A 57671-nucleotide genomic window follows, 5' to 3' on the forward strand; every position below is an offset into this window, starting at 1 on the left:
AGTAGGGAACTGCCAGGCTTTTACACAAAAACCCGCCTCTTGGCGGGTTTTTTTTGCTCTATGGTTTTTGCTTTTTTTAGGGTGTAAATCTATACGTTGGCTCTAAAGATGTAGCTACTTATCAGTTTTGTACGTCAATATGCGGCACCCTAGTTAGCTAATGATGGATGAGTTAGCATTTGTGGTTTGGTGCCTTGTTTATTTGTTTGTTGGGCTTCTGTCGGACGCTATAGCTCTAACGAATACTGTTACAACGATACCTATTTTTAGCATTAGTACCGATAAGATTTGTATGTTTCAATTTTGTTTTGTTTGATTTCTGATCGTTAGTTTATAGAGTTGCTATTGACAGAAATACAGGCATAAAAAAAGCGGATAATTTATATCCGCTTTTTTTATAAACCGTATGTTATTAGTTACTTTGATTTAAACAATTGAGTGTTCAAAGCACTCCCTTTTTAGAGGTTACTATTTTGTTGTGGTTAAAAACAATCGCCAGGTATGCTAACGGTGCCTTCCATTAATACTCGTGCACTTCGGCTCATGGTTACTTTATTGACGCTCCACTGTCCATTGATATTACTTACTTCTGCACCAACCTTCAATGTACCTGAGGGGTGCCCAAAGGTAACAATGTTTTTTTCACCACCTCCTGCTGCAAGGTTGACTAATGTTCCGGGTATGGCAGATGCAGTGCCAATGGCAACCGCTGCTGTCCCCATCATCGCATGATGAAGTTTACCCATTGATAATGCACGTACATTTAGGTCTATACTTTGAGCATCAATATTTTTCCCACTTGAAGATACATAGGAGTCTGGTTCGGAGACAAAGGCTACCTTTGGTGTGTGTTGGCGGGCAGTCGCTTCAGAAACATCGTTAATCAGGCCCATTTTAATAGCGCCGTATGCTCGTATCGTTTCAAAGCGCTCTAAGGCGTCAGCATTACTATTAATAGCTTCTTGTAACTCAGTGCCTGTATAACCTATATCTTTAGCATTTAAGAATACCGTTGGTATTCCCGCATTAATCATGCTGGCTTTGAAAGTGCCTATGCCAGGTACACTAAGGTCATCAACTACATTGCCTGTTGGAAACATTGCTTCTGAAGGATCGACAGGGCTGACAAAATCTACTTTAACTTCAGCAGCTGGGAAAGTGACCCCATCGAGTTCAAAGTTACCTGTTTCTTGTACTTGACCGTTTGTTATGGGGATATGTGCGATGATCGTCTTGTTGATATTTTTTTGCCAAATTCGTACTACAGCTATGCCATTATCTGGCACACGTTTTTTATCAACGAGGCCACATGTGATTGCAAATGAGCCTACTGCTGCAGTTAGATTACCGCAGTTACCGCTCCAATCGACAAAAGGTTTATCAATAGCGACCTGTCCAAATAAATAATCGACGTCATGATCGGCTTGATTACTTTTGGCCAGAATAACTGTTTTACTGGTGCTAGATGTTGCACCTCCCATTCCATCCGTTTGTTTGCCGTATGGGTCTGGGCTACCTATGACACGTAATAATATGTTATCACGTGCCTCGCCGGCTACTTGGGCCTCTTTGGGCAGGTCAGTTAAGTTAAAGAACACACCTTTGCTTGTGCCGCCACGCATATAGGTGGCGGGAATTTTTATTTGTGGCACGTATGACATTCTAAATCCTGTATTAAGCAGCTGATGATGACTCTAAGAAGTCTTGAGCAAAGCGTTGTAATACACCGCCGGCTTCATAGACGAGAACTTCATCTGCGGTGTCTAGGCGACATGTTACGGGGGCATCAATGGTCTCACCGTTTTTACGTGTAATTGTCAATGTAAGGGTTGCACGTGGTGTTATATCGCCTGTTACCGTATATGTTTCTGTGCCGTCTATGTTGTAAGTATGACGATTTTCACCGGCTTTAAATTCAACTGGTAATACACCCATGCCAACTAAGTTAGTACGGTGAATACGTTCAAAGCCTTCGGCTACGATTACTTCAACACCAGCAAGCCTTACGCCTTTTGCCGCCCAGTCACGTGATGATCCTTGGCCATAATCGGCGCCCGCTATAATAATAAGTGGTTGTTTACGGTCCATGTATGTTTCGATTGCTTCCCACATGCGGCTGATGGTTCCTTCTGGCTCAATTCTAGCTAGCGAACCTTGTTTGATTTCGCCGTTTTCTTTAACCATTTCATTTAATAGTTTTGGGTTTGCAAATGTCGCACGCTGGGCCGTTAAATGGTCACCACGGTGTGTTGCATATGAATTGAAATCAACTTCAGGTAGGCCCATTTTATGCAGGTATGCGCCAGCAGCGCTATCTAACATAATCGCATTAGAGGGTGACAAGTGATCGGTTGTGATGTTATCACCTAGTACAGCTAGTGGACGTAAATTTTTAAGCGTACGTTCACCGGCTAAAGCACCTTCCCAATAAGGAGGGCGTCGAATATACGTTGTTTGTGGACGCCAATCATATAGGGGGCTGACTTGTTCTTGTTGAATATCTGATTCAGGGAACATCGGGATGTAAATTTCGCGGAATTGTTCGGGCTTAACATACTGCTTAACAATTTCGTCAATCTCTTCATCGCTAGGCCAGATATCTTTTAAGGTGACTGGATTGCCTTCTTGATCATTACCTAGGATGTCTTTTTCAATATCAAAACGAATAGTACCTGCAATCGCATAAGCAACAACTAATGGTGGTGACGCCAAGAAAGCTTGTTTTGCATATGGGTGAATTCGTCCATCGAAGTTGCGGTTGCCAGATAATACAGCAGTGGTATATAGGTCTCGCTCAACCACTTCTTTCTGAATAACGGGATCCAGTGCGCCGCTCATCCCATTACAGGTTGTGCAAGCAAAGCCGACGATACCAAAACCCATTTCTTCGAGTTCAGGTAATAGGTTTGCTTCTTCTAAGTAAAGCTGTGCTACTTTTGAACCTGGTGCGAAGGATGATTTTACCCACGGTTTGCGGGTTAGGCCTAGTTCGTTAGCTTTCTTAGCGACAAGGCCAGCAGCAATAACATTACGTGGATTACTAGTGTTAGTACAGCTAGTGATGGCGGCAATGATAACTGCACCGTCGGGCATTAAGCCTTCTTCGTTTTCTACGGTGCCTGAAATACCACGTTCAGCTAATTCTGATGTTGGTACACGGCGGTGAGGGTTTGATGGGCCAGCAATATTACGTACGACGGTTGATAAGTCGAATGTTAATACGCGTTCGTATTCAGCTGTTTTAAGGTCATCGGCCCATAGGCCTGTTTCTTTGGCGTAGTTTTCTACCAATTTAACTTGTTCGGCATCTCTGCCGGTTAGTTTTAGATATTCGATGGTTTGCTCATCAATAAAAAATAAGCCTGCGGACGCACCAAATTCAGGTGTCATATTTGAAATGGTGGCACGGTCACCGAGTGTTAACTCGGCAGCGCCTTCGCCAAAGAACTCAAGGTAGGAAGAGACAACTTTAGCATTACGCAGGAATTCGGTAATAGCCAGTACGATATCAGTGGCTGTAATACCAGGTTGTCGTTTGCCAGTGAGTTCAACACCAATGATATTAGGTAAGCGCATGTATGACGGGCGACCCAACATGACTGTTTCTGCTTCTAGGCCACCAACGCCAATTGCAATAACTCCTAAGGCATCAACATGTGGTGTATGGCTATCTGTTCCGACGAGTGTATCAGGGAATGCAACGCCGTCACGAGCATGTATAACCGGAGACATTTTTTCTAAGTTGATTTGATGCATGATGCCATTACCAGGCTGAATCACATCTACGTTTTTAAAGGCTTTTTTAGTCCAATTAATGAAGTGAAAGCGATCATCATTACGACGGTCTTCAATTTCACGGTTCTTTTCAAAAGCGTCTTTTTCAAAACCAGCATGTTCTACGGCCAGCGAGTGATCCACGATCAATTGTGTAGGGACAACTGGGTTTACTTTAGACGGGTCGCCACCTTTTTCTGCAATAGCATCACGTAAGCCAGCTAGGTCGACAAGTGCTGTTTGACCAAGAATGTCATGACATACAACACGTGCTGGGTACCATGGAAAGTCTAGGTCTTGTTTGCGTTCTATTAATTGTTTGAGAGAGTCAGTTAATGAAGCTGGATCACAGCGTCGAACTAAGTTTTCTGCGTGTACGCGAGAGGTGTACGGTAGCTTTGCATAAGCGCCTGGTTCTATTGCGTCAACAGCGGCACGTGTGTCGTAATAGTCTAAGTCAGTGCCTGGTAGTTTTTTGCGGTAATCTGTATTCATTTTTTTACTCATATATATTTAGATAAAAAAGCCAGCCGTGAAATGCAGGCTGGCTTATATGTTATCACGCTGTGTTTAGTCGCGATCTTCTATCGGTGGTACTGGACGTGGGTCTGGGCCTACGTAGTCCGCATTCGGTCTAATAATGCGGTTGTTTGAGCGTTGTTCCATAATATGCGCCGTCCAACCAGTGACCCGAGACATAACAAAGATCGGGGTAAATAACTTGGTTGGGATGCCCATGAAATGATAAGCAGAAGCATGGAAGAAATCAGCATTACAGAATAATTTCTTTTCACGCCACATGACTTCTTCACAGCGTACAGACACTGGGTAAAGTGTTGTGTCGCCAACATCAGCTGCTAACTTTTCAGACCATTTTTTAATGACAGCGTTACGCGGATCACTGACCGTATAGACAGCGTGTCCAAAGCCCATGATCTTTTCTTTGCGTTTTAGCATTTCCATCATTTTTTCTTCAGCTTCATCAGGTGATTTCCAATCTTGAATCATCTCCATTGCAGCTTCATTAGCGCCGCCGTGTAATGGGCCACGTAATGTGCCAATTGCGCCGGTCACGCATGAGTGGATGTCTGATAATGTAGAAGCACAAACACGTGCAGCAAATGTAGAGGCGTTGAACTCATGCTCTGCGTAAAGAATAAGAGAGGCGCTCATAACAGCAGTATGTACGTCGTTTGGTTTTTCGCCACGTAACATGTGTAAAAAGTGTCCGCCAACAGAATCATCATCGGTTGCTGTTTCAATGCGAACACCTTCATGACTGAATTTGTACCAGTAGCAAATGATGGATGGGAAGACAGCAACCATACGATCGATTTTATCTGTTTGTTCAGAGAAATCTTTCTCTTCTTCAAGGTTTCCCAGCATAGAGCAACCTGTGCGAATTACATCCATTGGATGAGCATCTGCAGGAATATTTTCCAGAACCGTTTTTAATGCGTCTGGTAAGCCTCGTAGAGACTTAATTTTAGCAATGTACTGATCTAGCTCTGCTTGGTTTGGTAGTTTGTTGTAAGCTAATAAATAGGCTACCTCTTCAAATTTTGCGTTTTCCGCAAGTTCGGTCATGTCATAACCGCGATAAGTTAAACCTGTGCCGGATTTACCAACGGTACATAAGGCGGTTTCGCCTGCTGATTGTCCGCGAAGCCCAGCTCCGCCTACTTTCTTTTCAGCCATTATTTTTTCTCCTTTGAAAATAGAGCATCTAATTTTTGTTCATATTCGTGGTAGCCCAATACATCGTATAGTTCCATACGTGTTTGCATGGTATCGATAACATTAACTTGAGTACCTTCTTTGCGAATGGTTTCGTAGACGTTCAATGCTGCATTGCTCATTGCACGAAATGCTGACAATGGGTAGAGCACCATGCTCGCACCAGCTTCGCCAAGTTCTGTGGTAGTGAAGTAGGGTGTTTTGCCGAACTCTGTAATATTTGCTAAAACAGGTACGTCTACTGCCGCAGTAAAGGCACGGTAATCGTCTAGTTCGTAAACAGCTTCTGCAAAAATCATGTCCGCGCCAGCTTCAACGTAGGCACATGCACGGTCGATAGCAGCTTGTTGGCCTTCGCTGTTATAGGCATCTGTACGTGCCATTAAGACAAAGTCAGGGTCTGTTTTTGCGTCAGCAGCGGCTTTAACGCGATCAACCATTTCTTCTTTGGTGACAAGTTCTTTGTTTGGGCGATGTCCGCAACGTTTTGCAGCCACCTGGTCTTCAATATGAACCGCAGCAACACCGGCACGTTCAAATTCTTTGATAGTACGTGCAATGCTAAACGCGCTGCCCCAGCCTGTGTCGATATCAACCAATAAAGGGACGTCGGTTGCTGCCGTAATTCGGCTGGCATCTGTTAGAACGTCATTTAAGGTGGTAACACCAAGGTCTGGAAGTCCAAATGATGTGTTGGCAACACCGCCACCTGAAAGATAAATAGCTTTATAGCCTGTTTTTTCGGCCAATAAAGCGGCATAAGCATTGATGGTGCCCATTATTTGTAATGGTTTTTCCTGTGCCATGGCTTCACGGAAGCGTCGGCCTGCTGATTGAATGGTCATCTAAAATAAATCTCCTTAACTAAGTGTTATTTAAACGCTTTTTGGATAACCAAGCGTTTTAAGGTTGTCGGCAATTTCGCCTAAAGATGCGGGGTCGTCAATGGTGGCTGGTACCTTATGTTCTTGGCCATCGGCCATGCTTCGCATAGTGCCGCGTAATATTTTACCAGAGCGTGTTTTTGGTAATCGTTTAACGATTGTAGCCATTTTAAATGCTGCGACAGGACCAATTTTTTCACGAATTAAGGCAATTAGCTCTTCTTTAACCTCTTCTTCGTTACGGTTGGCACCTGATTGTAAAACAGCAAAACCCATTGGCGATTGTCCTTTGATGTTATCAGCGACACCAATGACGGCGCATTCAGCCACGTCTGGGTGCGATGCAAGGACTTCTTCCATTGCGCCGGTTGATAAACGATGCCCTGCTACGTTTATGACATCATCGGTACGGCCCATGATGTAGACATAACCCTCTTCATCTTGATAGCCAGCATCGCCTGTTTCGTAATAGCCCGGGAAGGTTTCCAAATATGAGCTAAAGAATCGCTCTTCATTTTGCCATAGTGTTGGAAAGGTGCCTGGCGGTAGTGGTAGTTTAATGGCAATGGCGCCCATTTCAGCGTTTGCAACAGCTTGCCCCGATTCATCTAAGAACTGGACATCATAGCCGGGGACGGGTTTGGTTGGTGATCCTGCTTTAACGGGAAATGCTTCAAGGCCTAAACAATTTGCAGCAATAGCCCAGCCTGTTTCTGTTTGCCACCAGTGGTCAATAACAGGGACGTGAATTTTATTTTCTGCCCACGTTAGTGTATCTGGGTCGCAACGTTCGCCAGCAAGAAATAAAGCCCGCATACATGAGATATCGTACTTTTTAAGGTAATCGCACTGAGGGTCTTCTTTTCTAATAGCCCGTAATGCAGTAGGGGCGGTAAATAATGACGCTACTTTGTATTCAGAAATAACACGCCAAAAAGCCCCCGGGTCAGGCGTGCCGATGGGTTTGCCTTCAAACATAACCGTGGTAGAGCCATTTAATAAAGGCCCATAACAAATATAAGAATGACCAACTACCCAACCAATATCTGAGGCTGCCCAGAAGACTTCGCCGGGTTTGATGTTATAAAGGTGCTCCATGGTCCACATCATGGCGACTGCGTGGCCTCCATTGTCGCGAACGACACCTTTCGGCTGGCCAGTGGTGCCAGAGGTGTAAAGAATATAAAGTGGGTCAGTTGCTTCTACCGAAACACAATCGACAGGTGATGCACTATTAATAGCGCTGGCCCAATCAATATCTCGGCCTTCTTTCATAGAGGCAGTTGCTTGCGGGCGTTGTAAAATAACCGTGTTAGCAGGCTTGTGCTCGGATACGTTAATCGCTTCATCGAGCAACGGCTTATATTCAATAATGCGACTGCCTTCAATGCCACAAGATGTTGATAAAATAACGCTGGGTTTTGCGTCGTTAATACGCGTGGCGAGCTCGTTTGCGGCAAAGCCGCCAAACACAACGGAGTGAACTGCGCCGATCCTAGCGCAGGCTAGCATTGACATCACACCTTCTGGAATCATCGGCATGTAGATCAGCACGCGGTCTCCTTTTGTGACACCAAGGTTGGTTAAAACGCCGGCTAACCTTGATACTTCATCAAGAAGCTCTTGGTAACTGTAAGTTTTTTTAGTGTTTGTAACGGGGCTGTCGTAAATTAGTGCGGCTTGTTTTGCAAGACCATTTGAGACATGGCGATCGAGAGCGTTGTAGCAGGTGTTTAACTTGGCGCCGGCAAACCATCGATAATAAGGGGCTTTTGAGTCATCCAGTACGCGATCCCATTTTTGGTCCCAATCAATCGTCTTCGCAGCGGTTGCCCAAAAAGCTTCGGGCTGTTCAAGGGATTGCCTATATTGATCTAAATACTGCCCCATCTTTTTCTCCAAGAAGTGAATGCTAGTGACTATTTTTTTATTTGTTACGTTTTATAGTTTGAACAGCCGGTCATAATACTATTTTGAGGTGTTTTTTTCAACCCAAACCCTTAAGCCTTGGATGATTAGACTTATATCTAACATTAGAATTTTAAACAGGTTTTCTTTGCTGATTTGGCAGCCTGTCGCACGAATTTCTTCCACAAAATAGTTTTTTATTTTATCACCCAAGTCCTTGTCAGATGTTGTCTGCAAGGCAAGGTCGGCAAATATTTTTATGCGTTGACGAAGTGATTCTGCGAGTGGGTTTAAATTATCTACCATGCAAAAGTGCGTAAGGTAGGCACGATCACACTGGGTGTTCATAAGTTTATCAATAGATTCTAGCCAGTCAGCAGGGTCAAAATCTACCGGTGAAGATGGCGGGAATATAAACGGTTGACCGCTAACAGTCAGTTTTGGATAGGCGACACCAAAGGTATCTCCAGTAAACATGCCGTTGCTGGTTTTGTCGATAATACACACGTGGTGCTTTGCGTGGCCTGGTGTATCAATAAATTCAAGTAGCCTATTTTGAAAGTTTAACCTAAGCCCATCATTAGCTTCTGTGACGCGTTGTTGATCGATTGGGACCAAATTGCCGTATTGTTTTTTGAATTCTGCCTCACCATATACAGACGAAGCGCTTGCTTGGAGCCTGCTTGGGTCGATCATGTGTCGAGCGCCTCGTGGGTGAATAATAAGTTGAGCATTAGGGCATTGTTGCATGAGGCTGCCGGCACCACCTGCATGATCTAGGTGAACATGTGTGGGGATAATGAAGTCAACATTATCAACAGGAATGTTTTTGATTTTAAGAAGTTCTAGTAATAGAGGGGTTGTGAAATTGGTGCCAGTATCAATAAACGCAGCATGATTGTTTTGCTCAATGAGGTAGCAACTGGCTAAACCAGGCCGAATATATTGCGTGTCGATGCAACTAATGCCATGCCCTAACGATTTATAGGTTGGTTTTTCCATGTGTTTGCCTGTTGGGTTTGTTTTTAGTTAAGTAAGGGGCTGATATTTCAAACTAAAGACTACTGTATTGGAGCGTGTGAGCAAACTTTTTATATGAGGCTAGTGCCGAGAAAATACTGATGTTACACAGTGGTTTGAACTGTTGGGTTAAGACGTTACGGCAGGGGGGGGGTATGTTTTGTAACAGTAAATATAGTGAGTTTATGTAAAAAGGCGAGGCTTTATTTCCCCATGCTTAGAGGGAGTATAAAGTTTGATATACTGAATCTATAATTTTAATGAAAAATAAAGGAGCGAGCGTGGCAACGTATAAATCCCCAGTGCAAGATATGGAGTTTGTTTTAAATGAAATTATCAATGTTGGTTCTTTAACCGAGATTGAAAAGTTTGAAGATGCAACGGAAGACATCATTACGGGTGTACTTGATGAGGCCGCTAAGCAAATTGATAATACTATTGGCGTTCTAAACGAGTCTGGTGATGCCGAGGGTGCTTCGTTAAACAACGGTGAGGTAACCACCCCTGAGGGATTTAAAGAAGCCTATGCATCTTATGCAGAAAGTGGCTGGATTGGGCTAGATAAAGACATTGAGTTCGATGGCCAAGGGCTACCTTATGTTCTAGCGACAGCGGTTACCGATATGCTATCAGGAGCGAACGCTGCATTTTCTTTGTACCCAGGCCTAAGCAATGGGGCGTATGAGGCATTAAAAGCGCACGGAACACAAGCGCAAAAAGAAACCTATATGAGCCATTTAAGCCTCGGTGATTGGAGTGGCACAATGTGTCTGACAGAGCCCGGTGCTGGTAGTGACCTTGGACAAGTGCGAACAAAAGCTGTGCCACAAGAAGATGGCAGTTATTTGATTGAAGGTAATAAAATTTTTATTACAGCAGGCGAGCATGATCTAACCGACAATATTATTCACTTGGTATTAGCAAGAACACCCGGTGCACCGGAAGGTATTCGTGGTATCAGTATGTTTGTTGTGCCTAAATTTTTGATTAATGAGGATGGCTCATTAGGTGAACGGAACGCAGCAGAGTGCGCCAATATTGAAGAGAAAATGGGTATTCATGGCTCCAGCACTTGTGTAATGAATTTTACTGATGCAAAAGGTTATTTAGTGGGTGAGCTCAATAAAGGCATTCAAAATATGTTTGTGATGATGAATGCAGCTCGCTTAATGGTCGGTTTGCAGGGGCTTGGCGTTGCTGAGCGTGCAACACAAAATGCGATAACGTATGCAAAAGAACGTAAACAAGGGCGTCCACTGACCCGTAAGGCCGAGTCTTCATTTGATAGTGATACTATTATTGTTCACCCGGATGTGCGCCGTATGTTGTTCACCATGAAAGCATTAACAGAAGGCTGCAGAATGATGGCGTACGACACCGCTAAACATGTTGATTTATCCGAAAACCACCCTGATGAGGCAGTACGAAATGCTTCAAAGGCTCGGGTAGATTTGATGACGCCGGTGTGTAAGGCGTTTATTACTGACGTGGGTGTGGAAGTGTCAGGCCTAGGTGTGCAAGTGTATGGTGGTCATGGTTATATCAAAGAACATGGTATGGAGCAGAATATGCGTGACAGTAAGATATTCTGTATTTATGAAGGGACGAATGGAATTCAAGCGATGGACTTGGTTGGCCGCAAGCTTTCAATGAATGATGGGCAGTTACCGATTGATTTTTTTGCTGAGGTAAAAAGCGAGCTCGCCTCGGCGAGTGCTGAGATGGCATTTGTTACGCAGCCATTAACATCTGCCCTAAGTGCCCTAGAAGAAGTGACGGCTTGGTTGATTAAATCGAAAGAAGAGGATCTAAATGATTCCGCGGCAGCGGCGGTAGATTATCTACAGATGTTTGGCTTAGTTTCATTAGGGTATTATTGGCTACGAGCCGCTAAGGTTGCCAGTGGAAAAGAAGGCGTGTTCTACCAAGGCAAGTTAGCGACAGCTAATTTCTTTGCAACAAAGCTTTTGCCGCGTGTTCATGGTTTGGCTCCTGTGGTTATGTCGGGAAGCCGCTGTGTTATGGAGCCAAGTGAAGAGTTGATCGTTTAGCTTTAAACGATTTAAATTAAAAAGATAAGGCCCAGCTGTCTTCACGGGGTTTGTTTTTTCGAAGACAGTTCACAGGTTATTATTTATAAATAAAAAAAACAGGTTTCTTGTATGAATCTTTTTGATATGTCGTTGGATAAAAATCCAGCCAATTATGTCTCACTTTCGCCACTTACTTTTTTAAAGAGGGCGGCAGATGTTTATCCAAATAAAATAGCATGTATCCATGGTGAGCAGAAAATAACTTGGGCTGAGACGTATCTTCGTTGCGTTAAGTTAGCCTCGGCGCTTGCGAGCAGAGGGGTAAAAAAAGGAGATACCGTTTCAGCGATGTTGCCAAATATTCCAGCGATGTTTGAATTACACTTTGCTGTGCCAATGTTGGGCGCAGTATTACACTCAATTAATACACGTTTAGATGTTAAATCAGTTGCTTTTCAGTTGGACCATGCTGAAAGCAAAGCGGTCTTTATTGATGCTGAGTTTGCTGATGTTATGGCGACGGCAGTAAAGGAAGCCGAGGTATCCCCGCTAGTAATTGATGTGGAAGATGCAACATTTGGCTCGAGGCAGGCCATTGGCGAGGTTGAATATGAAATGCTCGTTGCTGAAGGTAATGAGACATTTCAATGGAGTTTGCCAGAAGATGAGTGGCAGTCGATTACATTGAACTATACCTCTGGAACCACGGGTAATCCAAAGGGAATTGTTTATCATCATCGCGGGGCTTACCTAAACGCACTTAATAATATAGTGACCTGGGATATGGGCAATCACCCTATTTATCTTTGGACGCTTCCAATGTTTCATTGTAATGGCTGGTGTTTCCCTTGGAGTCTTGCTGCTTCTGCGGGCACAAATGTTTGTTTGCGTAGTGTGTTACCGAAAACGATTTTTAAGCTTATTAAGTCTGAAAAAATAGATCATTTTTGTGGTGCACCGACGGTTCTCACCATGCTGATCAATACGCCAGAGAAGCATCAAAAAGGCATTGAGCACGAAGTGAAAGTTATGACCGCTGGCGCTGCGCCGCCGGCAGCGGTTATTCAGAAAATGGAAGAAATGAGTTTTAGTGTGACACATGTTTATGGGTTAACTGAAACTTATGGCCCTTGTACAGTATGTGCTTGGCATGATGAATGGGATGAGTTGCCGTCTGATGAACAAGCAGCGCTTCGAGCTCGACAAGGGGTTAGGAGCGCAATGCTGGAAGATTTAATGGTGGCGGATCCAGAAACGCTCGAACCGATGCCTAAAGATGGCGTGAGTATGGGCGAGGTATTTATGCGTGGGAATAATGTGATGAAGGGATATTTAAAAAACCCGTCAGCATCTGACGAAGCATTTAAAGGCGGTTGGTTTCACTCGGGGGATTTAGCTGTGTGGCATGAAGATGGGTATATAGACATCAAAGACCGATCAAAAGACATCATTATTTCAGGGGGTGAAAACATATCCACATTAGAAGTTGAATCTGTTTTGTACCGTCATCCAGCTATTTTAGAGGCAGCTGTTGTTGCTAAATATGATGATGTATGGGGTGAGAAGCCATGTGCTTTTGTGACCTTGAAAGAAGGTGAAAACGTCACAGAAAAAGAAATCATATCGTTTTGTAGAAAAAACTTGGCGCATTATAAAGCGCCGAAATATGTTGTATTTGGTGGCTTGCCAAAAACATCGACTGGGAAAATTCAGAAATTCACATTAAGAAAACAGGCAAACGAGATAAAGCACTAATTCGCTACCATGTTTGGAGTAATGATCAATACCAGAGAGCCCTTTAGTCTTTGGGTGCTCAAGTAAGGTTGGTATGAAAATAACCTCGAGCGGCCAATAAATTACAACCATGGCGAAAATAATACCATTTAAGAAGAAAACGCTGTCTGAAAAGCATAAAGGGGGGACGCTATGTCGAAATGGCCATCATGCATGGGCGATCGATAAAGACCAGCAATTTGATGTTAAACAAGGTAAATTGATGACTTTATACCGTTGTCGGCGGTGTAAGGTAAGTAAACAAAAGCTGATTTAACGCAGTTCTATGCTCGTTTTTTTGTGCGGTATCTGGAAAATGGGCTACAATGGCTGTGAAGTATTTACTAATATGGAGTAAGAAATGAAGATATTCAAAAACTTAGCGGCTGTTTTGGTCGTCGCATTATTTGTATCGGGCTGTGCCTCAGTTAAGACTGACAAGTGGCAAAATTGTGCTATGGCAGGTGCTGCAATTGGTGGCGCAGCAGGCGGTTTAGGTGATGATCATGATAGGTCTGATTTAATCGTTAGTGCGATAGGTGGTGCTGTCATTGGTGGGACTATTTGTGCATTAATGGCAGAAGAAGTCGCGGCTCCGGCTCCAGAAAAAGACACTGATGGTGATGGTGTTGTGGATAGCTTGGACCAATGCCCTAATACGCCAGCGGGTGCAAAAGTAGACAGCAAAGGTTGCGCATTAGATAGTGATGGCGACGGTGTTCCTGATTATAAAGATGAATGTCCAGATTCAGCTCCAGGTGCTGTAGTTAATGAACTTGGTTGCGCTATACCTCTAGTGCTTAAAGGTGTTAACTTCCATTTTGATTCAGCCGTGTTGACGGACGAAGCAAAGCAGGTTTTAGTGCAAGTTGCTGATAACTATAAAGCATATCATTCACATGTGGCTTTGCTAATTGGTGGACATACTGATTCTAAAGGACCAGCAGAATATAACTTAAACTTGTCTCAACGTCGTGCTGAAGCAGTTCGTGCGTTTTTGATTGCTGAAGGTTGCGATGAAAGTAAATTAACAGCAGCAGGTTATGGGGAAGAAAAACCATTTGCTGATAATGCAACAAAAGAAGGACGTGCACTTAACCGCCGAGTTGAGTTAACAGTAAAGTAAAACAACTTTAAGGTTGTGATAAAAACGGGGCTTTTGCCCCGTTTTTTGTGCATAAGAATAAGTCATAGAGTAGAGTGCCGATTTGGGATGTTGATCTTTGCTTCGTTTAGGTTAGAATCAACGTCTTTCGTTTAGGTTAGAATCAACGTCTAGGGATAAATTAATTGTAAAATTAAATGGAGAGAATAATGGGAATTTACAAAAAACTGACAGCATTATTTGCATCAGTAGTGTTAGTCAGTGGCTGTGCAACTGTTGAAACAGAAAGTTGGCAGAATTGTGCCATAGGCGGAGCATTATTAGGCGGTGCGGCTGGCGCATTTGTTGAAGGTGCGACAGAGGTAGGCGTTGGGGCCGTAGTGGGTGGTTCCTTAGGTAGTTTAATTTGTGGGGACGAGGCTGAAGCCGTGCCAGATGCCGAGCCTGACACAGACGCTGATGGCGTCGTTGACAGTCGTGATGAATGCGTGGGTACGCCAGCAGGGGCAGCTGTTGATAGTAAAGGTTGTAGTACAGATAGTGATAATGATGGGGTTGCTGATTATAAAGATAAGTGCCCCAACTCTGCACCTGGTGCGAAAGTAAATGCATTAGGTTGTGTGGATGCTTTAGTTTTGGAAGGCGTTAACTTTCATACGGCCTCGGCTGAGTTGACTGATTCTGCGAAAGCTATTTTACTACCCATTGCAATGGCTCATCGTAAGCATTATGCGGATGTAAACTTGTTGATAGCTGGTCATACTGACTCACAAGGTACAGATGCGTATAACCAGGATTTATCTGAAAGGCGTGCAGCATCAGTTCGTGCTTTTATGATTACACATGGTTGTGATGAAAACATGCTCTCAACAATCGGATATGGTGAAAGCAAGCCTATTGGAGATAATGCTACCTCTGAAGGGCGTGCTAAGAATCGCCGTGTGGAGATGAGCGAAAAGGAATAGTTACTTAATAAATGAAAAAACGGGGCTTTTGCCCCGTTTTTTTGTAAAAAATAAATCAATTAGTAAGGCTAGGCGTAATCTTAAAACTCAAAGGTGGCGTTACTGCCAATGAGCTCTATGCCAACGAAGTTAGGTTTATGTGCTTTTCTATGAGCTTGTCTTTGACAGGCTGGGCAAGATTAGTGTTAGCAGATACACCAAATGAGTTTATTCTGGCGGGAGTCGCTGATATTTTTATTATTTTTTCCGGTTAGGGTTGGGATTGCTTGGCTAATAAAGAACTGCGAGCTGTATGGTCGACAGAAAAATTATTTATTCGTTATTTTCCATTTTTGCGCGATGCCGCTGGACGTTTCGTTATAAATATATTGCCCATCAGATGAGAAAGCCAAGGCAATAATAGCGGCGGCCTCATTGCCCCATATAACGTCTTTTTTTGGCATCCATGTGTTAAGCAGACTGCCTGTTTTAACATCCCATAAGTCAATTCGTTGATTGGGCCTACCTGTAAGTAGGTGCTGGGAGTCGGCTGAGAACTGGCTAGCGGAAACAGTCATATACCTCATAGGAAGCTGGCTTAGTTTATCGCCAGTTTCAGTATCCCATAGTTTGGTTTTTCCTAGGGATGCATTACTCATCGCATAACGACCATCATCAGATAAAGCGACATTAAATATTTTAAAGTTTTGGCGCCATTGTTGGGTCAATTCTCCAGCTTTAAGGTCCCAGAGCTTTGCGTATTGATCATTAGCTCCTGTAATAGCGTAACGTCCGTTGTGTGATAGAGCGACAGTATTAACAAAACCATTGTGCTTGAAGCTGTAAATGATTTTTCCATAATAAAGATCGAAGTAATAGGCTTTGTTCGATTCCATACCGATAAGAGCATGTTGACCATTGCTTGAAATAGCGATATCTGTAATATTAGGAAAGTCCCAATAGCCAATAATTTTGCCACTTTTGACTTCCCATAAAGCAAGGGAGTTACTCTCAGCGGTAATGGCAAACTTATTATTAGCAGATATTGCAGTGGCGATAATGCCTTTATTGTTATCGGTGTGTTGCCAGCGGTGTAGTACGGTGTTGGTAGCTACTTCAATGAGTTGTGCTACACCATTTGTTATAGAGACAAGGGCTAGTGAACCGTCTTTAGATAGGCTTGCATTGAGTAAGCCCGCTTTATCATGCACCCATTGTTGCTCGACATCGGTCTGATATTGACACGCTTGGAGTAAAAAAATAAGGCTAATAAGATAAATGTTTTTTAAAAAAGGACTCATCTTAATAAGGGGCGTCGGGTTATTTGAAAATACGTTTTAGTTTTAGTTTTAATTTTAATTGAGCGAACAAGCTGAGTGGTTTTTTGAAGGACTCCTCCGTTATCGGCTCAATCTTGTGACCTTCCATAAAGGCTGTTAGTACCTTATTAAAAGCCTTTGGTTGTTCTAATTGTGGGCTATGACCAACGCCATGAAAGGTATGAAATCGGCAATTATCAATATGCTGTTGCATATTTTTTAGTGGTTGTAGGGGGATAACGCTATCTAAGTCACCATGCATAATTAAAACAGGGAATTTAAAGTGCTTTAGTAAATGTGTGCCATTCCATTTTTTTAACGTGGACAAAAAACCATTAAATGCTTTTATATCCATTTTAAGAGCATCTTCAACGATCAGGTTGAGATAGAATTTATTGTAGTTGAGCCTCGGCATGGCTTTTTTAAAGCTGGTCATTAACAGCTTTCGTTTTAAACCAATAGTGCCTAGGAAGTGAAAGATATGTTCGGGTGAAAAAAAAGAGCCCTGGTTGGAAATATTTTTTAATGATGCCATGCCTTCAGCAGGGGCAGGAGCAACCAAGGTTAAGGTAATAATTCGATCAGCATTAGTGCCTGCTAACTGTTGGGCGACAGCACCGCCTAATGAATGACCAACAAGGTGAAATTTATCTAGCTTTAGTTGGTCGGCAAACTGCAGAATGTCTTCGCTGAGCGTTTCTATATCGTAGCCACTGCTAGTGACTTCACTGTCACCACAACCCCTGAAATCGGGTGCGTACCCTTGGAAGCCATTAGGCAACTGTTGTAAAAAAGGTTGCCAATAATGCCAACTGCCAAAATTGCCATGTAGCAGGATAATGGGTATATCGCCGTTTGATTGGTGCTCGTAATGGACGTTAAGGTGTTCAAGTTGAATAAAAGGCATAGTGTTAGTGAACCCAGTTCAATTTATTGTGTAAGGAAACAACGGAGCCAATAATAATTAAAGTAGGTGGTTTTGGTTTAAGCTGGTCCACTTTATCGGCGATATGTAATAAATCAGAAATGATGACGCGGTGATCTGCTGTTGTGCCTTTTTGAATGAGGGCGACAGGGGTGCTGCCTGATAATTGTCGTTCAATAAGTTTTTCACTAATTTGCCGAAGTCCAATTAGCCCCATATAAATCACAATAGTTTGGTTGGGTTTGGCCAGTTGGTCCCAGTCTAAATTGACCGTATTGTCTTTTAAATGCCCCGTGACAAACATGCATGATTGCGCGTGATCTCGATGAGTGAGTGGGATGCCTGAGTAACTGGCGCACCCAGATGCAGCTGTGATACCGGGAACCACTTCAAAAGCGATGCCTTCATCGATAAGCGTTTCAATTTCTTCACCACCGCGACCGAACATAAACGGGTCGCCACCCTTTAGTCGTACAACACGGTTGCCTTCTTTGGCCATTTTTATTAATAAGGCGTTTATGCCTTCTTGCGGCACACTATGTTTGCTGCGTTGTTTACCGACGTATATACGCTCAGCATCGCGACGGGATAAGTTTAGGACTTCGTTAGATACAAGACGGTCGTAGATAATGATATCTGCCAATTGAAGTAACCTTAACGCCTTTAATGTCAATAATTCAGGGTCGCCTGGGCCTCCGCCTACAAGATAAACCTTGCCGTTGGTAGCGACATCAGGTGCTTTATGTAGAGCCTGCAGCAAGCCTTTTTTAGCCTCTTCATGCTGCCCTTGGTAACTGAGTTCGGCGACAGGGCCATTGAAAATAGTTTCCCAGAAAATGCGTCGTTGCTTGATGTTGGAGAAATGATCTTTCACAGCCTGACGGCATTCGGCAGCAAGGCTTGCTAATTTCCCTAAAGATTGTGGGAGCAGCGTTTCAAGCTTTGCACGCATTAAGCGAGACAAGACAGGCGCAACACCGCCACTTGAGATGGCGATGGTCATCGGAGAGCGGTCAACAATGGCAGGAAAAATGAAGCTACATAATTGAGGTTGATCTACAACGTTAACGGGAATGTTGTTTGCCCATGCTTCAGAGGAGACTTGAGCATTTGTTTGTTCGTCATTGACGGCGCAGATAACTAGATGAAAGTCGAGGGTGTCAGTTGGTTTAAAAGCTCGGTTAATATGGTGTATTTGCTGATCAGTAGCCAACTGAGATAATTCGTCTGATAGCGTTGGAGCAATAACAGTGACATTGGCGCGAGCCTCTAATAACAGGCGAGCTTTTCGAGTAGCCACTGAGCCCCCGCCAACTAGTAGACAGTTTTGTTTATCAAGTTTATGAAAAAGCGGAAGGTAATCCATGGTCTATTTTAACTCTGAATGTCGAAAACAGGTAGTTAGGTGATCATTAACAAGGCCAGTAGCCTGCATGAGCGAGTAACAAATAGTTGGGCCAACAAAACTAAAGCCCCTTTTTTTTAAATCACGACTTAGTCGACTGGACATGTCTGTTTCGTTCGGCACTTGTTCGGGTCGCTCCCATTGGTTGATAAGTGGCTGATGGTTTACATACTGCCATAAGTAATTAGAAAAGCTACCAAACTCTTTTTGTGTCTTTATAAAAGCAATAGCATTTTTGACACTGGCTTTTATTTTAAGTTTATTACGTATGAGTCGTTCGTCTTGTAGTAGGTGATTTACTTTTTTGTCGCTATACTTCGCGACGATAGCTGGGTCAAAATGATCATACAGCTCACGGTAAGCTTCACGTCGTTGTAGCACTGTTGACCAACTAAGGCCTGCTTGAGCGCCTTCAAGAATCAGGTATTCAAATAATTTGTGTTCGTCTGTTAAGGGTACGCCCCATTCTTGATCGTGATACAGAATATCGAGTGGTTTTTGGGCCCAAGGGCAACGTGTCTTATCACCCATGGGTTATCGCAAGGTAATAATTGGCCAATCGTTTTTAATGGCGTGATGCTTCAGTTGTTCATCTGGGTCAACAGCCACGGGGTGGGTGACTTTTTCCAATAGGGGAATGTCATTATGTGAATCGCTGTAAAAAGTGCTATTACTGAGGTCGGCCTGATTATCAGCAAGCCATTGTGTTAACCGGGATACTTTCCCATCTTGATAGCAAGGAGTGTCAACATATTCTCCAGTATATCGACCATCAACGAACTCGGGCTCTGTTGCCAATACTGTTGGGATGCCGAAAAGCTTCACAATAGGTTCGGTAACAAAACGATTGGTGGCGGTAATTACCATTAAGGTATCGCCTTTATTACGGTGTTCTTCAACTAGGTCCTGCGCTGCGGTTAGTATCAAAGGGCGAATTTTTTCATCAATAAACTGCTCGCGCCACTGATGCAGCTTTTCAACGGGGTGATCGGCAAGAAATGATAATGCAAAACTCAGGTACTCATCGATATCCAGCTTACCTTGACAGTAATCGTTGTAGAACTGGGTGTTTGCTTTTGCGTAATCATCGCCATCGACGAGTTTTTTCTCAACAAGAAACTCGCCCCAAAGGTGGTCACTGTCGTCACTAATTAAGGTATTGTCGAGGTCAAAGATGGCAAGGCTCATGGGCGTATTATGTTTACAAGTAGGTTATGAGGGGTACATCAATGTTGCTAGAGGCGCTAGCCCCCATTAATGTGATTTAACTGTAAGTCTGACATAAATATTGGTGATTCCCAATCATTTTGTTATGGATGGTCGCACTGTGTCTAAACGTGGCTATAATAATCAATATTAAATTTTAGTTTAACAAATGAATCATGATTGATGACGATGGCTACCGACATAATGTTGGCATCATTTTATGTAGCCAACACAATAAATTGTTTTGGGCACGGCGTGCGAATCAAAGTGGTTGGCAATTTCCTCAAGGCGGCATGAATGAGGGTGAAACTCATGAAGAGGCGATGTATCGTGAGTTGTATGAGGAGATTGGTTTAAAACCCGAGCATGTTGAAGTTGTTGGAAAAACAAGAGAGTGGGTTTATTACGACTTACCTAAACGTTATGTTCGTAGGGATCGTTCACCAGTGTGTAGAGGTCAAAAGCAGATTTGGTTTATGTTAAGGCTGGTGGGTGAAGAAAAACATATTACATTTGATAAAACGGAGACACCAGAATTTGATAGCTGGCGCTGGGCTGATTATTGGGAGCCGGCTTTCGATGTTGTGTATTTCAAGCGTAATGTGTATTTAAGTGCATTAACCGAAATGTGGTCTTTTTTATTCCCGGGGATTACGCCTAATATTTTTAAAAAATAACTAATACCCAGCAGAGTTTTGATCGAGGTTATTGGGGGTGGTTGCTAGTCTGATAACATCCGTGTGTATCCCGCCACTGGTTGTTAAGCTCAGCCAACGATAACCAGGTGCTATATTGTCTATAGCAAACTCTTGGCTAAAAGGCTTAAATTGGAAGCAGGTCGATGGTGTTGAGTAGACGGGACTACCCGCAATGGTACTGCTGAACGATTGGTGGACGTGCCCATGAATAATGCCTTGCACGCTTGGGTTGTTCTCGATTAAATAAAGAAGAGACGCTGGGTTTGCAACGCACATACTATCTAGCCATTGGCTGCCGACAGGCTTTAATTGATGATGCAAACAGATGAGCACATGCTTAGCGGGATGAGCATCGATTTCTTGCTGGAGGTTGGCTACCTCCTGCTCGTCTAGAGTCCCGCCTTCTTCACCGGGTGTTTCAGAGTTGAGAAATGCAAAGAGCCATTGTTTATGATGTAAAAAAGGCTGGTACATCACGGGTGGTGTTGAAAACAGACTGGTTAAGGTGCTGGAGGTGTCATGATTGCCAGGAAGCACGTAACACGGGATGCCGAGCTTTTTTAAATGCTCAATCAGGCGTTGGTAAGACTGAATGGAGCCGTCTTGGCTTAGGTCGCCAGTGAGAAAAATAAGGTCGGGTGGCCAGCTTTGTTGTTGTGCTAGGCTTAAAATGGACAGAAAGCTCTCTTCAGTGTTAACTCCTACCAATTGATCATCAACAGACGCCATCAGGTGCATATCAGTCAGTTGGAGAACTTTTATGCTCGAAGGTTCGCAATGAGCAGATGAGAAAACGTTAGCTTTTTTCAAGAATCTTTTGGAACAATTTAAAGTTTCTCTAAGTATAGCCGCTGATTTTAAAATTGCGCTGAGAAAGAATAGATCCTTAAGCGATTTTTTTAATCATCACCATTGAGCGGCGAGTTTGGTTGTAACGGAGGCGTTTCTCGGCCGGTAAATCATTCAGGGTGGCGGGAGAAAACCCTTTTTCTGCGAACCAATGGCTGCTTTGTGTTGTGAGAACAAACAAGTGGGTTAACCCATGGCTGCGAGCTTTATTCTCTATCATGCTCAATAAATATTCGCCCCGTTCCCCAGTGCGGTAATCGGGGTGAACAGCTACGCAAGCTAACTCGCCCATCAGCTCATCGGGGTATTCGTACAGGGCTGCGCAAGTTGTTATTAAGCCATCTTGTTCAATCACATGAAATTTATTAATATCCATTTCAATGGCTTCACTAGGGCGGTAGGCAAGAAGGCCTTTTTCTTCTAAGGGCCGAATAAGTTCGATAATACCATGGAGGTCATTAATGGTAGCGGGGCGTGCGTCTTCAAAGGGCTGAATGCTGATCAGTGTGCCTGAGCCTTGCCGAGTAAACAGTTCTAGTTGCAGCCCACCATTAATATTTCGGTCAATTAGGTGAATTCGCTTTACACCTAACTGGCTGGCGCGAATGGCTTCTTGCAAGTGCAAGTAAGCATCGTCTAGTTGATTGTCAGAGGACGTTAATAGGGCTTGTGCTTGCTCGGTAGTTAATTGACGAATGAGTTTGTTTTTCTTGGTGAGAATCTCCGCTCGCTCGGTCATTATGATGAGTTTATCAGCTTTTATTTCGGTCGCTATTTCGGTTGCTATTTCTTCACTACGTAAATTAAAGACCTCACCGGCGGGTGAATACGCCAAGGGCGAAATAAGAACAATTTGGCCTGCATTCAGCGTTTTAGAAATGGTTTCGTTATTAACGCGGCGCACAGCCCCTGTAAACTGGTAGTCAACCCCATTAATAATACCGAGTGGTTTTGCAACGATAAAATTTCCAGAAGCAATATTAATGGTCGAGCCAGAAGAGGCGAGATTGGCTAGACGAGTTGATAGCTTAGCTTCAATATTAGTATGTGTTGTTCCTGCGGCCTCTTTTGCTAATTCAAGGGTTAGCTTATCTGTGACTCTAAGGTGTTGAAAAACACGGCTAGGGTGCTGGTGTTCATGTAGTTTCTTCTCTAGCTGGGTGCGGATACCGTGAACTAGGATAAGACGAATACCTAAGCTATGAAGTAACGCAATATCCTCCATTAATGTTGAGAATAATGTGTCATCGATAGCATCACCGCTAAAGTTTATGACAAATGTTTTCCCCCGATGGGCATGAATATAAGGGGCCGTATTCCTAAACCAATTAATAAATTGATGAGGGGCTATCGGCTCACCTTTGCCAAACCGAGGGAGGGGATTATGTTTACCTTGCTCGAGGGGTATATTCAGTTCGTTGGCTGCGTCGATAATGCTCTTCATGGCAGAAGAGGGCACTCGCCCATCGGTACCATGCTTGCTTTTTGGGTAAGTCCAACGGTAAATAGTGGCGGGGTCTTTATTAATGGCCTTAGCTAGCTGCTTTACGCCCCCAAATTGCCGAATAATAAAATTTGCATCATCTTCCATGCGGGAATATTATATTTTTATTGCATTAATTGCAAAAATATTAATTTTTTGCAATTAAAAGCCTATTTTATGCAAATATTAGAGATTAATTTTTGCATAAAGTTGCAATAAGGCGTTATTTGATCCGCAGGAATGTATTCATTGGCTTGGTGAGCCTGGTCAATGTTCCCTGGTCCGACGACGAGGGTCTCAAGGCCAAGTCTATTAAGAAAAGGTGCTTCTGTGCCAAAGGCAACTGCTTCGGCTTTTTTGCCAGTCAGAGACTCGACCATTTGAGTCAGTTTTGCATTAGCGGCTGTTTCAAAGGCCGGTACGCCAGCAAAAATAGGGCGATGAGCTAGCGTCAGTTTACTGTCGATAGAAAGTATGTTGTTGAGACGTTTTTGCAGGTCGGCCCTTAACGTGTCGATATCCATGCCCGGTAGTGGTCTGATATCTATTTGAGTTTCGCAGTGCGAGCAAATTCTGTTGGGGTTGTCGCCACCATGTATAGATCCGATATTCATCGTTGGTGAGGTTATAGCAAAACTTGGGTTTTGGTGTTTGCGTTGTAAGTCATCACGCCATTTTAATAACTCGTTGATGACTTTATGCATCCCTTCGGTGGCGCTAGCGCCTAAATTAGGGTTGCTAGAGTGGCCAGCTTGCCCGGTAACAACAAGAGACTCCATCATCACACCTTTATGCATGCGAATGGGTGTTAACCCAGTGGGTTCGCCAATAATGGCATACTTAGCATGATGGAACTGTTTTTTGGTGAGTGCTTGAGCCCCAGTCATTGCGCTTTCTTCGTCTGCAGTGGCCAGTATTGTCAGTGGTCGTTTGAAATCCTTAGGATTAAAGCGTGAAGCAACATCGATAGCCAGCGCGAAAAAAGACTTCATGTCAGTACTGCCTAAGCCATAGAAATGGTTGTTTTTCTCGGTAAGTTTAAAGGGGTCTTGTTGCCAGTGATGTTCATCATAAGGCACTGTATCGGTATGCCCGGAAAGGACCAGGCCATCTGCGCCTTTGTGGCTAGGGCCGATGGTGGCGATGAGATTGGCTTTTCCGGGGTGGTTTGAAAGCGGTTCAACTGAGACAGTGAAGCCAAGGTTTTCTAACCAATCGGCCAGTAAGTGAATAACTGGAAGGTTGCTCTGGTCGAGCGACTGATTAGTGCTGCTGACTGATGGCGTGCCAATTAAGGCACGCATCATGTCAAGCATATTAAGTGGTGTGATCAAGGCTTATGAGTACAAGCCAAAAAGGAGTGGGATCATCCTAATTAGCTGGTTTTATCAGTCACAGCGCCTTCTGAAGCTGAACTGACCAATTTTGCATATTTGGAAAGAACGCCACGTGTGTAACGCGGTTTAGGTTGTTTCCAATTTGCAAGACGTTGTTGAATGACTTCATCGTCTAGGTGCAGACGTAACTCATTTTTTACGCTATCAATCGTAATCGTGTCGCCATCTTCAACAATAGCGATAGCCCCACCTTGAAACGCCTCGGGAGTGATATGGCCCACAACAAAACCATGTGTTCCACCAGAAAAACGGCCATCAGTGATAAAGGCAACTTTATCGCCCAGTCCTCTGCCCATAATGGCTGATGTTGGCGCTAACATTTCTCTCATGCCAGGGCCGCCTTTAGGCCCTTCGTAGCGAATAACCAAAACATCACCTTCCTTGATGGATCCACTAAGGATGCTGGCCATCGAATCTTCTTCAGAGTCGAAGACGCGAGCGGTTCCTGTAAAACCAAGACCTTCTTTGCCGGTAATTTTAGCGACAGCGCCTTCGGAGGCAAGGTTACCGTGAAGGACAACGAGGTGACTGTCTTTCTTGATGGCATTGTCTAGCGAATGAATAACATCTTGATCATCTGGGTAAGGCGCAACATCAGCTAAGTTTTCAGCTAGCGTTTTACCGGTAACGGTTAAACAATCACCATGCAATAAACCAGCATCTAAGAGTATTTTCATTAATGGTTGAATGCCACCAATTTCAATTAGTTCACCCATGGAATATTTTCCACTGGGTTTTAAGTCGGCGACCATTGGCACGCGTTTACCGATTTCGGTAAAGTCGTTTAATTTAAGGTCAACGTTGGCGCTATGTGCCATTGCTAATAGGTGAAGAACAGCATTGGTTGATCCGCCTAGGGCAATCACAACGGTAATAGCGTTTTCAAAGGCTTTACGGGTCATGATATCGCGAGGCTTGATGTCGAGCTCTAGTAATTTTAAAACAGCTTTACCGGCATCTTCACAATCTTTTTTCTTGTCCGTTGAAATAGCTGCTTGAGCAGAACTGTTCGGCAAGCTCATGCCCATCGCTTCAATAGCAGAGGCCATGGTGTTTGCGGTGTACATGCCTCCGCATGAGCCAGCACCAGGAATCGCTTTTGATTCGATGGCGTGCAATTCGTCGTCATCAATCAGGTTATTTGCACGAGCGCCTACGGCCTCAAAAACTGAGATGACATCTAATTTACGTTGTTTATGACAGCCCGATAAAATAGTACCGCCGTAAACAAAAATAGCTGGGCGATTTAGACGCGCTAATGCAATCATGCAACCGGGCATGTTTTTATCACAACCACCAATAGCAACAACACCATCAAAACCTTGACAGCCAACTACAGTTTCAATCGAATCGGCGATCACTTCACGAGACGTCAGCGAGTACTTCATGCCTTCGGTGCCCATTGAAATACCATCAGAAATGGTGATGGTGTTAAAAATAACCCCTTTACCACCGGCTGCATTAACGCCTTTGGCTGCGTCATCGGCTAGGCCATTAATGTGCATATTACACGGGGTCACCATTGCCCATGTGGAGGCGACGCCGACTTGTGGTTTTTTGAAATCTTCATCATTAAAGCCAACCGCATGAAGCATTGCACGACTCGGTGCGCGTTCCATACCATCCACTACTTGGGAGGAAAATTTTCTGCTATCGTTCTTTTTGTCTGACATATTGTGCTCGTATAAGTTGGGTTAATTAGAATGAAGATTGCCAAGATGATTTTTTACGCCAACTAACTTTTGGAAGTATAAAACCAAGGATAATACCAAGTAGTAAGACGCCGGAGCCGACTAGGAACCAATCTAACGCGTCACTATTTATCAGCATATCATTTTCTCTTTTCAGGCTTTCTAGTTCGCGTTCAATCGTTACGACGCGTTGTTGAAGCTGGTTACGTTCTTCAAGAATTTGCACGGCATTACTGGAGGTTTCCTTTAATTGTGCTAATTCACGTGATAATGCAGTGTTGATTTCTTTTAACTCAGATGTTTCGGTATCTAGGCTGCCTTTTTCTGAGCTCAGCTGAGTCAATTGTTGGCTGGTATCGCTGAACTTGGTTTTAAGCGCTGCCAGCTCGGCTTCAGCCTTGGCTAAACGAGATTTGGCTGAAGGGGTTTTGTTTAATAACCGTGATAAAACCCAGCCTTCGCGCGAGTTACCTAGTTTGATTTTTGAATAACCGGATGGTCGGTCAGTCTCGATCACGTTGACCATTTTGCCGCTTTTTAGTGTGGCGATAATACGGTGCTTAGAGCTTTTGCCAGAGCGAACCATGATTTCGAGCTCATCTGAGACATAAGCGGGTTGCGCCATGATGGCAGTACTTGTTAAAAGAGTGAGGATCAATAGTATTTTTTTCACAAAACGACCTTTATAAGTAAGGATTGGATTCATTATTCCATTAAAAATTCTAGTAGTGCTTTTTGAGCATGCAAGCGATTTTCAGCTTCGTCCCAAACAACACTTTGTTTTCCGTCAAGCACTTCTGGGCTAACCTCTTCGCCACGGTGAGCAGGTAAACAATGCATAAATAAAGCATCAGGCTTGGCAACAGACATCAGTGCTGAATTAACTTGATACTCTTTGAAGGCTTGCTCGCGTACTTTTTGCTCTTCTTCTTGCCCCATGCTGGCCCAAACATCGGTGACAACAAGGTCAGCGTCACGGGCGGCTAGTTTAGCATCTTGAAAAAGTTCTACATGACTAGCCGTGGCGGAAAGTAAGGCTTGCTCTGGTTCGTAACCGACCGGGCAGGCAATAGTGAGTTGGAAGTCGAGTAATTTTGCCGCATTCATATATGATTGGCACATATTGTTTCCATCACCAACCCAGCACACACGTTTCCCTTTGATATCGCCACGTAATTCAAACCAGGTTTGTAAATCGGCCAATAACTGACAAGGGTGGAAACGATCGGTTAAGCCATTGATCACAGGCACTTTGGAGTTGCTTGCAAATGTAGTCACGGTTTCGTGGTTGTTGGTACGTAACATGATACCGTCTACCATGCGGGAAATTACACGCGCAGAATCTGCAATGGGTTCGCCTCGTCCTAGTTGCGTGTCGCGAGGGGACAAAAATAATGCGCTACCACCGAACTGCGTCATGCCGGTTTCAAATGAGATGCGAGTGCGGGTTGATGATTTTTCAAAAATCATCGCGAGAACTTTATTCTTTAAGGGCTCATGAATAATGCCATCAACACGCATTTTTTTTAATTCGATAGCGCGCTGGATGATTGAGCGTAACTCGTCGGCGCTTAAATCGTTCAGGGTAATAAAATGACGTGGTTTCACCATAATAGATACTTTACAGAAAGAATGGGTTAGTGGGCAATAATCAAGTCGCTAACCAATGTGGTTATTTGTGCGGCTTCATCATCGCTAATAGTGAGCGGCGGCAGTAATCGCACCGTATTGCCGGCGGCTACATTAATGAGTAACTTCTTTTCAAGCGCTTTATTGACCAAGTCCAAACAGGGGGTTGATAGCTCAATGCCAATCATTAGCCCTTTTTGCCTAATCTCTACAACGTGCTCGCAGTGTTTTAGGTTTAACTTAAATGCTTCAGCCATTTGAGTGCCTAGCTGGGTGGCGCGGCTGGCGAGTTGATCACGTTCTACAATTTCAATAACTTTTAAAGCAGCAGCGCAGGCGAGTGGGTTGCCACCAAATGTTGAGCCATGGCTGCCAGCAGTGAGCAAGCCGGTGGCTTTTTTAGACGTCAGGCACGCACCAATAGGTACGCCATTTCCTAAGGCCTTGGCCATTGTAACAACGTCGGCTTGGATGCCATTTTGTTGGCTGGCTAAGAAGCTGCCGGTGCGGCCAACACCAGTTTGCACTTCATCCAGCATAAGTAGCCAGTCATTCTTTTCGCACAAGTCACTTAATTTATTAAGGTAGTCTGCGCTAGGAATGTTAACCCCACTTTCACCTTGGATGGGTTCAACAAGCACAGCGACGATATTGGGCAACTGTTTTGAAAGCGTGTCGAGAGCGTTGATGTCGTTGTATGGGGCATGATAAAAGCCCTCTGGAAGCGGCGAGAAGCCCTCTTTTATTGCCAAATTACCAGTTGCTGTTAGGGTCGCTAATGTACGGCCGTGAAAGCTTTTATCCATAGTAACGATAATAGGGTTTTGGATATTTTTGCTGTGAGCAAAGCGACGGGCTATTTTAATAGCGGCTTCATTAGCTTCTGCACCTGAATTAGCAAAAAAAACATCATTCATGCCAGTGAGCTCGCAAAGCTTGTCAGCCAGTTTTTCTTGTTTATCAATATAATAAAGGTTCGAGGTGTGCATTAGCGTATGGGCTTGATCACTGATGGCACTAGCGACCTCTGGGTGAGCATGACCTAAACCACAAACAGCAATGCCTGATAGAGCATCAAGGTATTTATTGCCGTTTTCGTCCCACAGCCAAGCTCCTTCGCCTTTGAGAAAGCGAACCGGCATTGAAGCGTAAGTTGGCATAATATGGTGGTGCATAACGAACCTTATCAAGTTGTATTATGGTACAAAAACAAAGGCAGCCAAATCTGGCTGCCTATTTTGTTGATCTATCATTATAATTCTCTATATGAAAATCAGCAACTAATCAACTATGGATGCCATTGAGTTAAGTATCTTTTCAAGTCGAATTGAGTCTATTTGCGATGAAATGGGGGCCGTTTTACAGAGGGCAGCCTTTTCGCCAAACATAAAAGATCGTTTGGATTTTTCATGCGCAATTTTTGATGAGCAAGGTCAATTGTGTGCGCAAGCTGCCCATATTCCCGTTCATTTAGGCAGTATGGCGTACGCAATGCAAGATATTGTTGAGCAGGTAGATTGGCAGCCTGGTGATATGCTGGCACTTAATGACCCTTACTTAGGTGGAACGCATTTGCCTGACGTGACGCTGGTATGCCCTGTATATATGAATGGGAGGCGAGTTGGATTTGTTGCTAATCGTGCACATCATGCCGATATAGGTGCCGAATCGCCAGGTTCTATGCCATTGGCAACGCATTTAGATGAAGAGGGGCTGGTTATTTCACCGACAAAGATTATGCGAGGTAACCAAGTATCTGCGGAGTTTGAACAAATAAAGCAGGCATTACGTCATACGATTGAATCCACTGGAGACTTTAATGCGCAAATCAGTGCAAACCAGCGAGGGGCGCAAAGATTATTGTCTGTTGTGGAGGACATGGGTGCTGAGAAATATGAGCGGGCATTAACACACCTTAATGAGTATGGTGATCGTTTGATGTTGCAATTATTACAGCGTATTCCAGTCGGAGTTTATCATTTTGAGGATGTCATGGATGATGATGGTCTAGGTGCTAAAGATATCAAGATCAAACTCAGTTTAACAATCAATAACAGCGAGGTTATTGCTAACTTTGCGGGTACGGCCAGCCAGGTGGCAGGTAATATCAATTGTCCTTTATCAGTAGTGGCGGCGGCTGTTTACTACGTCTTCAGATGCTTAATGCCAGTTAATACTCCGGCGTGCTTTGGTGTTTATCGTCGAATTAAAATAATAGCGGAACACGGTTCGTTCATTAATGCGATAAAGCCTGCTGCCGTGGCAGCTGGGAATGTGGAAACCAGCACGCGATTGGTGGATGTGGTGATCGGCGCGTTAGCGCAGGCTGTTCCAGAAGAGCTTCCGGCCGCTAGCCACGGCAGCATGAATAATGTGGCAATGGGCGCTAAAGCTGAGGGTGTTAGTTGGAATTACTATGAAACGATTGGTGGTGGAATGGGCGGGGGCGCCCTGTTTGATGGTTTGTCGGCGGTGCAAACACACATGACCAATACCCTAAACACGCCTATTGAGTCTTTAGAGATGCATTACCCTCTGAGGGTTAAGCGTTATCAGGTCCGCAGAGGGTCGGGTGGAGAAGGAAAAACTAAAGGTGGCAATGGGTTGATTAGAGAAATAGAGTTCTTGAAACCGGCGCATATTACTTTGTTAACAGAACGAAGGAGGCATAAACCATGGGGGGTATTAGGTGGGCAGGCAGGAAAGTGTGGTGAAAACTGGCTAAATGAAACGCGTTTAGCCGCAAAAGTTAGCGTGGATGTTAGTGTGGGTGACTGCTTGGCAATTAAAACACCGGGCGGTGGAGGCTATGGAGTTTAGACTTATTCTAAATATTCAGGGTATAATTCAAGAAATTGTTTTTAAAAGGTGTCGATATGTCTGTAAATGAACGAATAGAAGATCAACTAAAAAATCACGCCGTTTTATTGTATATGAAAGGCACGCCGTATTTTCCGCAGTGTGGCTTTTCGAGTAAGGCGGTGCAAATTTTACAAGCATGTGAAGTCGAATTTGCTTACGTTAATATTTTTGATGATGACGAAATACGCGAAGGCCTGAAAGAATATTCAAGCTGGCCAACATTCCCTCAGCTTTATGTGAACGGCGAATTAGTCGGAGGTGCTGATATTATGATTGAAATGTTTGAAAGCGGAGAGCTGAAAACTATGCTGGATAAAATTAAGGCTGCTTAGCAAAGGCATCCCATTGATTAACGATCTTACAAAATAAAATAGCGGTTTGCTCGGCGTCATATAGCGCCGAGTGGGCTTGCTCACTATCCCAGTCCATGCCAGCGGCTTTGGCGGCCTTAGCTAATACCGTTTGGCCGTATGCGAGCCCACCTAAAGTAGCCGTATCAAATGTGCTAAAAGGGTGAAAAGGATTTCGTTTGATTTGTGTGCGTTCTACCGCGGCATTCATAAAACCAATATCAAAAGCAGGGTTGTGCCCAACCAAAATAGCACGGGTGCATTGTTGTGCTTTTACAGCTGCCCTTACGGGGGCAAATAACTTCCTAAGAGCTTCTTTTTCATCAATTGCTAGGCGGAAAGGGTGATACGGGTCAATACCGTTGAACTTTAATGCAGCAGGGTCAAGGTTAGCGCCTTCAAAGGGGATGATGTGCTCACGATGAGATGATTCAATAATAAGCTGCCCCGATTCGTCCATAGCGGGAATGACAACTGCCATTTCAAGCAAAGCATCTGTTGTGGCATTAAATCCGGCGGTTTCAAGGTCAACGATGACTGGTAGATAACTACGAAAACGATTGGCCATCGTGTTTACATCAGAATTTAGCATTTTCTCTAGACTAACAATTTAGGAATATTTCGCTATAATAAGTCAAGCAGCCTTTGGCGGCTTTATAAAGTTGCATTAAAAATTACTAAGAAAGAGTTCTCATGAGATTATCGGTGTGTTTTAGAAAAGGAATTGTGTGTATGTTTGTTGCCATGGCGGCTTTATTGTCCGGCTGTGCATCGCTAACCTCACAAGAAGAAAATGACCCTTTAGAGTTTGTGAATAGGGGGGTGTACAAGTTTAATCAAAAAGCAGATGAATATGTTCTTGAGCCTGTTGCAAAAGGTTACCAGTATGTAACACCTGATATTGTCGACCAAAGCATTACGAACTTCTTTAGTAATTTAGATGACGTGGTGGTATTTGTTAATGACATTCTACAGCTTAAGTTTAATCAAGCCTTGTCGGATGGTGGTCGTGTGCTAGTTAACACAACGGTGGGTGTGCTTGGTTTTGTTGATATGGCTACTGACATGGGGATGCCAAAAAACAATGAAGATTTTGGGCAAACATTAGGGGCTTACGGCGTAGGCACAGGGCCATATGTTGTGCTGCCTATTTTAGGGTCAAGTACGTTGCGTGACACGCTAGGTATTTATGCAGATACGTTTGTTGACCCTATTCAGCAAATTGATGATTCTGATGCAAGGTGGGCGACGATGGTGCTCAAAGGTGTAGATACCCGCGCTGATTTGATTAGAGCAAAGAAAATTGCAGACCAAGCTGCGTTAGACCCATATGAGTTTGAAAGGAGTGCGCACTTCCAGCGTCGTAATTATTTAATTTACGATGGAAACCCTCCGTTGGATGATGAAGATATTTTCGATGACGAATAATTAGAGTACACAAAAAAGCCCCGTTTAAACGGGGCTTTTTTTATTGCTTTAGCTACAGCCTAAAGGTTATTTTATTTTCCACTGTAAAGGGGTTTCCTGACGAAAAGGCGTTAACGATTGTGTGCCAAAAGAATAGCTAGGCGGTGCTTGCCAGCTTTCTTTGCTGAGTGTCAACGTCTGTTTGTTTCTTGGTAAGCGATAAAAATCGGGCCCATAAAAACTACTGAACCCCTCCAGCTTATTTAGAGCGCCTTCTTTCTCAAAGGCCTCTGCATAAAGCTCAATAGCGGCATAAGCAGTAAAGCAACCTGCGCAGCCGCACTGGTTTTCTTTAGCCGTTGTTGCGTGGGGGGCGCTGTCGGTGCCTAAAAAGAATTTCGGGTTGCCACTGGTGGCCGCTTTAATCAATGCTTGCCTATGTGTTTCACGTTTTAAGATGGGTAGGCAGTAATTGTGTGGACGGATGCCGCCCGCTAATAAGTCGTTACGGTTGAAAAGGAGGTGTTGTGGTGTCAACGTGGCGGCGGTGTAGTTGTTTTCAAGTACAAAATCAACGGACTGCTGCGTTGTGGCATGTTCTAAAACAATGCGTAGCTCAGGAAATGTCTTTCTGATAGAGGTAAGGTATTTATCGATAAAGGCTTTTTCCCGGTCAAAAATATCAATATCTGTATCGGTGACCTCTGCATGGACCAATAACGGGAGATCATGTTTTTGCATTTCTTCTAACACAGGAAAGAGTGCAGATACATCTGCGACACCGTTAGATGAGTTAGTGGTGGCGCCTGCGGGGTATAGTTTTGCTGCAAAAATATAGTCACTTTGGCTGGCCTGTTTGATGTCTTCGATCGAGGTGTCGTTGGTGAGGTAGATCGTCATCAATGGTTGAAAGCTGCTTTTTTCTGGTAAAGCGTCTAAAATTCGTTGTCGATAAGCACTGGCTCGTTCAGCATTAACAATAGGTTGTGCCAAATTAGGCATCACAATGGCACGTTGAAACTGCCGGGCACTAAAAGCAACCGTTGTGTTGAGGGCGGGGCCGTCGCGTAAATGTAAATGCCAATCGTCTGGTTTAGTAATGGTCAGTTGAGTCGTCATATTTGTATCAATCGCATGATGAAGCTATAAAAGTGCGTTTATTTTACATACATTGCTTGCTATAGACCTCGTAAATCATTGAAAATACCCAGTTGTGTTTAGTGCAAGCGTATAACAAGAACAACCGATCAGTATTTGGAGTGAAAGAAATATGCCTATATATGAATACCAATGCGATGCATGTAAGCATCGTTGTGAAGCATTGCGTAAAATAAGTGATGCGCCATTAACAAAGTGCCCTGAATGTGGGGAAGATGCATTGAGCAAGCTTATGTCAGCCTCAGGCTTTCGTTTAAAAGGCGACGGCTGGTATGAAACAGACTTTAAAAGTGGAAAAAAGAAGAATTTAGCAGAAGGCTCATCAAAAAAGTCGAGCGAGACTAAATAATTACAGGCCTTTTCTGAAAAAGGTATATCTAGCGTGATAACTGTCAGGCTACTCAAAAAAACATAACGGTAAGGAAATAAAGATGATGCGTAGTCATTATTGTGGTGACATTAACGAAAACCACTTAGGGCAGGAAGTTGAGATTTGTGGTTGGGTACATAGACGGCGCGACCATGGTGGCGTCATTTTTATCGATTTACGTGACCGTGAAGGTATTGTACAAGTGGTGTTTGATCCAGATCGCGCTGATTCTTTTGCCATTGCCGAAAGCGTGCGTGGTGAGTATGTATTAAAACTAAAAGGCCGTGTTCGCCCGCGACCAGAAGGTACTATTAACCCTAAAATGAAAACCGGTAAGGTTGAGTTATTAGGGTTAGAGCTAGAAATTCTTAATCGTTCAGAAACCACGCCAATTCAAGTTGATGGCGATATTGAAGTGAACGAAGAAACGCGTTTACGTTACCGTTATATAGATTTGCGTCGCCCAGAAATGCTAGAAAAAATTCGCTTGCGACGCGATGTAACGCTTAATTTACGTCGCTTTTTAGAAGACGAGGGTTTCTACGAAATTGAAACGCCTTTCTTAACAAAAGCAACGCCGGAAGGTGCGCGTGATTACTTGGTGCCGAGCCGTACGCATGAGAATAGTTTTTTTGCCCTGCCTCAATCGCCACAGTTGTTTAAGCAGCTGCTTATGATTGCTGGTATGGATCGCTACTATCAAGTTGTACGTTGCTTTCGTGATGAAGACCTTAGAGCGGATCGTCAGCCAGAATTTACCCAGCTAGATATCGAAACTTCTTTTATGGATGAAGGCGAGATAATGGGCTTAATGGAAGGCATGGTTAGGCGTTTATTTAACGAGGTTATCAATGTGAAATTACCAGAGCAATTTCCGCAGATGACGTACGAAAAAGCTATGGATGTGTATGGCACTGACCGTCCTGACTTGCGTAACCCATTGGTGTTAACTGATGTAGCTGATTTGATGGCAGCGGTTGAATTTAAAGTATTTTCTGGCCCGGCAAATAGTGATGATGGCCGTGTGGCGGCGCTTCGTGTGCCAGGAGCGAGTAGCCTGAGCCGTAAGGATATCGATGGTTACACTAAATTTGTTAGCATTTATGGCGCAAAGGGTTTGGCGTATATCAAAGTTAATGATCGTGCGGCTGGTATTGAAGGGCTGCAATCGCCTATTTTAAAATTCCTGCCTGATGATGTAGTTGAAAACATCATGGACAGAACTGGCGCACAAACAGGGGACATTGTTTTCTTTGGAGCCGATAAAACTAAGGTTGTTAATGAAGCATTGGGCGCTTTACGTGACAAAATTGGTCAAGATCAGGGGCTATTGGAAGGTGATTGGAAACCTGTTTGGGTCGTTGATTTCCCAATGTTCGACTGGGATGAAAAATCAAGTCGTTGGAATGCTATTCATCACCCATTTACTGCACCTTCTTGTGATGCTGATGAGCTTAAAGCGAATACAGGTAAGGCCTTGTCTAGAGCGTACGATTTAGTGCTTAACGGTACTGAAGTAGGTGGTGGCTCCATCCGTATTCATAAAACCGATATGCAGCAAGTGGTATTTGATTTGCTAGGAATGGACGCAGTGGAATCACAAGAAAAGTTTGGCTTCCTGTTGGATGCCTTAAAGTATGGGTGCCCTCCACATGGCGGTATGGCGTTTGGTTTAGATCGCTTGGTGATGCTGATGTCAGGTGCATCGACTATTCGTGACGTAATGGCGTTCCCTAAAACACAAACAGCTGCATGCCCGTTGACATCTGCACCGGCGACGGTTAGTGATGCTCAGTTAAAGGAGCTTGGTATTCGTTTAAGAAAACCCCCTGTGGTTGAAGAAAAATAAGGATCTGTGATGGCACTTGCTATACAAAATTATTCATTATTGAGCGACGAAGAATGTGACCAACGCATTCAAGCAGCTAAAGAAAAACTGGGTGAGCGATGTGTCATTTTAGGCCACCATTATCAGCGTAATGAGGTGTTTAAACACGCCGATGTAAGTGGTGACTCACTTAAGCTGTCTAAGTATGCAGCAGAGTCTAAAGCAGAATATATTGTGTTTTGTGGCGTACATTTTATGGCGGAGGTGTCAGATATACTGTCACGCCCAGAACAAATAACAGTGTTACCAGATCTAGCAGCTGGCTGCTCTATGGCAGATATGGCAAACCGTGCCAATGTAGAGCGTAGTTGGAAAGAATTAAATACTCTGATCAATGCAGATGAGCAAGTAACGCCCGTTACTTACATTAATTCAGCCGCGGACTTAAAGGCCTTTTGTGGGCAGCATGAGGGCATTGTTTGTACATCATCCAACGCGCAGCAAGTATTAGAGTGGTGTTTCGAAAAGCGTGAAAAAATATTATTTTTCCCCGATGAGCACTTGGGTAGAAATACCGGTTATCGCATGGGGATCCCACTTGAAGAAATGGTTGTCTGGGATTTTAATCAACCGATGGGTGGCTTAACAAAAGAACAAATTGAAAATGCAAAGATGATTCTTTGGAAAGGGTTTTGTTCTGTGCATCAAATGTTTCAAGATAATCAAATTGATGACTTTAAAAAGAAAAACCCGAATGCAATTGTTGTGGCGCACCCAGAAGCCAATTTTGAAGTGTGCGAGAAAGCGGATCATGTTGGCTCAACCGAAGCTATTTTAAAAACGGTTCGTGAAGGTAAAGCGAATACGCAATGGCTGATTGCAACAGAGCTGAACCTAGTCAATCGTCTTAAGGAAGAAGTGAAAGACCAAGGCAAGCAAGTTCATTTTATGTCGCCAACCGTTGCTATGTGTTCAACTATGTTTAGAACCGATCCACAGCACTTAGCATGGGTGCTGGAGAACTTGGTTGAAGGGATCGTCGTTAATCAAATACAAGTAAATGATGGCGATAAACTCATGGCTAAAAAATCGCTCGATAATATGCTTTCACTTTTTTGAGAGTTTAACCTCAAAACGTAAATTATCTACCATGCGACGGCCAAAGTTGGTTGCTGCTGAAGCATGATGCTCAATAGTTTTAAAGTTTTGTTGAGCCAGGAGAGCCGTTTTCGGTAAATCACGGCTGATCAAGCTGGCTGACCCCATTGTTTTCTTTTTTCTTTTCTCTTATAGAGTCAAGCTCGCGCCTGACACTTTTAAGAGCGTTGTTAAGAGGTATTTTTGCTCCTTTGTTTTTCAACTCAGCTAAAGAAAGAACCTTTTCTGCGGCATCGAATTGATGGTTGGTTATTAAGATGCTAATTATCCTAAATAAAGGTTGAAGGTAATGAGCGTCTTTTTCGTGAGCTTTCTGAAATGCATTTAGGGCAGCTACTTGATTGCCTTCAGCTTGGAACCCTTTACCTTGCAAGTAGAGATAAAAGGCAACCTCAGGTGCGTCCTGCGTTAACACCATAAGCCATTCCATATAGTTTGGAAGTAAGGCTAAGCAGCTTTTGTTGATTAAACAATTTGAAATGGTGATTAAGATGCTTTTAGTGGACGGGGTTATCTGCTTTAAACGCAATCTTTCTAATGTGTCCAGTTGTATTCCCATAGGAATGGGCCTATCCAATTTAGACAATAATAACTGGTAATGTAGAGGGTAAGAGGCTTCTTGAGTGTCCAGTAAAATAGCTTTTTTTATGGCGGCTTCTGCAATATCGTTATTCCCAGCTTTTAAATTAACGTTGCTGTGAAGTAGTTGAATAGCTGGAGACAGTGGGTTATGAATAGATTCAAAATAGCTGAGATTTTGAAATGAGCTCCATTGATAAGCTTTGAGTAATGTGGTGCCGCCAACTACGGTCATGATTAAGCCCAAAAGTACATTCATTTTCCAACGGTTAAAGAACTTGGCAGGTATTAGAGAATAAAGACTAAGGAGGATGCCAAAAGAGGGTAAATAGTTCCGATGCTCATGCATTATTTCTAAAGCAATAATACTTGATTCAATGAGGTGCCCGGTAAAGAACCATGCAATCCCAAATGAAAATAAGGGGTTCTTCTTACGAAATTTTACAGCGATAAAGGCAAGGGCGAATAAAAAAAATATCGAGCTCAGCGTACTAATGGGAGATGTAATTGACGTTGAGATAACTTTGTCATCATGAAATAAACTAAATGAGTTTATCTTTGGTATTGTGATCATATACAGGTAAGAGCTAATAACTCTGGTTTCTGTTAATAATCGCTCGTAGATTGTAAAAGAACGAGCCTGGTAGCCAGACTGGGCGAAAGTAAATATTGTAAAGATACAGTAGATGAATGCAGTTGTTAATAGAGTCCTTGTTAACGCATTGCACTTACGGGGTAAATTTAGCAGGATGGGGTTTTGAAAAAGCAGCAGTTCTATCAATAAAATGAGTAGCGGCAGTGAGGCTGCGTTTTCTTTACTCAATAGGGCGAGCACCCAACTCGCGAAGCTTAGTGTGAAAAGGTTGGTATAAGAAAAGCGAGAGTGCTGATGGGTTAGTGCGTGGCGACCTTTTAAATACAATATTATTGAAATAAGGCTAAATAGTGCAGCGAGGGATGTCATGCGCTGCACAATATAAAGTACGCTTGTTAGATTGATGGGGTGTAAGGCCCATAAGCTTGCGATAAATAACGCCATGTAAAAAGGGGACGTATATTTATGGTGAGCTGTGTTATTTGTTATGCCAACTAGTCTAAAACACAAAAAGAAAATCAAAAAGCTATTGATGGCATGGATAATTATATTGGTGATTTTAAATGCTGGCGCATAGAGTCCGTCAGCAAAAAAATAATTTAAAGCAAAACTGACCATCGGAATGGGTCTTTTTAGCGGGCCAGCGGTACCTGATTGTGCGCTGCCAATGATGCTTTCAGCGCTAAGTTCAGAAATATGGATGAGAGAGTTATCTAAAATGCTACCTTGGTCATCAAAGACAAAGGGTCCAAAAATACCCGGCGAATAAACAGCGCTACATGTAAGTAGGACAAAAAAGAGGGTTAATAATTGATGTTTTTTTATAACCATAAAAAAGGCGGCTATATTAGCCGCCTTTCGGCCAGAATTAGCTATTAACGTTTAGGTTTAAACTTAGTAGGTATACCATTTGTGGTAGTGCAGTCAGTTCCGTCTACTACAGTTGTGTTTGCAAGTGTTGCTGCTGTTGATTTATCGACTAAAACTGGACTAGCAGGGGCAAGAGCAGTGGTGTCGGCAGTGGCACCTGCTACAGACCAAGTAAGGTTGCTAGTAGTAGCGGTACTTAAATAAGGTATGTACTGAAAGCACTTTCCCGTTGCAGCCCCTAAGGAGTTCAATGTTCGTAGCTGAACAGTAATGGTAGGTAGAGTGTCCGTTCCAGATATGCTGATGTCGCTAACATATTGGCTAGATAAGGAGCTAAGACCAAGGCTTGAGTTTCCTGCGGGGCTGCTAGAATTATATGCACCCTGAAGGGTTCCATTTTCGCTCCAAAAAATCTCCATCGCAGTTTTGTATGAGCCGGAAAGAGATGCTCCCTCGCCAACGCGAGATTTAATTGTATAGTCTGTATAAGCAGGAATAGCCAAGGCGGCTAAAATACCGATAATGGCAACCACGATCATGAGCTCGATCAAAGTGAAGCCTTTTTGAGCGTTATGTTTTATTGTTTGTAGATTTTTCATGTTGATATCCTTATTAATATGTCATAAATTTATATTGCAAAAAGTATAAAGCATTTTGTGTGCCGCTTATCTTAATTTAATAAATGATGCTAATAACCTATTGATTTTGTTTGTTTAAAATAGTTTTTTTTAATTTTTCGTCTACATCTTTCTAAAGTGTTTTATGTCATAAAGTGACGCTGAGGGTCACTTAGTGCTTAAGTGTCTAAACCTAGTTTTTTTAGTCGGTATCGTAAGGCACGAAAGGTAATACCTAGGTCTTTTGCTGCGGCTGTTTTGTTCCAGCGTGTTTTTTCTAATGCATTGACGATGGCTTCTTTTTCCAATGTGCCAAGGTAATCTTCCAATGGTGCGTCTGATGATTCGTCACTTGCATTGGGCGATGACGCTGGGGTATTGATTGAGTTAGGTATGTTATGCGGAGTTTCGGGCAGCTGTAAATCTGCCTGGTGAATAAGCCCGTTTTCACATAGGGTAAATGCGCGTTCGAGTATATTTTCTAGTTCGCGTACATTGCCAGGGAAGGGGTACTTTGTTAGGGCTTTTAGCGCATTTTCACTAAGGCTTATAATAGTATTGCCATGTTCGGTATTTAATTTTTGTAAAATATGGGTGGCGAGCTGCTGGATGTCTTCCTTGCGTTCGCGCAGGGCTGGCAAAGGGAGTTCGATGACATTAATCCGGTAATATAAATCTTGTCGAAAGCTCCCTTTTTCAACGAGTTCGCTTAAGTTTTTATGAGTGGCACACAAAATCCTGGTGTCGATCACGGTTTCAGTGTCACTGCCGATGGGGCGGATGGACTTTTCTTGTATGGCCCGTAATAGTTTAACTTGCATGTGTAGAGGGAGGTCGGCGATCTCATCTAAAAATAAAGTGCCACCATGAGCAAGTTGGAATAGCCCCTTTTTATCAGCGATAGCGCCGGTAAAACTGCCTTTTTTATGGCCAAAAAACTCACTTTCCATCAGTTCATGGGGGATGGCGCCGCAGTTAATGGGGACAAAAGCTTGATTGGCCCGAGGGCCTTTTTCATGAATTAGCTTGGCAACTAATTCTTTACCGGTGCCTGATTCACCACTGATATAAATGGGTGCTTGGCTGCGAGCAAGCTTTGCAATTTTGGCGCGTACGTTAGCCATCATCACAGAGTCTCCTAATAATTGATCGCGACTTCGTCGATCAACAGGTTCAACAGTATCGTTAATTTTTATGGCGGAGCTAACAAGGTTTTTTAAGCTTTTTAAGTCAACCGGTTTGGAAACAAAATCAAAGGCACCCAGCTTGAGGGCTTTGATAGCAACTTCCATACTGCCAAAAGCGCTAATAACAGCGGTGGGTGTGCTGGGGTAGTGTGTTTGTACATGCTTAACCAGCTCTAAGCCGTTACCGTCTGGTAATTGCAGGTCAGTTAGGCAAATATCAAAAGAGTGGGTCTTTAACAGCAGCTTAGCTTCGCTAAGGTCGTGTGCTGGTTTACTGGCGATGCCCATGCGTGACAGGGTGATTTCCAGTAACTCTAAAATGTCTGGTTCATCGTCGACAATAAGGGCAAGTGTTTGCGGCATTATCTGTTAAGAATGTTTAAATAAAAGGGTGAAGCAACTACCACCATTGGGGTTGGCTTGGTAACTTAATTTAGCATGGTTAAGTTCGGCTAGTTGACTGGAGATGTAAAGCCCAAGCCCTGTTCCTGAAGGGGATGTTGTGAAAAAGGGCTCAAAAATTTGTTCTGCTGTGGTTTCGTCCATGCCTTTACCTGCATCAGTGATTGAGATGTAAACCTGTTGATTGATAGGACTTATGCCTATCTGCATATAAATTATTTGTTGTTTGTCGACAAGTTGGCCATATTTTAGAGCGTTGCTACAAAGGTTGTCGATAATTTGTTTTAAATGGTTATTGTCAAATTGAATGGTTTTAACGTTCTGAGCAATGTTGATTTGTATGGGAGAGGTTTGCAAACCGAACTGTTCCATAAACTCTTTATCAAAATCGGCAATCCACTTGTCGAGTTTGATAGTTTCAATGTGGCTATCTTCTTGTCGTGAAAGTTGGAGTATGCTTTTTACAATACTGTTCACCCTATTGGTATGGTTATGGATAATATCGAGTAGTCGTAGGTCTTCTTTTTTAATAGAGGTGGATTCGGATAATAGCTCGCCGGCATGGCTAATAGCACCGAGAGGGTTTCTAATTTCGTGCGCAATGCTCGCGGTAAGTCGACCCAGCGAAGCGAGTTTTTCTTGTTGCACCTGTAGCTCAATGGTTGAAAGATCATCCAAAAAAATGATGTAGGCGTTGTCAGCAAGGTTGTGTAATTGGCTGAAGCGCAGCTTAGTTCGAGGTGAGTGGGCGCTTGCGGCAATATCGGCACTGCTTTGGTTAGGGTCTCTTAACCAGCGAGTAAATAATTGCCAACACTCAGGCGATATGTCTGACAAGGCTGCGCCAATACTAATGGGGTGCTCAATGAGAGTCTTGGCAGCATCATTAGCAAGGCGTACTTTATTGTGGTGGTCAACAACGATGATGCCAGATTGAAGGTGTTTAATAATGTAATCATTTAAATGAATAAGTTCATCAATTTCTCGGCTTTGTAACTGGGCTATTTGCTCTGATTTTTCAACGCGCTTTGCAAGTACTAACGCAAGGATTGAAATAGTGAAAAAAGAGGCGCTTAGCACGCCGCCATAGGTATAAGCGGTTTTTGCAAAAATACCGGTGAGGTCAGCATACAATTGCTCGCCAAGCACAGCGAAAGTGGCCATCGCAGCAAAAACTAAGGTGCATTGCCCGCCAGCCAATAAACCGCCAGCGGCAACGCTGACGGCGAGCAGAACCCCTAAGCCACTAGTAATGCCGCCACTAGCATGCATCAGAAAGGTTAAGAAGATAATGTCGGCAATAATTTTAAACTGTACCTGTCGCGTGTATGCAATATACGGTTTGCGAATAAAGACAGTGCTAAATAGGGTGAGTGCAAAATAAGTCAGGCTAACTGCTTGAAAGAGCCCCGGGTTGCTTTGGCCAAAAATCGAAGGCCCAGTGTGACTGGCAAATAAAGTAAAAAATGCACTAGACAATACTAATTGGTAGGCATGGAACACTTTAAGCGTTCGCCAGGCTTGTTCAGCAGGCAGGTAAAAACCGCTCCCAAATGGACATGTTTTGACGAATTCGCTTTGTTTCGGTGCAGAATGCATGGCGTAAATTTAAGTGTCTGGCTGAATTAAATTGTGAAATCTATTAGAATGGACTGGTTAAGTGACTAACAAAAATTAATCATAGAGGAATTTGAATGAATTTACATGAATACCAAGCAAAACAGGTGTTTGCTGAATATGGCGTGGCCGTTCCAGAAGGGAAGCCAGCGCGGTCAGTAAAAGAGGCCGTTAATGTTGCTAAAGAATTAGGCGGTGATTGCTGGGTTGTTAAAGCTCAAGTGCATGCGGGTGGTCGTGGTAAGGCTGGTGGTGTGAAGCTATGTAAAGGTATGGACGAAGTAGAAGCGTTTAGCAAAAAGTTATTGGGTTCACGTTTAGTAACACCACAAACCGATGCTGAAGGCTTGCCGATTGAAACGTTGATTGTTGAAGAAGTAAAGCCCATTGAACGCGAGTTGTATTTAAGTGCAGTGGTAGACCGTGGTACAAGACGTATTATGTTTATGGCTTCTGAAGCAGGCGGTATGGACATTGAAGAAGTGGCGGAAGAAACACCAGAGAAAATTTTATTAGCAGCCGTTGATCCTGTTGCTGGCTTACAGCCGTATCAAGCGCGCGATATAGCTTTTAAAATGGGGCTTAAAGGCAAACAAGTTGGGCAGCTGTTTAAAGTCATGTCTGGCATTTTAGCCGTTTTTTGGGCAAAAGATGCGAGCCAAGTTGAAATCAACCCACTAATTGTTAATGGAGATGGTGACTTAGTCGCACTAGATGCAAAAGTTAATTTAGATGATAACGCCGCTTATCGTAACGCCGATATGGTTGCCATGCGTGATCCGTCGCAAGAAGATGAAAAAGAGCATGCAGCACAACAACATGAGTTGAACTATATTACGTTGAACGGCAGCATTGGTTGCATGGTGAATGGTGCAGGTTTAGCGATGGCGACTATGGACTTAGTTAAATTGGAAGGTGGTTTCCCCGCTAACTTCTTAGATGTAGGTGGTGGCGCAACAGCTGAACGTGTGGCTGAAGCGTTTAAACTTATTTTGTCTGATGACAAAGTAAAAGTAGTGTTAGTGAATATTTTTGGCGGCATCGTTCGTTGTAACTTAATTGCTGAAGGTATTATTGAAGCGGTTAAAGAGGTAGGTGTTAGCGTACCGGTAGTGGTTCGTTTAGAAGGCACTAATGCCGATCAAGGGCGTCAGCTATTGAAAGATTCTGGTTTAGATATTATTGCCGCTGATGATTTAACCTTGGCTGCTAAAGCCGCTGTTAAAGCAGCATCTTAATTTAGGGGTATACGATGAGTATTTTAATTAATAAAGACACAAAAGTAATTTGCCAAGGTTTTACAGGTAAACAGGGGACATTCCACTCCGAGCAAGCAATTGCCTATGGAACAAAAGTTGTCGGTGGGGTTACGCCAGGTCGTGGTGGCGAAAAACATTTAGATTTACCTGTTTTTAACACCGTTGCTGATGCGGTTAAGGAAACCGGTGCAACTGCAACAATGATTTACGTGCCACCTCCGTTCGCTGCGGATGCTATTTTAGAAGCTGCAGCTGCAGGTATTGAAGTGATCGTGTGTATCACGGAAGGTATTCCTGTATTGGATATGTTGAAAGTGAAGGCATCGCTTGAGCAATATGAAAACGTAGTGCTAATTGGCCCTAACTGCCCAGGTGTTATTACTCCAGGTGAGTGTAAAATTGGCATTATGCCTGGCTTTATTCATCAAGCTGGTAGTATCGGTGTGGTGTCACGTTCAGGTACGCTTACTTATGAAGCCGTTCATCAAACAACCTCTGCTGGCTTAGGTCAAAGTACTTGTGTAGGTATTGGTGGTGACCCGATTCATGGGATGAACTTTATTGACGTTATTTCACGTTTCGAAGCCGATGAGAATACCAAGGGTATTATCATGGTGGGTGAAATTGGCGGAACGGCGGAAGAAGAAGCTGCAGAATACATCAAAAACAATGTAACGAAGCCTGTTGTTGGTTATATTGCGGGTGTTACAGCGCCTCCGGGTAAACGCATGGGCCATGCTGGTGCGATTGTTTCTGGTGGTCAAGGTACCGCTGAAGCGAAGTTTGCGGCTTTAGAAGAAGCGGGTGTTCACATTGTGAAATCACCCACTGAGATGGGCGCAAAAATGAAGGAAATTTTAGGCTAACTGAGCGTTAAAATTTAAAGTAGTGTAAAAAGGGCTGTAAACTATACAGCCCTTTTTTATGCTAGTAAGAAATTAGGAATAAGCTGTTATGAAATTAGCCTTAGTACAATTTAACCCTATTGTTGGCGATTTAGTAGGCAATGCCAATCGTATCCTTGAGTTTTGCCAGCAAGCGGTGAGCGAGCAGGCCCTTGCAATCGTTTTTCCTGAGTTAGCGATAACCGGTTATCCACCAGAAGACTTACTGCTTCGAAATGACTTTCTTAACGGTGTTGAAAAACAGCTTGAACGGATATCGTCGGAGTGTCCTTTATTAACCATTGTTATTGGCTACCCAGAAAAAGGCGAAGGCGTATTATTTAATAGTGTTGCTGTTTTGCAAGCCGGTGAGTTAGTGGCCAATTACCGAAAGCAGCAATTGCCGAATTATGGTGTGTTTGACGAAAAACGTTATTTTCAGGCAGGGGCACAAGCATGTACATTTAAGTTAGGCTCAGAGGTAATTGGGCTTAGTGTGTGCGAGGACATCTGGTCATCAAGCGTCTGTGATCAGTTACGCGAGTCTGATGCAACGCTTATTCTTAATTTGAATGCGTCGCCTTTTGAGATTAATAAAGTTGAAAAACGTGAACGTACAGTATGTTCACGAGTGAAGGAAACCGGTTTACCTATTATTTATCTGAACCAAGTGGGTGGGCAGGATGAGTTGGTGTTTGACGGTTCGTCTTTTGTAATGAATGCAGCAGGCAAGGTTGTGCAGCGCTCAGCAGCTTTTGTTGAGTCAATAAACTATATTGATTTGGACTCATTACGCAACTCAACTTTGGAGGCGAAGCAAGATGCGCAATTGCCTGAACTGGAATCCATTTATCAAGCGCTGGTTTTGGGTGTGCGTGATTACGTAACAAAAAATGGCTTTAAAGGAGCGGTATTGGGTCTGTCTGGCGGTATAGATTCTGCTTTAGTATTGGCTGTTGCGGCTGATGCATTAGGTGGTGATAGTGTCGAAGTGGTCCTCATGCCATCAAAATATACGGCCGATATGAGCAATGAAGATGCGATTAAACAAGCAGAAGCCTTGGGCGTTAAGCATCAAACTATTTCTATTGAACCTGCGGTCAACGCTTTTTCAGCAATGTTAGAACCGGCGTTTGAAGGCCTAAATGCTGACGTGACTGAAGAAAATATTCAGGCACGTAGCCGTGGTGTCGTGTTGATGGCGATTTCAAACAAGAAGCGAAAAATTCTGCTTACAACAGGCAATAAAAGCGAGATGAGTGTTGGTTATGCAACGCTTTACGGTGATATGGCCGGTGGTTTTGCGCCGATAAAGGATGTGCCCAAAATGATGGTATATGCCTTGGCTAAATATCGAAATGAACAATCGCCAGTAATTCCTGACAGAGTGATTGAGCGGCCACCCTCAGCTGAGTTGGCGCCGGATCAAAAAGATGAAGATAGCCTGCCACCTTACCCCGTGTTGGATGATATTCTTGAACGTTATGTTGAACGTGACCAGTCGAGGCGAGAGATATTGGATGCAGGTTATGAACCAGCAATTGTTGATAGAGTACTTCGGCTGGTAGAGCAAAATGAATATAAGCGGCGCCAAGCGCCGCCGGGTGTTAAAATCACCTCACGTGCATTTGGTCGCGAGCGCCGATTCCCAATGACCTCGGGCTTTAATAAGGTGCTTTTTTCTGACGATTAACGCACCTTCGGTTCAGTAGCCAGCTTATTTGTCTAACTCTAAAAACTCCCAGATTTTTTCAGAGGTTGTTTTTTCGTGCGCGTACTTAGGGTTTTCTAAAGGTGGAGTGCCGTTTGGATAGTTCAGGTCGTAAACACGTTGGGCATCAGCGGCTAGGTCGTTCATATTAATGTGCTGGTAGGCGTCGACCATTAATAATAAAGCACGAGGTACGGCTGTGGTGTTTTGGTATTGTTCAATGATATTTTTAGCGCGATTAATGGCGGCAACATAGGCTTTGCGCTTCATATAATAATTGGCGACATTTAATTCATGTAACGCTAGGTTTGATTTAAGTGCAATGATACGTTGCTTTGAATCTGCAACATATTGGCTATTGGGGAAGCGCCTAATCAATGTTGCAAAATCATCTAGCGACTCAATGGCTGCGCCAGGGTCACGTTGAGATTTATCAGTGGGTAAGTAGCGCTCTAGAAAACCGATACCTCGATTAAAATTAATTAGGCCTTTAAGGTAGTACAGGTAATCCACGTTTTTATGGCGAGGGTGAATGCGAATGAAACGGTTAGCTGTTGCAATCGCCGACTCTGGTTCGTCATTTTTGTAATAAGCGAAGGCTAAGTCAATTTGTGCTTGTTGGGCATATTGGCCAAAGGGGTAGCGAGACTCAAGCCCTTCATATAGCTCAATGGCGTTAATGTAGTTTTCATCATCCAAAGATTTTTTGGCTTCGTCATAAAAGTCCGCTGCGGACCAATTGGCCGTCTTATCGGGAGTATCTATAGGGGTAACAAGATCCATAGTGGAGCATGCGGCCAAGGAGGCCAGCATAAGAATAAGGAAAGCTTTTTTAATCGATGGACGATTCATTAGAGTCATGAGTGAAATAACAAGTTATAAGGAGCTAAACGGTTATAATGCCGGAGCACATCAATTATTACAATCCTATTGGCTTGAAAACTGAACAACAAATAGAATTAATCGTCCCACCTGAAATGGCAGGGCTTCGGCTCGATCAGGCATTAGCTGAGTTATGCCCAGAGTATTCTCGCAGTCGCTTGAAAAGCTGGGTGAACAGCGGCAATATACTGATCGATAATAAAACACTGCGCCCTCGAGACAAGGTTAATGGTGGGGAGGCGGTTATTATTACGCCCATTGCCGATACGTCATTAAATATCAAAGCGGAACCGATCGCGCTTAATATTGTTTATGAGGATGAATCGATGCTGGTGGTAAATAAACCGGCCGGTTTAGTCGTGCATCCTGCAGCGGGTAATTGGGATGGCACATTACAAAATGCTCTATTACATCATGACCCTGCGCTAGAGGGTTTGCCACGAGCGGGCTTGGTGCATCGAATTGATAAAGAAACCAGCGGGTTGCTAATGGTAGCGCGCACCTTAACGGCACATAAGCTATTGGTCGACCAGTTGCAGGCACGTGCTTTTGAGCGTGAATACTTAACGGTGGTGAGGGGGTATATGACGGCCGGTGGCACAGTGGACGCACCCTTAGCGCGACACCCGACTGATCGTAAAAAGTATGCGGTTAGAGAGGGGGGCAAAGAGGCCATCACTCACTATCGAGTTGCGCAACGTTTTGCAAAACATACCTTATTAAAAGTGAACCTTGAAACAGGGCGTACTCACCAAATTCGAGTTCATATGAGTCATATAAACCACGCTATCGTTGGTGACCAAGTATATGGTGGACGTTTTAAACCCTTGGCTAATGCAAGTGAACTATTGAGTGATACTTTACGTGGGTTTAAGCGCCAAGCATTACATGCTGCCAGGTTAGGGGTGGTTCATCCGGTCACTGGTGAGCCGATTTCTTGGGAATGCGAGATGCCTGCGGATATGGCCCATTTGGTTGAAGTATTGGCGAAAGAAACCCCGGTTAAATAGACAGTACACATGCGCTTTATTGAACCGAGTTGGCCAGCGCCAAAAAATGTCAGAGCGTTAACAACGTGTCGTTCTGGCGGCGTTAGCCAAACACCTTATTCAACATTTAATCTAGCCACTCATGTGGGTGATGATGCGCAAGCGGTGATTGATAATCGAGCCTTGTTAAGTGACGAGCTTAACTTGCAAGCTAAGCCTGTCTGGTTATCACAAGTGCATGGCACAACTATCGTCGAGTTGGATCAACTCCAAAAGGGACCTTGTATTGAAGCAGATGGTTCAATTTGTAGGAGTGACGCGTTTGTTTGCACGGTGATGACAGCGGATTGCCTGCCAGTCTTATTGTGTACGGAAGACGGCTCAGCCGTTGCAGCAGTACATGTTGGGTGGCGAGGCTTATTGGCCGGCATCATAGAGCAGGCAGTTGCGCAACTTGCAGCAGCAGAAAAAATAATGGCTTGGTTAGGTCCAGCTATTGGGCCGGCTTGTTTTGAAGTGGGTAGCGAGGTTAAAAACGCTTTCGTTAACAAAAGCTTGGTGATGCAGCAGGGGTTTAGGCAGCTGAATGCTGATCATCATCTTGCTGACTTATATGCTTTGGCAAGAATGAGCTTATTGCAATGTGGTGTAAAAAGAATTTATGGTGGTGAATATTGTACGTATAATCAGCCCGATAAATTTTTTTCATACCGGCGTGAGCCGACAACGGGCCGAATGGCTTCGTTAATTTGGCTTCAATATTAACTTATTACCCATGACTGTATTTACTTGGATTATTTTGTTTACCATTCTTGGCGGAATGCTAAGTGTGTTAGGTGCGTCGCTGGTTCTTTTTTTACCTAAAAAGATAATCACTAGAATGTTGCCATTTAGTGTGAGTTTTGCAACGGGTGCATTGTTGAGTGTCTCTTTTGTCGGCTTAATTCCACACGCCTTAGAAGAAGTGGGGCATGAAAATTTTCACACCCTATCGATTACCATTTTGGGCGGCCTGATGTTTTTTTTCGCGTTGGAAAAAATGGTGTTGTGGCGGCATTGTCACCATGATGATTGTGAAACGCACGTGGATGTTCATGCGCACGGTCATCAGTCAGCCGGCAGTTTGATTCTTGTAGGTGATAGTGTTCACAATTTTGTTGATGGGGTGTTGATTGCAGCGGCCTTTTTGACAGATATTCATTTAGGTGTTGTGACGGCATTAGCGGTAACGACTCATGAGATTCCACAAGAAATAGGTGATTTTGCTATTTTGCTACAAAGTGGCTTTACCCGTAAAAAAGCTATTTTGTACAATGTTATTTCTAGCTTCGCAACGCTAATAGGTGGCTTGCTAGCCTATTTCTGGCTAGCAGATTTTGAACACCTTTTACCATATGTTTTAGCGTTTGCTGCGGCTAGCTTTATCTATATCGCAGTGGCAGATTTGATTCCAACGCTGCATAAACGAATTAACCTAGCAGCAGGCGTAGAGCAAATTTTACTGATGCTGTTTGGTATTGGTTTAATTGGTTGGTTACACAGCTTTATTCACTAAAGCTAAAGCTGGCACTATTGGGCTGGCTTGAAAACACTCATTTCATCCCCCATTAATTAGTTATCAAATTAAATTAATGAGGGTTGAAATATGCGAATGGATAAACTCACCAGTCAGTTTCAAGTTGCGCTTTCTGACGCACAAAGTTTAGCACTGGGTAAGGATCATCAGTTTATAGAACCGGCACACGTCTTGGTCGCTATGCTTGACCAGCAAGGTGCTAGCGTGCGTCATTTACTACAACTGGCAGGCGTCAATGTAAATCAACTACGCTCATCTTTAGGCGAAACAATTGATCGGATAGCAACGGTTGAAGGTGCAGCTGGTGACGTGCAAATGTCTAATGATTTAGGGCGTTTGCTTAATATTACCGATCAGTTGGCACAAAAACGTCAGGATGCCTACATTTCAAGTGAGTTATTTGTTTTAGCGGCACTTGAAGACAAAGGGCCAGCAGGCAAAGCGCTACAACAAGCGGGAGCGACTAAAAGTGTTTTAGAAAAAGCGATAGATGATATACGCGGTGGTGAAGCGGTGAATGATCAAAATGCAGAAGAGAACCGCCAGGCGCTGGAAAAATACAGTATTGACCTGACAGAACGTGCAGAGCAAGGAAAATTGGATCCTGTGATTGGCCGTGACGAAGAAATTCGACGCACTATTCAAGTGTTGCAACGTCGGACAAAAAATAACCCTGTGCTGATAGGTGAGCCAGGAGTAGGTAAAACCGCTATTGTAGAAGGGCTTGCGCAACGTATTGTTAATGGCGAGGTGCCTGAAAATTTGAAATCTAAGCGTTTGTTGTCGCTAGATATGGCCGCCCTTATCGCGGGTGCAAAATTCCGTGGTGAATTTGAAGAGCGCCTAAAAGCAGTGCTTAACGATGTGTCAAAACAAGAAGGGCAAGTGATCTTGTTTATCGATGAGTTGCATACGATGGTTGGTGCCGGGAAAGGTGACGGTGCGATGGATGCCGGAAATATGCTTAAACCAGCGTTAGCACGCGGTGATTTACATTGTGTAGGAGCGACAACCTTAGATGAATACCGTCAATATATTGAAAAAGATGCCGCATTAGAGCGACGGTTTCAAAAAGTATTGGTTGATGAGCCCAGTGTAGAAGATACCATCGCTATTTTGCGAGGTTTAAAAGAACGATACGAAGTACACCATAGCGTAGATATAACCGACCCAGCTATTGTTTCAGCGGCGGTATTGTCTCACCGTTATATAACTGATCGACAATTACCTGATAAGGCGATTGACCTAATTGATGAGTCAGCGAGTCGTATTCGTATGGAAATGGACTCCAAGCCTGAATCAATGGACCGGTTAGAGCGGCGTTTAATTCAGTTGAAAATTGAACGCGAAGCGTTAAAAAAAGAAACCGATGATGCATCTATAAAACGATTACAGTTACTTGAAACTGAAATTGACCAGTTGGATAAAGAGTATGCTGATTTGGAAGAAGTCTGGAAGTCTGAGAAGGCTGCTATGCAAGGCAGTGCCCAGCATAAAGAAGAGCTCGAAAAGGTAAAACTTGAAATGGAAACGGCTCGGCGTGCCGGTGATTTAACACGTATGTCAGAGTTGCAATATGGCGAAATTCCACGATTAGAAAAAGCAATTCAAGAGGCTGAGGAAGGCAGTGGTGAACAGGACTTTACCTTACTGAGAAATAAAGTCACCGAAGAAGAAATTGCTGAGGTTGTGTCTAAGTGGACGGGTATTCCCGTTTCCAAAATGCTTGAAGGCGAGCGTGAAAAACTATTGCAAATGGAAGCTGGTTTAAGTGATCGCGTTATTGGTCAAGAAGAAGCAGTTAAAGCAGTCAGCGATGCAATTCGTCGTTCACGAGCAGGCCTGTCAGACCCTAATCGCCCTAATGGTTCGTTTTTATTTTTAGGCCCAACAGGGGTTGGTAAAACAGAGTTATGCAAGGCATTAGCTGAGTTTTTATTTGATACTGAAGAAGCAATCGTACGAATTGATATGTCTGAATTTATGGAAAAACATTCGGTTGCAAGATTAATTGGTGCGCCTCCAGGGTATGTAGGCTATGAAGAAGGGGGCTATTTAACCGAAGCGGTTCGACGTAAACCCTACAGTGTTATCTTGATGGACGAAGTTGAAAAAGCACATGCGGATGTCTTTAATATTTTGTTACAAGTCTTGGATGATGGCCGTTTAACAGACGGGCAAGGCCGCACGGTTGATTTTCGAAATACAGTCATCGTGATGACTTCGAACTTAGGCTCAGATCGTATCCAAGAGCTAGCGGGTGAGGCTAATTATAATGAGATGAAAAGTGCGGTGATGGAAGTGGTCGGGCAGCACTTTAGACCGGAATTTATTAACCGTATTGATGAGTCTGTGGTGTTTCACCCCTTGGGTCGCACACAAATTCGTGCTATTACCACTCTTCAAGTAGATATTTTACGTCAGCGTTTACAAGATAGGGACATAGAGTTGGTTGTTTCAGAAGCTGCGTTGGATAAATTAGGTGAAGCCGGTTTTGACCCTGTTTATGGTGCTAGACCCTTAAAACGTGCGATACAACAACGCTTAGAAAATGAACTGGCACAAGATTTATTGGCGGGTAAGTTTGTGCCTGGTGATGTGGTTGATATAGATGTGCAAGACGATGCTTTGGTGTTTAAGAAACGCTAAGAGGTTTTGAGATGTTGTTTAGTGGTGGTTAAAAAGGCCACTAAATCATAGTCTAACTGGCGGCACCTGTTTGATCGGTGTTCGCCAGTTGGTCAACAGTTTCAAGATTGGGTGTTTTTGTCGCCAAGCATAATGTGGCTACCTGTCATAGAACATTTTCATGATTTAGGCGGACATGTTGCTTAATTGTTTTGAAGGCTTGATTTGATAAAGGCTATTGCCGGGTATCTTTTTAGCTGCAGATTTTGCGTTGCTAGCAATAGAGACGAGATCATTTTCTGACCTAAAAAAGCCGAAATCATGCGGCCTTAATGCTCCAATAGAGATTGATAAAAGTGGATAAAACACCGGCTCAGAATTTCTATCTAACGCAGAGATTCCTCCGTTAAGAAGGTGTTCTTGAGAGTAGAACTCTGACGTTAGGGCGCTAAAGTTATTTAAAGTGGTGTTGCATCGATGCTGCCAGTCGCTGCTTTGAAAAATAATGATGAAGTCATCGCCGCCAACATGCCCTACAAAATCAATGTCTGTATCTGCAGATTCTGCTAGCAACTTTGCGGTTTTTCGGAGTACTTTATCACCCTCGCCAAACCCATAGGTATCGTTATACGGCTTAAAATTATCTAGGTCAAAATAACAAATAACGATATCTTGTTGAGTTTCAATGGAGTGATTAATTCGTTGGCTGATAGGAACATTGCCAGGTAGGTTGCTAAGAGGGTTCATGTGGCGAGCAAAGGTGATTTGCATCTCGGTTATTTCTTTCAATAAATGAAGCAGTTTACCCATGCCTTTGTAGCGGTTAGATGAGGTAATAAGAAAATCATCATGTTGTGCGAGGTTGTTTTGACTGGTGATCAATTGGCTAATTTTATTGAGTGATAAAGTAATATCTACCTTTAGCGCCTTAATGTCTAAAAAAGATAAAGCATTTTTTTTACTGTTTAATTCTTTTCCATAGCGGCTAGCATAAATAGTTAAAAATTCAGTCCGCCATATGATGCCTGCGATAGAAGCGTCATCATTTAGAACGGGAAGTGCTGTTAGCTCGGGCGAGGATTGAAAGCGTTCACCAATGTCGTAAAAATTAGTATGAACATATATGGGCTTAACATAAAAAAGTAATTTTGCAGCGGTATTATCTGAACGCTCTATATTAAATTTAGGTTTGAAGTTATTTTTTCTGCTTGAAAATAACGAGCAATCCAATAACTCAGTTGGTTTGGAATTGGGGCGGGCAAAGTAAAAACCTTGTGCATAATCAATAGCCATCGCATTAGCCTGTAGGTACTCACCGCGTAGCTCGATACCTTCAGCTATCACTTTGCAGTCAACACCTTTTGCAATATCTACAATAGACTGTACAAATTTTTGCTTGTTGATATCGTTATGAATGTCATTTAAAAAATGACGGTCAATTTTTACGAAGTCGGGTTTAATTTCAGACCAGGTTCTTAAGCCTGAATAGCCTGCACCTAAATCGTCGATGGCGATGGAAAATCCCATGTCTTGATAGTATTTGGTTGCACTTGCCATTAGGTCATAATCTTCAATAGGGTATTGCTCAGTCAGTTCAATAACCACTTGGCTAGCATCTAAATTAGAGTCTTTTATATACTTTAATGTGTGGCCATGCTGATAATCTTTTTGTAAGAGAATTTCAGGAATGGTGTTAATAAATAATCGGGCATTTAAATTAAGTTCGCCAAACCGTTGAATGCTTACTTTTCGACAAAGTAAATCTAATTCGGCAAGCCGATCATATTTAGCCGCAGCGTTAAAAAGGTTGATGGGGGAGTGTAACGGACCATTAGAGGGACCACGAATTAAGCCTTCGTAACCATAAATTTTATTGTCTTTCATCGAAATGATTGGCTGAAAGAGCGGAGTCAGTGAGTCTGTTGCTAATATATCTAAAAGCGATTGATAGTGTAGTTTTTCATCATGTGTCATAGGTGGGGAGTATCAATCAATAATATGACAGTTATATGACGTTCATATAAAAGGACATTATAAAAAGTTTACTGGTTGAGAAACCGCAGGCGCCTTAAGGTGGTTCAGTGCGTTACTGTTATTTTTAATAATTAGAGACAGGGCTTTTTCTGAACCAAGTTAGAAGTAGTTTGTAAATTGTCACCGTGTTGTCATAAATATTAGGTATTCTGTAAACACTTACTTAAATGGCTTTTTTATGGAAACAATGAATGTATTGATGGTTGAAGACGATGAGGATATTGGCGAAATGCTACAACTTTCTCTTCAAACGAATAATATTGAAGTAACGTGGTGTAAAGATGTAATGAGAGCGCAAGAGTCTTTGCGAGATACGACGCCCGATATTATCTTGTTAGATTGGATGTTACCCGGAATTAGTGGGCCAGATTGGATCAAGTTTTTAAAGAATCAAGAAGAAAACAAACGTATCCCGATTATCCTGTTGACGGCACGCAGCGCGGAAGAAGATAAAGTATCGGGCTTGGAAACAGGCGCAGACGATTATGTAACCAAGCCTTTTTCTGTGCAAGAGCTGATTGCCAGAATGAAAGCGGTCTTACGACGAAGCAGTACAGAAAATGAAACAGGGGTGATATCAATTGGCCCATTGTTTATTGACCCATCGAGTCATCGAGTCACTATCAATAAGGTGGACCTGATGATGAGCCCGACAGAGTATAAATTGCTGTCTTTCTTTGCTACAAACCCCAATAAAGTGTTCTCTCGCAATCAGCTGCTTGATAATGTATGGGGCGATAATGTCTACGTAGAAGATCGTACCGTTGATGTACACATTAGGCGTTTAAGACGGATATTAGATGCTCAGGGTTGTGCAGACTTGGTTCAAACGGTAAGAGGGTTTGGTTATAAATTGGTGAATTTAAACGCGTGAATATAAATCATAACTATGAGCGAAACACCTTTCTGTTGTGGTTTTTAACAGTCGGTGTTTTGGGTGTGTTAGTCGGTTACCCCGTCGAGGTGTTGGCACTTTTTTTATTGGCTTACATTGTCTTTCAATATCGTCGGTTACAACGTTTATATAGGTGGTCTAAGAAGTCTGGTGATCATGACCTGCCGTTTGAAGATGGCTTGTTTGGTCAAATTTCGGAAGACATCTATCAATCTAAGATGCAGGGGCTGGCACAAAAAGACAGTGTTAAATACCAACTGGAACGGTTTAAAAAGTTAATTTCTGTTTTTCCAGATGGTGTGGTTATTCTTTCATTGTCTAATGAGATTAAGTGGTTCAATAAGCAAGCCTCCCAGCTACTTATTTTAAAAAAAGAAGATACCGGGCAACTGATTAATCATTTAGTAAGGCATCCTCGGTTTACGCACTTTCTTAAAAATCTCAAGAGCGATGACGCCATTGTGATCGAGGCGCCTGTAATAGACACCAGCTGGTCGGCAGAAAAGATTGAAATAAGGGTATTGCCATATGGTGACGATGAACGTTTATTGTTGATACGAGATGTCACTAAGGTTGAGCGCACGAATCAAGTGCGAAAAGACTTTGTGTCGAATGCATCGCATGAGTTAAGAACGCCGCTAACGGTCATGAAGGGCTATGTTGAAATGTTGTTGGCTTCAACCGCTGAGGATAATGTGCAAGTGGGTGCTTCGCTACGTAAAGTTGATCAGCAAGTGATTAAAATGCAAACCATGATCGAAGAGCTATTAGCGCTAAGTCGGCTAGAAGAGGGTAAAGTCGAGGCAGCCAATAGCTTGGTTAATGTGCGCAGTGTATGTGAACAAATTAAGTCCGAATTTAAGTCAGCGGCAAATGAGCATCAGCAATCATTGGTGTTTGATGTTCCATCGAGTCTTAATTTAAAGGGCAGTAAAGGTTCCTTATTAACCGTGTTGAGAAACTTGGTTGGTAATGCCATCAATTACTCTGATGAAAATGGTGAGATTCGTGTTGGCTGGGCAATCAATGAGCAAGGTCAGGGGCAGCTTTTTGTTAAAGATACAGGTCAAGGAATAGGCGCCAGACACTTATCTCGATTAACAGAGCGTTTCTACCGGGTAGCTGAAAATAATATAAAAAATAAAACTGGGACAGGCCTAGGGTTAGCCATTGTAAAACATGAGTTAGAAAGGCATGAGGCGCATCTGGTTATCGATAGTCAAGAAGGGGAAGGCAGTTGTTTTCAGTGTGTATTTCCCGCTGAAAGAATAGACCCATAAGGCTGTCATCAAACTGTCACATTGCGTTCATTATAATGCCACATACCAAACCTAAAATGATGCACAGAGTAGAGCAAACGCTTTGCCAAATATTCAACTAAATTGGAAAAAATATGAAAATGAAAAAGATAGTGGCACTAGGACTGCTTAGCCTAACGATTGGGACAGCGGCTCACGCAGCTAAAATTGAAGGCACGGGCTCAAGTTTTGCTTACCCTGCGTATACAACGTGGAGTAAAGTTTATTACGGTGAAACAAAAAACCAAGTCAATTACACACCAACAGGCAGTGGTTCGGGTATTAAAGAAGTTAGTGCTCGTCACGTTGATTTTGGTGGCTCAGACAAGCCTTTAAAATCAAGTTCTTTAGCAAAAGCAAGTTTGATTCAATTCCCAACAGCTATTGGTGCGGTGACTTTTGCATATAATGTTGAGGGCGTCAGCGGTATGAAACTAAGCGAAGCCGCTATTTCTGGCATTATGTTAGGCAAAATTACAAAGTGGAATGATCCTATCATAGCGGCTGATAATTCAGGTATTGCTTTACCAAATGAAGATATTTTGTTTGTTCACCGTAGTGATAAATCAGGTACAACCTTTGCCTTTACCTACTACTTGAGCAAAATGAACCAAGAATGGCGCGAAACAATGGGTGCTAAGAAAGTAGTGTCATGGCCGACTAAAAACCGGATTGCTGGCAAAGGTAACTTTGGAGTTGCAACGGCGATTAAAAATAATGGGTTTTCTATCGGTT

General features: G+C 43.3%; 48 protein-coding genes (1 of these 48 running past the window's edge). 22 read left to right on the forward strand and 26 right to left on the reverse strand.

The features are described 5' to 3' along the window. Positions 1–482: 482 nt before the first annotated feature. From prpF to KUG63_RS03245, 6 genes are all read right to left on the reverse strand, one after another. A complete protein-coding gene (gene prpF, locus KUG63_RS03220) occupies positions 483–1661 on the reverse strand; it encodes a 2-methylaconitate cis-trans isomerase PrpF (protein WP_073024849.1) in 1179 nt (392 codons plus the stop codon). A 13-nt stretch (positions 1662–1674) separates the two neighbouring features. Then, positions 1675–4269, reverse strand: coding sequence for a Fe/S-dependent 2-methylisocitrate dehydratase AcnD (acnD, locus tag KUG63_RS03225; RefSeq protein WP_287554002.1), 2595 nt, complete (start codon positions 4267–4269; stop codon positions 1675–1677). A 75-nt stretch (positions 4270–4344) separates the two neighbouring features. Then, on the reverse strand, positions 4345–5472 hold the full coding sequence (gene prpC / locus KUG63_RS03230; RefSeq protein ID WP_015005074.1) for a 2-methylcitrate synthase: 1128 nt from the start codon (positions 5470–5472) through the stop codon (positions 4345–4347). Then, positions 5472–6356 (reverse strand): methylisocitrate lyase, encoded by an 885-nt coding sequence (gene prpB / locus KUG63_RS03235; RefSeq protein WP_015005075.1) that lies wholly within the window; start codon positions 6354–6356, stop codon positions 5472–5474. The genes prpC and prpB overlap by 1 nt, the downstream gene beginning before the upstream one ends. A 30-nt stretch (positions 6357–6386) precedes the next feature. Continuing rightward, positions 6387–8285, reverse strand: a complete 1899-nt coding sequence (locus tag KUG63_RS03240; RefSeq protein WP_287554004.1) for a propionyl-CoA synthetase — start codon at positions 8283–8285, stop codon at positions 6387–6389. Between the two features lie 78 nt (positions 8286–8363). Beyond that, positions 8364–9305, reverse strand: coding sequence for an MBL fold metallo-hydrolase (locus tag KUG63_RS03245; protein WP_287554006.1), 942 nt, complete (start codon positions 9303–9305; stop codon positions 8364–8366). 299 nt (positions 9306–9604) lie between these two features. On the opposite strand from KUG63_RS03245, the gene KUG63_RS03250 reads away from it, so the two are divergent. The 5 genes from KUG63_RS03250 to KUG63_RS03270 all read left to right on the forward strand — a co-directional run bounded on the left by KUG63_RS03250 (position 9605) and on the right by KUG63_RS03270 (position 15199). Next, positions 9605–11374 carry an acyl-CoA dehydrogenase C-terminal domain-containing protein gene (locus tag KUG63_RS03250; RefSeq protein ID WP_015005078.1) on the forward strand — a complete coding sequence of 590 codons (1770 nt, stop codon included), beginning with the start codon at positions 9605–9607 and terminating at the stop codon, positions 11372–11374. Between the two features lie 111 nt (positions 11375–11485). Next, a complete protein-coding gene (locus KUG63_RS03255) occupies positions 11486–13111 on the forward strand; it encodes an acyl-CoA synthetase (protein WP_020933152.1) in 1626 nt (541 codons plus the stop codon). A gap of 109 nt (positions 13112–13220) precedes the next feature. Further along, positions 13221–13406 (forward strand): hypothetical protein, encoded by a 186-nt coding sequence (locus KUG63_RS03260; protein ID WP_041932974.1) that lies wholly within the window; start codon positions 13221–13223, stop codon positions 13404–13406. An 84-nt stretch (positions 13407–13490) separates the two neighbouring features. Further along, entirely contained in the window at positions 13491–14255 is a 765-nt protein-coding gene (locus KUG63_RS03265; protein ID WP_020933151.1) for an OmpA family protein, read from the forward strand. Positions 14256–14443: 188 nt separating this feature from the next. Beyond that, on the forward strand, positions 14444–15199 hold the full coding sequence (locus KUG63_RS03270) for an OmpA family protein (RefSeq protein WP_020933150.1): 756 nt from the start codon (positions 14444–14446) through the stop codon (positions 15197–15199). A gap of 308 nt (positions 15200–15507) precedes the next feature. On the opposite strand, the gene KUG63_RS03275 is transcribed toward KUG63_RS03270, so the two are convergent. The 5 genes from KUG63_RS03275 to KUG63_RS03295 are packed head-to-tail and all read right to left on the reverse strand — an operon-like array spanning position 15508 to position 20015. Then, on the reverse strand, positions 15508–16479 hold the full coding sequence (locus KUG63_RS03275; RefSeq protein ID WP_287554008.1) for a WD40 repeat domain-containing protein: 972 nt from the start codon (positions 16477–16479) through the stop codon (positions 15508–15510). Positions 16480–16498: 19 nt separating this feature from the next. Then, positions 16499–17404: an alpha/beta fold hydrolase gene (locus KUG63_RS03280; RefSeq protein ID WP_020161713.1), complete on the reverse strand. Its 906-nt coding sequence runs from the start codon at positions 17402–17404 to the stop codon at positions 16499–16501. A 4-nt stretch (positions 17405–17408) separates the two neighbouring features. Next, positions 17409–18788 carry a siroheme synthase CysG gene (gene cysG / locus KUG63_RS03285; RefSeq protein ID WP_015005085.1) on the reverse strand — a complete coding sequence of 460 codons (1380 nt, stop codon included), beginning with the start codon at positions 18786–18788 and terminating at the stop codon, positions 17409–17411. A gap of 3 nt (positions 18789–18791) precedes the next feature. Continuing rightward, positions 18792–19358, reverse strand: a complete 567-nt coding sequence (locus KUG63_RS03290; RefSeq protein WP_015005086.1) for a DNA-3-methyladenine glycosylase I — start codon at positions 19356–19358, stop codon at positions 18792–18794. 3 nt (positions 19359–19361) lie between these two features. Further along, positions 19362–20015, reverse strand: coding sequence for an HAD family hydrolase (locus KUG63_RS03295; protein ID WP_015005087.1), 654 nt, complete (start codon positions 20013–20015; stop codon positions 19362–19364). Between the two features lie 194 nt (positions 20016–20209). On the opposite strand from KUG63_RS03295, the gene KUG63_RS03300 reads away from it, so the two are divergent. Then, positions 20210–20710: an RNA pyrophosphohydrolase gene (locus tag KUG63_RS03300; RefSeq protein WP_015005088.1), complete on the forward strand. Its 501-nt coding sequence runs from the start codon at positions 20210–20212 to the stop codon at positions 20708–20710. On the opposite strand, the gene cpdA is transcribed toward KUG63_RS03300, so the two are convergent. From cpdA to KUG63_RS03335, 7 genes are all read right to left on the reverse strand, one after another. Further along, entirely contained in the window at positions 20711–21541 is an 831-nt protein-coding gene (cpdA, locus tag KUG63_RS03305) for a 3',5'-cyclic-AMP phosphodiesterase (RefSeq protein WP_287554011.1), read from the reverse strand. It abuts the gene before it with no gap. Between the two features lie 76 nt (positions 21542–21617). Beyond that, a complete protein-coding gene (argA, locus tag KUG63_RS03310) occupies positions 21618–23171 on the reverse strand; it encodes an amino-acid N-acetyltransferase (protein WP_287554013.1) in 1554 nt (517 codons plus the stop codon). Positions 23172–23233: 62 nt separating this feature from the next. Then, positions 23234–24379 carry an acetylornithine deacetylase gene (gene argE, locus KUG63_RS03315; RefSeq protein WP_287554014.1) on the reverse strand — a complete coding sequence of 382 codons (1146 nt, stop codon included), beginning with the start codon at positions 24377–24379 and terminating at the stop codon, positions 23234–23236. 59 nt (positions 24380–24438) lie between these two features. Further along, positions 24439–26133, reverse strand: a complete 1695-nt coding sequence (ilvD, locus tag KUG63_RS03320) for a dihydroxy-acid dehydratase (protein ID WP_015005092.1) — start codon at positions 26131–26133, stop codon at positions 24439–24441. A gap of 25 nt (positions 26134–26158) precedes the next feature. Beyond that, positions 26159–26824 carry a TIGR04211 family SH3 domain-containing protein gene (locus KUG63_RS03325; RefSeq protein ID WP_223253196.1) on the reverse strand — a complete coding sequence of 222 codons (666 nt, stop codon included), beginning with the start codon at positions 26822–26824 and terminating at the stop codon, positions 26159–26161. A 32-nt stretch (positions 26825–26856) separates the two neighbouring features. Continuing rightward, positions 26857–27762, reverse strand: coding sequence for an ornithine carbamoyltransferase (gene argF / locus KUG63_RS03330; RefSeq protein ID WP_015005094.1), 906 nt, complete (start codon positions 27760–27762; stop codon positions 26857–26859). A 26-nt stretch (positions 27763–27788) separates the two neighbouring features. Next, positions 27789–28955 (reverse strand): aspartate aminotransferase family protein, encoded by a 1167-nt coding sequence (locus tag KUG63_RS03335; protein ID WP_015005095.1) that lies wholly within the window; start codon positions 28953–28955, stop codon positions 27789–27791. 115 nt (positions 28956–29070) lie between these two features. Here KUG63_RS03335 and KUG63_RS03340 point away from each other — a divergent pair, with 115 nt between their 5' ends. Further along, positions 29071–30600 (forward strand): hydantoinase B/oxoprolinase family protein, encoded by a 1530-nt coding sequence (locus KUG63_RS03340; protein WP_287554017.1) that lies wholly within the window; start codon positions 29071–29073, stop codon positions 30598–30600. 56 nt (positions 30601–30656) lie between these two features. After that, positions 30657–30974, forward strand: coding sequence for a Grx4 family monothiol glutaredoxin (grxD, locus tag KUG63_RS03345; RefSeq protein ID WP_015005097.1), 318 nt, complete (start codon positions 30657–30659; stop codon positions 30972–30974). Here the strand turns inward: grxD and rnt are convergent. Beyond that, positions 30961–31584, reverse strand: coding sequence for a ribonuclease T (gene rnt / locus KUG63_RS03350; protein ID WP_015005098.1), 624 nt, complete (start codon positions 31582–31584; stop codon positions 30961–30963). The two genes, grxD and rnt, sit on opposite strands and share 14 nt — an antisense overlap. A 101-nt stretch (positions 31585–31685) precedes the next feature. Here rnt and KUG63_RS03355 point away from each other — a divergent pair, with 101 nt between their 5' ends. Beyond that, entirely contained in the window at positions 31686–32420 is a 735-nt protein-coding gene (locus KUG63_RS03355) for a VacJ family lipoprotein (RefSeq protein ID WP_020933141.1), read from the forward strand. Positions 32421–32486: 66 nt separating this feature from the next. Here the strand turns inward: KUG63_RS03355 and pyrC are convergent, their stop codons facing one another. Then, positions 32487–33518, reverse strand: a complete 1032-nt coding sequence (gene pyrC / locus KUG63_RS03360; protein WP_015005100.1) for a dihydroorotase — start codon at positions 33516–33518, stop codon at positions 32487–32489. A 151-nt stretch (positions 33519–33669) separates the two neighbouring features. Between pyrC and KUG63_RS03365 the strand changes: the two genes are divergently transcribed. The 3 genes from KUG63_RS03365 to nadA all read left to right on the forward strand — a co-directional run bounded on the left by KUG63_RS03365 (position 33670) and on the right by nadA (position 36874). Next, positions 33670–33906 (forward strand): FmdB family zinc ribbon protein, encoded by a 237-nt coding sequence (locus KUG63_RS03365; RefSeq protein ID WP_015005101.1) that lies wholly within the window; start codon positions 33670–33672, stop codon positions 33904–33906. Between the two features lie 82 nt (positions 33907–33988). After that, entirely contained in the window at positions 33989–35776 is a 1788-nt protein-coding gene (gene aspS / locus KUG63_RS03370; protein ID WP_015005102.1) for an aspartate--tRNA ligase, read from the forward strand. A gap of 9 nt (positions 35777–35785) precedes the next feature. Then, a complete protein-coding gene (gene nadA, locus KUG63_RS03375) occupies positions 35786–36874 on the forward strand; it encodes a quinolinate synthase NadA (RefSeq protein ID WP_287554020.1) in 1089 nt (362 codons plus the stop codon). Between the two features lie 118 nt (positions 36875–36992). Here nadA and KUG63_RS03380 read toward each other — a convergent pair whose 3' ends face one another. The 4 genes from KUG63_RS03380 to KUG63_RS03395 all read right to left on the reverse strand — a co-directional run bounded on the left by KUG63_RS03380 (position 36993) and on the right by KUG63_RS03395 (position 42762). Then, positions 36993–38918, reverse strand: a complete 1926-nt coding sequence (locus KUG63_RS03380; protein ID WP_287554022.1) for a tetratricopeptide repeat protein — start codon at positions 38916–38918, stop codon at positions 36993–36995. A gap of 44 nt (positions 38919–38962) precedes the next feature. After that, positions 38963–39556, reverse strand: a complete 594-nt coding sequence (locus KUG63_RS03385; protein ID WP_287554023.1) for a pilin — start codon at positions 39554–39556, stop codon at positions 38963–38965. Between the two features lie 197 nt (positions 39557–39753). Further along, positions 39754–41124 (reverse strand): sigma-54-dependent transcriptional regulator, encoded by a 1371-nt coding sequence (locus tag KUG63_RS03390; protein ID WP_287554024.1) that lies wholly within the window; start codon positions 41122–41124, stop codon positions 39754–39756. 6 nt (positions 41125–41130) lie between these two features. Then, positions 41131–42762 (reverse strand): sensor histidine kinase, encoded by a 1632-nt coding sequence (locus tag KUG63_RS03395; protein WP_015005107.1) that lies wholly within the window; start codon positions 42760–42762, stop codon positions 41131–41133. Between the two features lie 95 nt (positions 42763–42857). Here KUG63_RS03395 and sucC point away from each other — a divergent pair, with 95 nt between their 5' ends. From sucC to KUG63_RS03410, 3 genes are all read left to right on the forward strand, one after another. Further along, on the forward strand, positions 42858–44018 hold the full coding sequence (gene sucC / locus KUG63_RS03400) for an ADP-forming succinate--CoA ligase subunit beta (protein WP_287554026.1): 1161 nt from the start codon (positions 42858–42860) through the stop codon (positions 44016–44018). A 14-nt stretch (positions 44019–44032) separates the two neighbouring features. Further along, positions 44033–44905 carry a succinate--CoA ligase subunit alpha gene (gene sucD, locus KUG63_RS03405; protein WP_015005109.1) on the forward strand — a complete coding sequence of 291 codons (873 nt, stop codon included), beginning with the start codon at positions 44033–44035 and terminating at the stop codon, positions 44903–44905. Positions 44906–44993: 88 nt separating this feature from the next. Continuing rightward, positions 44994–46616 (forward strand): NAD+ synthase, encoded by a 1623-nt coding sequence (locus tag KUG63_RS03410; protein WP_287554027.1) that lies wholly within the window; start codon positions 44994–44996, stop codon positions 46614–46616. 24 nt (positions 46617–46640) lie between these two features. On the opposite strand, the gene KUG63_RS03415 is transcribed toward KUG63_RS03410, so the two are convergent. After that, entirely contained in the window at positions 46641–47486 is an 846-nt protein-coding gene (locus KUG63_RS03415) for an outer membrane protein assembly factor BamD (protein ID WP_287554029.1), read from the reverse strand. A gap of 47 nt (positions 47487–47533) precedes the next feature. On the opposite strand from KUG63_RS03415, the gene rluD reads away from it, so the two are divergent. From rluD to clpB, 4 genes are all read left to right on the forward strand, one after another. Beyond that, positions 47534–48526 (forward strand): 23S rRNA pseudouridine(1911/1915/1917) synthase RluD, encoded by a 993-nt coding sequence (gene rluD, locus KUG63_RS03420; protein WP_015005112.1) that lies wholly within the window; start codon positions 47534–47536, stop codon positions 48524–48526. 9 nt (positions 48527–48535) lie between these two features. Then, complete coding sequence (gene pgeF / locus KUG63_RS03425) at positions 48536–49270, forward strand: peptidoglycan editing factor PgeF (protein ID WP_287554030.1); 735 nt, start codon at positions 48536–48538, stop codon at positions 49268–49270. 10 nt (positions 49271–49280) lie between these two features. Then, complete coding sequence (locus tag KUG63_RS03430; RefSeq protein ID WP_015005114.1) at positions 49281–50060, forward strand: ZIP family metal transporter; 780 nt, start codon at positions 49281–49283, stop codon at positions 50058–50060. A gap of 90 nt (positions 50061–50150) precedes the next feature. Then, positions 50151–52730, forward strand: a complete 2580-nt coding sequence (gene clpB / locus KUG63_RS03435) for an ATP-dependent chaperone ClpB (RefSeq protein WP_020161728.1) — start codon at positions 50151–50153, stop codon at positions 52728–52730. 165 nt (positions 52731–52895) lie between these two features. Here the strand turns inward: clpB and KUG63_RS03440 are convergent, their stop codons facing one another. Beyond that, positions 52896–54683 (reverse strand): GGDEF domain-containing protein, encoded by a 1788-nt coding sequence (locus tag KUG63_RS03440; protein WP_287554032.1) that lies wholly within the window; start codon positions 54681–54683, stop codon positions 52896–52898. Positions 54684–54921: 238 nt separating this feature from the next. Here KUG63_RS03440 and phoB point away from each other — a divergent pair, with 238 nt between their 5' ends. The 3 genes from phoB to pstS all read left to right on the forward strand — a co-directional run. Next, a complete protein-coding gene (phoB, locus tag KUG63_RS03445; protein ID WP_015005117.1) occupies positions 54922–55617 on the forward strand; it encodes a phosphate regulon transcriptional regulator PhoB in 696 nt (231 codons plus the stop codon). Further along, entirely contained in the window at positions 55614–56918 is a 1305-nt protein-coding gene (phoR, locus tag KUG63_RS03450) for a phosphate regulon sensor histidine kinase PhoR (RefSeq protein ID WP_015005118.1), read from the forward strand. Before phoB ends, phoR begins: the two co-directional genes overlap by 4 nt. Positions 56919–57031: 113 nt before the next feature. After that, positions 57032–57671, forward strand: partial view of a phosphate ABC transporter substrate-binding protein PstS gene (pstS, locus tag KUG63_RS03455; protein WP_015005119.1) — the 5' portion only. 359 nt of this gene lie beyond the right edge of the window; the window shows 640 of its 999 coding nt (coding positions 1–640); the start codon lies at positions 57032–57034; its stop codon lies beyond the right edge, outside the window.

The sequence above is a fragment of the Cycloclasticus sp. genome, assembly GCF_019090545.1.
In the GTDB taxonomy this organism is placed as follows: Bacteria; Pseudomonadota; Gammaproteobacteria; order Methylococcales; family Cycloclasticaceae; genus Cycloclasticus; species Cycloclasticus pugetii.

Excerpts from the sequence above, each read along its gene's own strand:
- prpF (WP_073024849.1), bottom strand. The coding sequence starts at position 1,661 with ATGTCATACGTGCCACAAATAAAAATTCCCGCCACCTATATGCGTGGC.
- acnD (WP_287554002.1), bottom strand. The coding sequence starts at position 4,269 with ATGAATACAGATTACCGCAAAAAACTACCAGGCACTGACTTAGACTAT.
- prpC (WP_015005074.1), bottom strand. The coding sequence starts at position 5,472 with ATGGCTGAAAAGAAAGTAGGCGGAGCTGGGCTTCGCGGACAATCAGCA.
- prpB (WP_015005075.1), bottom strand. The coding sequence starts at position 6,356 with ATGACCATTCAATCAGCAGGCCGACGCTTCCGTGAAGCCATGGCACAG.
- KUG63_RS03240 (WP_287554004.1), bottom strand. The coding sequence starts at position 8,285 with ATGGGGCAGTATTTAGATCAATATAGGCAATCCCTTGAACAGCCCGAA.
- KUG63_RS03245 (WP_287554006.1), bottom strand. The coding sequence starts at position 9,305 with ATGGAAAAACCAACCTATAAATCGTTAGGGCATGGCATTAGTTGCATC.
- KUG63_RS03255 (WP_020933152.1), top strand. The coding sequence starts at position 11,486 with ATGAATCTTTTTGATATGTCGTTGGATAAAAATCCAGCCAATTATGTC.
- KUG63_RS03260 (WP_041932974.1), top strand. The coding sequence starts at position 13,221 with ATGGCGAAAATAATACCATTTAAGAAGAAAACGCTGTCTGAAAAGCAT.
- KUG63_RS03265 (WP_020933151.1), top strand. The coding sequence starts at position 13,491 with ATGAAGATATTCAAAAACTTAGCGGCTGTTTTGGTCGTCGCATTATTT.
- KUG63_RS03270 (WP_020933150.1), top strand. The coding sequence starts at position 14,444 with ATGGGAATTTACAAAAAACTGACAGCATTATTTGCATCAGTAGTGTTA.
- KUG63_RS03275 (WP_287554008.1), bottom strand. The coding sequence starts at position 16,479 with ATGAGTCCTTTTTTAAAAAACATTTATCTTATTAGCCTTATTTTTTTA.
- KUG63_RS03280 (WP_020161713.1), bottom strand. The coding sequence starts at position 17,404 with ATGCCTTTTATTCAACTTGAACACCTTAACGTCCATTACGAGCACCAA.
- cysG (WP_015005085.1), bottom strand. The coding sequence starts at position 18,788 with ATGGATTACCTTCCGCTTTTTCATAAACTTGATAAACAAAACTGTCTA.
- KUG63_RS03290 (WP_015005086.1), bottom strand. The coding sequence starts at position 19,358 with ATGGGTGATAAGACACGTTGCCCTTGGGCCCAAAAACCACTCGATATT.
- KUG63_RS03295 (WP_015005087.1), bottom strand. The coding sequence starts at position 20,015 with ATGAGCCTTGCCATCTTTGACCTCGACAATACCTTAATTAGTGACGAC.
- KUG63_RS03300 (WP_015005088.1), top strand. The coding sequence starts at position 20,210 with ATGATTGATGACGATGGCTACCGACATAATGTTGGCATCATTTTATGT.
- argA (WP_287554013.1), bottom strand. The coding sequence starts at position 23,171 with ATGGAAGATGATGCAAATTTTATTATTCGGCAATTTGGGGGCGTAAAG.
- argE (WP_287554014.1), bottom strand. The coding sequence starts at position 24,379 with ATGCTTGACATGATGCGTGCCTTAATTGGCACGCCATCAGTCAGCAGC.
- ilvD (WP_015005092.1), bottom strand. The coding sequence starts at position 26,133 with ATGTCAGACAAAAAGAACGATAGCAGAAAATTTTCCTCCCAAGTAGTG.
- argF (WP_015005094.1), bottom strand. The coding sequence starts at position 27,762 with ATGGTGAAACCACGTCATTTTATTACCCTGAACGATTTAAGCGCCGAC.
- KUG63_RS03335 (WP_015005095.1), bottom strand. The coding sequence starts at position 28,955 with ATGCACCACCATATTATGCCAACTTACGCTTCAATGCCGGTTCGCTTT.
- KUG63_RS03340 (WP_287554017.1), top strand. The coding sequence starts at position 29,071 with ATGGATGCCATTGAGTTAAGTATCTTTTCAAGTCGAATTGAGTCTATT.
- grxD (WP_015005097.1), top strand. The coding sequence starts at position 30,657 with ATGTCTGTAAATGAACGAATAGAAGATCAACTAAAAAATCACGCCGTT.
- rnt (WP_015005098.1), bottom strand. The coding sequence starts at position 31,584 with ATGCTAAATTCTGATGTAAACACGATGGCCAATCGTTTTCGTAGTTAT.
- KUG63_RS03355 (WP_020933141.1), top strand. The coding sequence starts at position 31,686 with ATGAGATTATCGGTGTGTTTTAGAAAAGGAATTGTGTGTATGTTTGTT.
- pyrC (WP_015005100.1), bottom strand. The coding sequence starts at position 33,518 with ATGACGACTCAACTGACCATTACTAAACCAGACGATTGGCATTTACAT.
- KUG63_RS03365 (WP_015005101.1), top strand. The coding sequence starts at position 33,670 with ATGCCTATATATGAATACCAATGCGATGCATGTAAGCATCGTTGTGAA.
- aspS (WP_015005102.1), top strand. The coding sequence starts at position 33,989 with ATGATGCGTAGTCATTATTGTGGTGACATTAACGAAAACCACTTAGGG.
- nadA (WP_287554020.1), top strand. The coding sequence starts at position 35,786 with ATGGCACTTGCTATACAAAATTATTCATTATTGAGCGACGAAGAATGT.
- KUG63_RS03380 (WP_287554022.1), bottom strand. The coding sequence starts at position 38,918 with ATGGTTATAAAAAAACATCAATTATTAACCCTCTTTTTTGTCCTACTT.
- KUG63_RS03385 (WP_287554023.1), bottom strand. The coding sequence starts at position 39,556 with ATGAAAAATCTACAAACAATAAAACATAACGCTCAAAAAGGCTTCACT.
- KUG63_RS03390 (WP_287554024.1), bottom strand. The coding sequence starts at position 41,124 with ATGCCGCAAACACTTGCCCTTATTGTCGACGATGAACCAGACATTTTA.
- KUG63_RS03395 (WP_015005107.1), bottom strand. The coding sequence starts at position 42,762 with ATGCATTCTGCACCGAAACAAAGCGAATTCGTCAAAACATGTCCATTT.
- sucC (WP_287554026.1), top strand. The coding sequence starts at position 42,858 with ATGAATTTACATGAATACCAAGCAAAACAGGTGTTTGCTGAATATGGC.
- sucD (WP_015005109.1), top strand. The coding sequence starts at position 44,033 with ATGAGTATTTTAATTAATAAAGACACAAAAGTAATTTGCCAAGGTTTT.
- KUG63_RS03410 (WP_287554027.1), top strand. The coding sequence starts at position 44,994 with ATGAAATTAGCCTTAGTACAATTTAACCCTATTGTTGGCGATTTAGTA.
- KUG63_RS03415 (WP_287554029.1), bottom strand. The coding sequence starts at position 47,486 with ATGAATCGTCCATCGATTAAAAAAGCTTTCCTTATTCTTATGCTGGCC.
- rluD (WP_015005112.1), top strand. The coding sequence starts at position 47,534 with ATGCCGGAGCACATCAATTATTACAATCCTATTGGCTTGAAAACTGAA.
- pgeF (WP_287554030.1), top strand. The coding sequence starts at position 48,536 with ATGCGCTTTATTGAACCGAGTTGGCCAGCGCCAAAAAATGTCAGAGCG.
- KUG63_RS03430 (WP_015005114.1), top strand. The coding sequence starts at position 49,281 with ATGACTGTATTTACTTGGATTATTTTGTTTACCATTCTTGGCGGAATG.
- clpB (WP_020161728.1), top strand. The coding sequence starts at position 50,151 with ATGCGAATGGATAAACTCACCAGTCAGTTTCAAGTTGCGCTTTCTGAC.
- KUG63_RS03440 (WP_287554032.1), bottom strand. The coding sequence starts at position 54,683 with ATGACACATGATGAAAAACTACACTATCAATCGCTTTTAGATATATTA.
- phoB (WP_015005117.1), top strand. The coding sequence starts at position 54,922 with ATGGAAACAATGAATGTATTGATGGTTGAAGACGATGAGGATATTGGC.